This window comes from Stenotrophomonas sp. NPDC047960 (genome assembly GCF_043204395.1).
Lineage (GTDB): Bacteria > Pseudomonadota > Gammaproteobacteria > Xanthomonadales > Xanthomonadaceae > Stenotrophomonas.
In genome coordinates this window covers 228,278-284,127 of the sequence record NZ_JBIDBX010000002.1, presented here as the reverse complement: position 1 = coordinate 284,127, position 55,850 = coordinate 228,278, and the positions used below count along the sequence as shown (strand labels likewise).

At 66.7% G+C, this 55,850-nt stretch carries 50 protein-coding genes (2 of these 50 running past the window's edge); 22 read left to right on the top strand and 28 right to left on the bottom strand.

Annotation, left to right across the window (positions count from 1 at the left end):
- On the top strand, window positions 1-326 hold the 3' portion of the coding sequence (locus ACGFZ3_RS06890) for an IclR family transcriptional regulator (protein ID WP_392918281.1). The gene continues 394 nt to the left of window position 1, outside the view; only the last 326 of its 720 coding nucleotides appear in the window; its start codon lies off the left edge, out of view; it ends in the stop codon at window positions 324-326.
- A 97-nt stretch (window positions 327-423) separates the two neighbouring features.
- On the top strand, window positions 424-1,737 hold the full coding sequence (locus ACGFZ3_RS06885) for an MFS transporter (RefSeq protein WP_392918278.1): 1,314 nt from the start codon (window positions 424-426) through the stop codon (window positions 1,735-1,737).
- A 242-nt stretch (window positions 1,738-1,979) separates the two neighbouring features.
- Here the strand turns inward: ACGFZ3_RS06885 and ACGFZ3_RS06880 are convergent, their stop codons facing one another.
- The gene (locus ACGFZ3_RS06880; RefSeq protein WP_392918275.1) at window positions 1,980-3,149 is read right to left on the bottom strand and encodes a mandelate racemase/muconate lactonizing enzyme family protein; all 1,170 of its coding nucleotides are present in this window, start codon (window positions 3,147-3,149) and stop codon (window positions 1,980-1,982) included.
- Window positions 3,146-4,078 (bottom strand): dihydrodipicolinate synthase family protein, encoded by a 933-nt coding sequence (locus tag ACGFZ3_RS06875; RefSeq protein ID WP_392918272.1) that lies wholly within the window; start codon window positions 4,076-4,078, stop codon window positions 3,146-3,148. Before ACGFZ3_RS06875 ends, ACGFZ3_RS06880 begins: the two co-directional genes overlap by 4 nt.
- A 245-nt stretch (window positions 4,079-4,323) precedes the next feature.
- Here ACGFZ3_RS06875 and ACGFZ3_RS06870 point away from each other — a divergent pair, with 245 nt between their 5' ends.
- From ACGFZ3_RS06870 to ACGFZ3_RS06855, 4 genes are read left to right on the top strand one after another with little or no spacing between them, the layout of a single operon-like run.
- Window positions 4,324-6,996, top strand: a complete 2,673-nt coding sequence (locus tag ACGFZ3_RS06870) for a TonB-dependent receptor (protein WP_392918269.1) — start codon at window positions 4,324-4,326, stop codon at window positions 6,994-6,996.
- Between the two features lie 31 nt (window positions 6,997-7,027).
- A complete protein-coding gene (locus tag ACGFZ3_RS06865; RefSeq protein ID WP_392918266.1) occupies window positions 7,028-7,765 on the top strand; it encodes an SDR family NAD(P)-dependent oxidoreductase in 738 nt (245 codons plus the stop codon).
- Window positions 7,762-8,682 (top strand): 2-dehydro-3-deoxygalactonokinase, encoded by a 921-nt coding sequence (locus ACGFZ3_RS06860; RefSeq protein ID WP_392918263.1) that lies wholly within the window; start codon window positions 7,762-7,764, stop codon window positions 8,680-8,682. The genes ACGFZ3_RS06865 and ACGFZ3_RS06860 overlap by 4 nt, the downstream gene beginning before the upstream one ends.
- The gene (locus ACGFZ3_RS06855) at window positions 8,679-10,154 is read left to right on the top strand and encodes a 2-dehydro-3-deoxy-6-phosphogalactonate aldolase (RefSeq protein ID WP_392918260.1); all 1,476 of its coding nucleotides are present in this window, start codon (window positions 8,679-8,681) and stop codon (window positions 10,152-10,154) included. The genes ACGFZ3_RS06860 and ACGFZ3_RS06855 overlap by 4 nt, the downstream gene beginning before the upstream one ends.
- A 192-nt stretch (window positions 10,155-10,346) precedes the next feature.
- Here the strand turns inward: ACGFZ3_RS06855 and ACGFZ3_RS06850 are convergent, their stop codons facing one another.
- Together ACGFZ3_RS06850 and ACGFZ3_RS06845 are read right to left on the bottom strand one after the other, a co-directional pair.
- Window positions 10,347-11,567, bottom strand: coding sequence for a multifunctional CCA addition/repair protein (locus ACGFZ3_RS06850; RefSeq protein WP_392918257.1), 1,221 nt, complete (start codon window positions 11,565-11,567; stop codon window positions 10,347-10,349).
- Window positions 11,568-11,570: 3 nt separating this feature from the next.
- Window positions 11,571-13,550, bottom strand: coding sequence for a transglycosylase SLT domain-containing protein (locus tag ACGFZ3_RS06845; RefSeq protein ID WP_392918255.1), 1,980 nt, complete (start codon window positions 13,548-13,550; stop codon window positions 11,571-11,573).
- A 166-nt stretch (window positions 13,551-13,716) separates the two neighbouring features.
- On the opposite strand from ACGFZ3_RS06845, the gene ACGFZ3_RS06840 reads away from it, so the two are divergent.
- Window positions 13,717-14,124, top strand: a complete 408-nt coding sequence (locus tag ACGFZ3_RS06840) for an ExbD/TolR family protein (protein WP_392918253.1) — start codon at window positions 13,717-13,719, stop codon at window positions 14,122-14,124.
- A 104-nt stretch (window positions 14,125-14,228) separates the two neighbouring features.
- On the opposite strand, the gene ACGFZ3_RS06835 is transcribed toward ACGFZ3_RS06840, so the two are convergent.
- Window positions 14,229-14,777, bottom strand: a complete 549-nt coding sequence (locus tag ACGFZ3_RS06835) for a hypothetical protein (protein WP_392918251.1) — start codon at window positions 14,775-14,777, stop codon at window positions 14,229-14,231.
- 657 nt (window positions 14,778-15,434) lie between these two features.
- On the opposite strand from ACGFZ3_RS06835, the gene ACGFZ3_RS06830 reads away from it, so the two are divergent.
- Window positions 15,435-18,305, top strand: a complete 2,871-nt coding sequence (locus ACGFZ3_RS06830) for a TonB-dependent receptor (RefSeq protein WP_392918248.1) — start codon at window positions 15,435-15,437, stop codon at window positions 18,303-18,305.
- A gap of 151 nt (window positions 18,306-18,456) precedes the next feature.
- Here ACGFZ3_RS06830 and fhuE read toward each other — a convergent pair whose 3' ends face one another.
- A complete protein-coding gene (fhuE, locus tag ACGFZ3_RS06825) occupies window positions 18,457-20,634 on the bottom strand; it encodes a ferric-rhodotorulic acid/ferric-coprogen receptor FhuE (RefSeq protein ID WP_392918246.1) in 2,178 nt (725 codons plus the stop codon).
- 280 nt (window positions 20,635-20,914) lie between these two features.
- Between fhuE and ACGFZ3_RS06820 the strand changes: the two genes are divergently transcribed.
- Both ACGFZ3_RS06820 and ACGFZ3_RS06815 read left to right on the top strand, forming a co-directional pair.
- Complete coding sequence (locus tag ACGFZ3_RS06820; protein WP_392918244.1) at window positions 20,915-21,394, top strand: VOC family protein; 480 nt, start codon at window positions 20,915-20,917, stop codon at window positions 21,392-21,394.
- 134 nt (window positions 21,395-21,528) lie between these two features.
- Window positions 21,529-22,407 (top strand): EamA family transporter, encoded by an 879-nt coding sequence (locus ACGFZ3_RS06815; protein ID WP_392918241.1) that lies wholly within the window; start codon window positions 21,529-21,531, stop codon window positions 22,405-22,407.
- Between the two features lie 3 nt (window positions 22,408-22,410).
- Here ACGFZ3_RS06815 and betA read toward each other — a convergent pair whose 3' ends face one another.
- From betA to ACGFZ3_RS06780, 7 genes are all read right to left on the bottom strand, one after another.
- On the bottom strand, window positions 22,411-24,081 hold the full coding sequence (betA, locus tag ACGFZ3_RS06810; protein WP_392918238.1) for a choline dehydrogenase: 1,671 nt from the start codon (window positions 24,079-24,081) through the stop codon (window positions 22,411-22,413).
- 2 nt (window positions 24,082-24,083) lie between these two features.
- Window positions 24,084-25,556 carry a betaine-aldehyde dehydrogenase gene (betB, locus tag ACGFZ3_RS06805; RefSeq protein ID WP_392918235.1) on the bottom strand — a complete coding sequence of 491 codons (1,473 nt, stop codon included), beginning with the start codon at window positions 25,554-25,556 and terminating at the stop codon, window positions 24,084-24,086.
- Between the two features lie 37 nt (window positions 25,557-25,593).
- Window positions 25,594-27,573, bottom strand: a complete 1,980-nt coding sequence (betT, locus tag ACGFZ3_RS06800; RefSeq protein ID WP_392918233.1) for a choline BCCT transporter BetT — start codon at window positions 27,571-27,573, stop codon at window positions 25,594-25,596.
- Window positions 27,574-27,652: 79 nt separating this feature from the next.
- Window positions 27,653-28,390, bottom strand: coding sequence for an endonuclease/exonuclease/phosphatase family protein (locus ACGFZ3_RS06795; RefSeq protein WP_392918887.1), 738 nt, complete (start codon window positions 28,388-28,390; stop codon window positions 27,653-27,655).
- 53 nt (window positions 28,391-28,443) lie between these two features.
- Entirely contained in the window at window positions 28,444-29,274 is an 831-nt protein-coding gene (locus tag ACGFZ3_RS06790) for a thiol:disulfide interchange protein DsbA/DsbL (RefSeq protein WP_392918231.1), read from the bottom strand.
- A gap of 106 nt (window positions 29,275-29,380) precedes the next feature.
- The gene (locus tag ACGFZ3_RS06785; protein WP_392918228.1) at window positions 29,381-30,028 is read right to left on the bottom strand and encodes a thiol:disulfide interchange protein DsbA/DsbL; all 648 of its coding nucleotides are present in this window, start codon (window positions 30,026-30,028) and stop codon (window positions 29,381-29,383) included.
- A 108-nt stretch (window positions 30,029-30,136) separates the two neighbouring features.
- The gene (locus ACGFZ3_RS06780; protein WP_392918225.1) at window positions 30,137-30,937 is read right to left on the bottom strand and encodes a c-type cytochrome; all 801 of its coding nucleotides are present in this window, start codon (window positions 30,935-30,937) and stop codon (window positions 30,137-30,139) included.
- Window positions 30,938-31,092: 155 nt separating this feature from the next.
- On the opposite strand from ACGFZ3_RS06780, the gene yihA reads away from it, so the two are divergent.
- A complete protein-coding gene (gene yihA, locus ACGFZ3_RS06775) occupies window positions 31,093-31,716 on the top strand; it encodes a ribosome biogenesis GTP-binding protein YihA/YsxC (protein ID WP_392918222.1) in 624 nt (207 codons plus the stop codon).
- A 59-nt stretch (window positions 31,717-31,775) separates the two neighbouring features.
- Here the strand turns inward: yihA and ACGFZ3_RS06770 are convergent, their stop codons facing one another.
- Together ACGFZ3_RS06770 and ACGFZ3_RS06765 are read right to left on the bottom strand one after the other, a co-directional pair.
- Window positions 31,776-32,753, bottom strand: coding sequence for an MBL fold metallo-hydrolase (locus ACGFZ3_RS06770; protein WP_392918219.1), 978 nt, complete (start codon window positions 32,751-32,753; stop codon window positions 31,776-31,778).
- Window positions 32,754-32,854: 101 nt separating this feature from the next.
- Window positions 32,855-33,679: a helix-turn-helix transcriptional regulator gene (locus ACGFZ3_RS06765; protein ID WP_392918216.1), complete on the bottom strand. Its 825-nt coding sequence runs from the start codon at window positions 33,677-33,679 to the stop codon at window positions 32,855-32,857.
- A 238-nt stretch (window positions 33,680-33,917) separates the two neighbouring features.
- On the opposite strand from ACGFZ3_RS06765, the gene ACGFZ3_RS06760 reads away from it, so the two are divergent.
- Window positions 33,918-35,282: a glutamate--cysteine ligase gene (locus ACGFZ3_RS06760; RefSeq protein ID WP_392918213.1), complete on the top strand. Its 1,365-nt coding sequence runs from the start codon at window positions 33,918-33,920 to the stop codon at window positions 35,280-35,282.
- Window positions 35,283-35,476: 194 nt separating this feature from the next.
- Here the strand turns inward: ACGFZ3_RS06760 and ACGFZ3_RS06755 are convergent, their stop codons facing one another.
- The gene (locus tag ACGFZ3_RS06755; protein WP_392918210.1) at window positions 35,477-36,529 is read right to left on the bottom strand and encodes an NAD(P)-dependent alcohol dehydrogenase; all 1,053 of its coding nucleotides are present in this window, start codon (window positions 36,527-36,529) and stop codon (window positions 35,477-35,479) included.
- Window positions 36,530-36,633: 104 nt separating this feature from the next.
- Between ACGFZ3_RS06755 and ACGFZ3_RS06750 the strand changes: the two genes are divergently transcribed.
- Window positions 36,634-37,545: a LysR family transcriptional regulator gene (locus ACGFZ3_RS06750; protein ID WP_392918207.1), complete on the top strand. Its 912-nt coding sequence runs from the start codon at window positions 36,634-36,636 to the stop codon at window positions 37,543-37,545.
- On the opposite strand, the gene ACGFZ3_RS06745 is transcribed toward ACGFZ3_RS06750, so the two are convergent.
- The 5 genes from ACGFZ3_RS06745 to ACGFZ3_RS06725 form a co-directional block, all read right to left on the bottom strand.
- A complete protein-coding gene (locus tag ACGFZ3_RS06745; protein ID WP_392918203.1) occupies window positions 37,470-37,928 on the bottom strand; it encodes a VOC family protein in 459 nt (152 codons plus the stop codon). The two genes, ACGFZ3_RS06750 and ACGFZ3_RS06745, sit on opposite strands and share 76 nt — an antisense overlap.
- Window positions 37,929-38,037: 109 nt before the next feature.
- Window positions 38,038-38,220 carry an SDR family NAD(P)-dependent oxidoreductase gene (locus ACGFZ3_RS06740; RefSeq protein ID WP_392918200.1) on the bottom strand — a complete coding sequence of 61 codons (183 nt, stop codon included), beginning with the start codon at window positions 38,218-38,220 and terminating at the stop codon, window positions 38,038-38,040.
- Entirely contained in the window at window positions 38,217-38,774 is a 558-nt protein-coding gene (locus tag ACGFZ3_RS06735) for a thioredoxin family protein (protein ID WP_392918197.1), read from the bottom strand. The genes ACGFZ3_RS06740 and ACGFZ3_RS06735 overlap by 4 nt, the downstream gene beginning before the upstream one ends.
- Window positions 38,775-38,785: 11 nt before the next feature.
- Complete coding sequence (locus tag ACGFZ3_RS06730) at window positions 38,786-39,202, bottom strand: organic hydroperoxide resistance protein (RefSeq protein WP_392918194.1); 417 nt, start codon at window positions 39,200-39,202, stop codon at window positions 38,786-38,788.
- Window positions 39,203-39,236: 34 nt separating this feature from the next.
- Window positions 39,237-40,289, bottom strand: coding sequence for an alpha/beta fold hydrolase (locus ACGFZ3_RS06725; protein ID WP_392918191.1), 1,053 nt, complete (start codon window positions 40,287-40,289; stop codon window positions 39,237-39,239).
- A gap of 295 nt (window positions 40,290-40,584) precedes the next feature.
- On the opposite strand from ACGFZ3_RS06725, the gene ACGFZ3_RS06720 reads away from it, so the two are divergent.
- Genes ACGFZ3_RS06720 through ACGFZ3_RS06705 form a run of 4 tightly spaced genes read left to right on the top strand, consistent with a single transcriptional unit; the run spans window position 40,585 to window position 43,898 of the window.
- Entirely contained in the window at window positions 40,585-41,328 is a 744-nt protein-coding gene (locus tag ACGFZ3_RS06720; protein ID WP_392918188.1) for a response regulator, read from the top strand.
- Window positions 41,325-42,689 carry a sensor histidine kinase gene (locus ACGFZ3_RS06715; RefSeq protein ID WP_392918185.1) on the top strand — a complete coding sequence of 455 codons (1,365 nt, stop codon included), beginning with the start codon at window positions 41,325-41,327 and terminating at the stop codon, window positions 42,687-42,689. Before ACGFZ3_RS06720 ends, ACGFZ3_RS06715 begins: the two co-directional genes overlap by 4 nt.
- Before the next feature lie 37 nt (window positions 42,690-42,726).
- Entirely contained in the window at window positions 42,727-43,710 is a 984-nt protein-coding gene (locus ACGFZ3_RS06710) for a glycoside hydrolase family 43 protein (protein WP_392918183.1), read from the top strand.
- A 38-nt stretch (window positions 43,711-43,748) separates the two neighbouring features.
- On the top strand, window positions 43,749-43,898 hold the full coding sequence (locus ACGFZ3_RS06705; protein WP_392918180.1) for a hypothetical protein: 150 nt from the start codon (window positions 43,749-43,751) through the stop codon (window positions 43,896-43,898).
- A gap of 9 nt (window positions 43,899-43,907) precedes the next feature.
- Here ACGFZ3_RS06705 and ACGFZ3_RS06700 read toward each other — a convergent pair whose 3' ends face one another.
- A complete protein-coding gene (locus tag ACGFZ3_RS06700) occupies window positions 43,908-44,978 on the bottom strand; it encodes an aldo/keto reductase (protein ID WP_392918177.1) in 1,071 nt (356 codons plus the stop codon).
- Between the two features lie 115 nt (window positions 44,979-45,093).
- Here ACGFZ3_RS06700 and ACGFZ3_RS06695 point away from each other — a divergent pair, with 115 nt between their 5' ends.
- On the top strand, window positions 45,094-45,975 hold the full coding sequence (locus ACGFZ3_RS06695; protein WP_392918174.1) for an AraC family transcriptional regulator N-terminal domain-containing protein: 882 nt from the start codon (window positions 45,094-45,096) through the stop codon (window positions 45,973-45,975).
- Between the two features lie 123 nt (window positions 45,976-46,098).
- Window positions 46,099-47,070: a helix-turn-helix domain-containing protein gene (locus ACGFZ3_RS06690; RefSeq protein WP_392918170.1), complete on the top strand. Its 972-nt coding sequence runs from the start codon at window positions 46,099-46,101 to the stop codon at window positions 47,068-47,070.
- Between the two features lie 5 nt (window positions 47,071-47,075).
- Here ACGFZ3_RS06690 and ACGFZ3_RS06685 read toward each other — a convergent pair whose 3' ends face one another.
- From ACGFZ3_RS06685 to ACGFZ3_RS06675, 3 genes are all read right to left on the bottom strand, one after another.
- On the bottom strand, window positions 47,076-49,871 hold the full coding sequence (locus ACGFZ3_RS06685) for a PAS domain-containing protein (RefSeq protein WP_392918167.1): 2,796 nt from the start codon (window positions 49,869-49,871) through the stop codon (window positions 47,076-47,078).
- A gap of 108 nt (window positions 49,872-49,979) precedes the next feature.
- Window positions 49,980-50,930, bottom strand: a complete 951-nt coding sequence (locus ACGFZ3_RS06680; protein WP_392918164.1) for a cation diffusion facilitator family transporter — start codon at window positions 50,928-50,930, stop codon at window positions 49,980-49,982.
- A gap of 21 nt (window positions 50,931-50,951) precedes the next feature.
- Window positions 50,952-51,245, bottom strand: a complete 294-nt coding sequence (locus tag ACGFZ3_RS06675) for a hypothetical protein (protein ID WP_392918161.1) — start codon at window positions 51,243-51,245, stop codon at window positions 50,952-50,954.
- 121 nt (window positions 51,246-51,366) lie between these two features.
- Between ACGFZ3_RS06675 and ACGFZ3_RS06670 the strand changes: the two genes are divergently transcribed.
- The 3 genes from ACGFZ3_RS06670 to fghA are packed head-to-tail and all read left to right on the top strand — an operon-like array spanning window position 51,367 to window position 53,653.
- Window positions 51,367-51,642: a metal/formaldehyde-sensitive transcriptional repressor gene (locus ACGFZ3_RS06670; protein ID WP_282296305.1), complete on the top strand. Its 276-nt coding sequence runs from the start codon at window positions 51,367-51,369 to the stop codon at window positions 51,640-51,642.
- A gap of 53 nt (window positions 51,643-51,695) precedes the next feature.
- Window positions 51,696-52,805: an S-(hydroxymethyl)glutathione dehydrogenase/class III alcohol dehydrogenase gene (locus tag ACGFZ3_RS06665; RefSeq protein ID WP_392918157.1), complete on the top strand. Its 1,110-nt coding sequence runs from the start codon at window positions 51,696-51,698 to the stop codon at window positions 52,803-52,805.
- 17 nt (window positions 52,806-52,822) lie between these two features.
- The gene (gene fghA / locus ACGFZ3_RS06660) at window positions 52,823-53,653 is read left to right on the top strand and encodes an S-formylglutathione hydrolase (protein ID WP_392918153.1); all 831 of its coding nucleotides are present in this window, start codon (window positions 52,823-52,825) and stop codon (window positions 53,651-53,653) included.
- A gap of 20 nt (window positions 53,654-53,673) precedes the next feature.
- Here fghA and ACGFZ3_RS06655 read toward each other — a convergent pair whose 3' ends face one another.
- The 3 genes from ACGFZ3_RS06655 to ACGFZ3_RS06645 form a co-directional block, all read right to left on the bottom strand.
- Window positions 53,674-54,534, bottom strand: coding sequence for a PA4780 family RIO1-like protein kinase (locus ACGFZ3_RS06655; RefSeq protein WP_392918150.1), 861 nt, complete (start codon window positions 54,532-54,534; stop codon window positions 53,674-53,676).
- A 130-nt stretch (window positions 54,535-54,664) separates the two neighbouring features.
- Window positions 54,665-55,348: a M23 family metallopeptidase gene (locus tag ACGFZ3_RS06650; protein WP_392918148.1), complete on the bottom strand. Its 684-nt coding sequence runs from the start codon at window positions 55,346-55,348 to the stop codon at window positions 54,665-54,667.
- A gap of 6 nt (window positions 55,349-55,354) precedes the next feature.
- A protein-coding gene (locus ACGFZ3_RS06645; protein WP_392918145.1) for a L,D-transpeptidase family protein crosses the window boundary here: on the bottom strand, window positions 55,355-55,850 show its 3' portion. 470 nt of this gene lie beyond the right edge of the window; the window shows 496 of its 966 coding nt (coding positions 471-966); the start codon falls outside the window, past its right edge; its stop codon occupies window positions 55,355-55,357.

Here is a 55,850-nt window from a genome sequence, read left to right as displayed (position 1 = left end):
GCATCGGCCTGCTGCCAGCGACCACCAGTGGCATCGGCATCGTGCTGCTGGCCCAGCTGTCCGATGATGAAGTGCGCGAGCTGTACGCCGACCGCCCCATCCCGATGTTCCCGGAAGGCATCGAGCAGCTGCTGGCCACCCTGGAACAGACAAGGCGGCAGGGGCATGCACGCGTGCACGTGGCCGACGAACGCGACCACCACATCGTGGCCATTGCCATGGGCGATCCTGTGCATGCCGGCATTGCGATGTCCGGCTGGATCCCTGAATCGGCCACCGAAGAACTGGTCGCGGCACTGCGCACGGCGGCCGCCGAGATCGGCTGAAGGCTTTGCCGCAGTGCGGTTTGACATGTTGCTACAATAGCAATACGTTGCAGCCTTCCGAAGGGGAGGCATCGGCAATGTCCAAGCGTGCGGGCGCATGACCGGCGGCAGGAACACCAAGTGGGTGCTGCTGGCCCTGCTGTTCTTTTCCACGGTGATCAACTACCTGGACCGGCAGGCGCTGTCGATCCTGGCCACGACCATCCAGGCCGACCTCGGCATGAGCGACCTGGAATATGCCCGCGTGGTGCAGGTGTTCCTGTTCGCCTACGCAGCGGCCTACGTGATGGCCGGGCGGGTTACCGACTGGCTGGGCGCGCGCGTGGCGCTGCTGCTGTTCGTGGGCTGGTGGTCACTGGCCAATATCGCCACCGGCTTCGTGCGCAGTGCGTTCGAACTGGGCGCGGCGCGTTTCGCGCTGGGGCTGGGGGAGCCGGGCAATTACACCGTGGGCACCAAGGTAGTGTCGGAGCAGTTTCCGGCGCCGCAGCGCGGCCTGGCGCTGGGCCTGTACACCGCCGGCGCGATGATCGGCGCGACACTGGCGCCGCCGTTGATTGGTGGCATTGCATTGACGTATGGATGGCGCAGCGCGTTCTGGATCACTGGCGTGGCCGGGCTGTTGTGGATGATTGCGTGGTACCTGGTCTACCCGCGCCCGGCGCGGCAGACGGCCACGGCGGTGCCTGCGGCTGCGACGGCCGAAGCAGTTGCCACACCTGCACTCGAAACGCCCGCAGCAACCGCACCGGCGGTGTCGATGAAAGGGGTCTGGGGCCGGCTGGCGCGCGACCGCACGGTGTGGGCGCTGGTCGCCTCGCGCGCGGTGGCCGACCCGGTCTGGTACTTCTACCTGTTCTGGTTCCCCAAATACCTGGGCGATGCGCGCGGCATGAGTCTGGCCGCAATCGCCTCGCTGGCGTGGATCGTCTACGTTGCTGCGGACATTGGCAGCGTCGGTGGTGGCTTGATTTCAGGGCGGCTGGTCAAGCGCGGCATGAGCCCGGTGCGGGCCCGCCTGACCACCATGATCGGCGCGGCCTGCCTGGCGCCGATCGGCATGCTGGTGGCGCTTCATCCGCCGATCCCGCTGCTGCTCGCGCTGGCCTGCGTGGTGACGTTCGCGCACCTGACCTACCAGATCAACCTCACTGCGATGACGGTCGATCTGTTCCCCTCGCGCTACATCGCGTCAGTCGCCGGGTTGGTGGGCTGCGGCAGCGCGCTGGGTGGCATGGTCTCGGCGCAGGTGGTGGGCCACCTGGTCGCCGACGGCAACTTCGACCGCGCCTTCGTGCTGATGGCGTTCCTGCACCCCATTGCAGTGCTGCTGGCGTGGACCGCGCTGAGAAAAGCCAAGCGCTCCAGGATGACGTTGATCGGTCCAGACGCGCAGGTCGTGGCGGGCTGAGCGGGGAACGGCATGCGGTGATCGTCGCAGCGAACGCATGGCGTCGCCGGTAGGGTCGCATCCCTATCGAGCGCCGATGGACCATCCACGCCCGGTGATGGCATGACCATCATCGGGACGGCCTTTTCTCCGGCGAAGGTCATGCCCTTACCGAATGCGGACGATTCAATGGCGGTCGATTGGGATGCGACCCTACCGGCATCCCTGCGACGAGTGAGGCCGGAAACGCTCCGGCTCCAGTTTCAGGGGACGAACTCTGCGTGTTCCCAGAAACGTGCGTTGGGCTGCGCGCCCAGGCCATGACCGGAGGGCAGCGTGTAGCCCTCGCGCGCATACGCCATGTCGGTGTCCAGCATCTCCACCGAGCGCGAGAAGATCGAGTGCTGCCACTCGTGCCGCCACAGGCCCGCGATGACCGCCGACGCATGCAGGCTGGCCGCCATGAAGATGCCGCCGCCGATGGTGGCGTGCGGTGCGATCTGCACCCCGTGCGCTGCCGCCAGGAGTGCAATGCGCAGGAACTGGGTGATGCCGGTGTGGCCCATCTCCGGCTGCACATAGGCAAGCGTGTCGCCCACCAGCCGTAGCTGCGCGACGTACTCGGTAGGCCACTCTTCGCCGGCCGCGACCGGAATGGGGCTGTCGCGGCCCAAGGCAATCAGTCCGGCCACATCTTCAGGCTTGAGCGGCGCTTCAATGAAAGCCAGTTTTGCGGGCGCCAGCTGCCCTGCCAGGGCCAACGCCTGCGCGTGATCGAACTTCCAGTGCAGGTCCACCATCAGGTGCACCGCATCGCCCAGCTCGGTGCGCAGCGCCTGCATTTCTTCGACGATGCCCTCATGGCTCACCACCGCGTGCACCTTGAAGGCATCGTGGCCCTGCGCCGCAAACGCGCGCGCCATCGCCACCTTCTCCGCGACCGTTGCCGCCGGCAGGCCGGACACATAGCCGGGAATGGTGTCGCGTTGCCGCTCACCCAGCAGCGCCCACAGCGGCTGGCCGGCCGCACGCGCGCGCAGGTCCCATAGGGCGATGTCCAGCGCCGCCAGCGCATCGGTGTGGAACCCGCTGCCGCAGCCACGCACGCGCATCAGGCCGTAAAGGTCGTCCCAGATCTGCTCCACGTCGTCCGGCTCGCGCCCGATCAGTTCCGGCGCAAGCAGGTCGTTGATGATCTCGCAGGTCGCGCGCGGCGCGCAGATGCCATAGGTTTCGCCCCAGCCCACCGCGCCATCGGCGGTGGTGACGCGCACCAGCACCGAGCGGTCCACGGTGGGGTAGAGCGTCCCGTTGCCCTTGCGCACCAGGTAGCCGCGCGCGTTGACCCGCTCGCCCGGCCCCAGCGGCCCCAGGTAGGGCGTGGTGCGCGGAACGGTGAGGATGAAGGTTTCAACCTGGGTGACCTGGCTCACGCGTGGCTTCTCCGTGCCTGCCCGGGGACGGTGTCCAACGGCAGCAGGTCGCTGATGCGATCCAGCAGGATATCCAGTTCGCGTTCGTCGAAGCGGTCCAGTGCCGGTCCCGGTGCACGCACATGGTCGCTGCCGATCAGGCCGCGGCGCAGCAGGATGGCCTTGGTCAGGCGCCAGCGGAACACCGCCTGCATGCTGAGCAGCGGCAGGGTGCGCTCGAACAACGTTCGCGCACGCGACTGATCGCCTGCCGCCCAGGCCGCCAGCATCGCCACGTGCACCTCGGTGATTTCGCAGGCCGGCATCGTACCGACCGCCCCGCGCGTGAGTTCATCCAGTACATAGCGGGCGCCGGCACCGCCGAACACCGCGCGCACCCTGCTGCCGGCGCGTTCGGACAGCGCGGTGATGCGGTGGCCCGAGGGCATCGTCTCTTCCTTGACGTATTCAATGGCGGGGACACGCGCGGTCAGTGCCACCACCTCGTCGACGCCCAACCCGACGCCCATCGGCGCCGGTGCGTTCTGCAGCATCACCGCCACGCCCGATTCGCTGGCCAGGCGGCTGAAGAACGCGGCCATGCCCTCGGCATCACCGGCCAGCGCGTGCGGGGTGAGCACCATCGCCGCACTCGCACCGGCGTGGCCACCGGCCTGGGCCAGCCGCACCGCGTCTTCCAGCGTGCGCGCGCTGGCGCCGACGATGAACGGCACGCGGCCGCGGTTCCAGCGGCCGATGCAGGCCGTCAGGTGCAGGCGCTCATCCAGCGTGAGCATGTCGTACTCGCTGGCCAGGCCCGGAAACACCACCCCGGCCGCGCCGGCGGCCAGGATGTACTCGAACACGGCTTCGGTCCCGGCCTCGTCGAGCGCGCCGTGCGCGTCGAAGATGCTGGGCAGGATCGGGAAGACACCTTGCAGAACGGCCATTGCGCCGGGTCCTTGTTGGAAAGCGTGTGCCATGGATAGCAACACTATGGAAGGAAAGTGGCCGCAGACGCTACAGGCAGATCTTGATTCTTCGCTGCATTGCAGCGTGCGCGGTCAAATCATATTGCTATATTAGCTACACGCTGCCAAGCCGCAGCGCAGCAGCAACGACGAAAAAGCGCTGGATCCAGCTGGGCAGGTCGGGGGCCTGCAGCGGGATCCCTACCTTGGGAGAGGGCCGATACATGCTTCGTTTTCGACGTTCCACCTTGTTCACCGCCTTGGGCACCTGCCTGCTGGCGCCGATGCTGGCCGCCGCACAGGATGCTCCGCCCGCCACCACCACCACCGCCGGCGACCAACAGGCGCAGACGCTCGACGCCGTGAGCGTGGTCGGCATCCGCGGCAGCCTGGAAGCCTCGCGCGACCTCAAACGCGATTCGCCGCAGATCGTCGACGCGATCGTGGCCGATGACATCGGCAAGCTGCCCGACACCAACGTCGCCGAATCGCTGGGCCGGGTGGCCGGCGTGCAGCTCGAGCGCGGCATGGGCGAGGGCAGCGACATCCTGGTGCGCGGCCTGAAAGAGAACGTGCTGCTGTACAACGGCCGCCAGATCGTCGATGCCACCGGGCGCGGCGGCAACGGCCTGGACCAGCTGGCCACCTCCACCTACGGACTGCTCTCGCTGGTGCCCTCCGAACTGATCTCGCGGCTGGAAGTCACCAAGCTGGCCGGCGCCGACCAGATGTCCGGTGGGCTGGGTGGCATCGTCGACATCCACACCCGGCAGCCGCTGTCGGGCGACAGCGACCAGAACGTGGTCAGCCTGGCCGGCACCTACGACGACATGGCCGATTCCTGGGGCCACAACGCGTTCGGGCTGATCTCGCGGCGCAATGAGGACCGCACCTTCGGTGCGCTGCTGTCGGCCACGTACGGCCGCCGCAACGTGGTGCAGCAGGGCCTGGATACGTTCTCCGGGTATGCCCGCTTCAACGACCCGACCGACCCCACCCGCACGCGCTTCGGCAGCACCGACATGCGTGCGCAGAACATCGACGATGACCGCACCAAAGTTGGCCTGAGCGCGGTGCTGCAGTGGCGCCCGGCCGATGGCGTGGAGCTGTCCTGGGACACGTTTTATTCCCGGCAGAAGGCCGAGCGCGACCGCTACTGGATCGCCTTCAACCCCTCCGCCGGCCTGAGCAACGCGGTCTATTCCGACCACGACATCCTGCTGGCCGGCCGGTCCACCGGCACCGTGCTGCTCAACACCGAAGTGGCCGACATCGATTCGGACACCCTGTCCAGCGCGCTGCGCGCCAGCTTCCAGGTCGGCGAACGCGTGACCGGTTCGGCTGAACTGGACTGGGGGCGTTCCACCGCCAGTTACAACCAGCGCTACATGCGGCTGGCGCCGATGGCCGGGCTGACCTCGGTCACCGACTTCGACCTGCGCAGCGGCAGCTTCGGCAGCTTCAATGTCAGTGGCGTCAACGTGGTTGATCCGGCGCAGTGGCGCATGACCATCCTGTTCGACAACGACTGGCGCGCGCAGACCGACTCGCGCGCGCTGCGCACCGACTGGAGCCTGGCCTTCGACAATGGCCCGCTGCGTTCGCTGGACGTCGGCGCGCGCTTCAGCCGGCTGGAAAGCCTGCAGGACCCGCGCCGCGCCGACATCCGCCCGGCCGGCGGCATTCCGGTCACGCAGATGGATCCGTACATCCGCGTGTACAGCAACAACGACTTCCTGCCGGGTGAGTTCGCCGGCCTGCCGCGCGATTACCTGGGGGCGTTCCGCGGCACCTTCGGCGGCTGCGACAGCTTCACCACGTTGCCGCAGATCTCCCAGAACCCGCAGTGCCTGGATCCGGCCACTACCGCGCTGGCCTATTCGGCCACCTTCAGCGTCGATGAAGACTTCCTCGAGGCCTACGCCAAGCTCAACTGGGACGCCGAGGTGGGCGGCATGGCGCTGGGCGGCAACGTCGGCCTGCGCTTCGTGGGCCGTGACCTGACCTCGCGCGGCAACCTGATCAGCGGCACCGGCGTGCTGACCCCGTCGAACTTCGAACGGGATGACCGCAACGTACTGCCCTCGGCGGTGGCCAAGCTGCAGATCACCGACAGCCTGGTGCTGCGCGGCGGCGCGGCCAAGGTGGTCGCCTTCCCCAACACCGAAGACCTCAACAACGGCGTGACCCTCAACAACAACGCCGTGTTCGATGCCAACGGCGTGCAGACCTCGCCGGGCACCGGCAGCGGCGGCGCACCGGACCTGGATCCGTTCAAGGCCACCCAGTACGACCTGTCGCTGGAGTGGTACTACGGCGGCCAGGGCCTGCTTTCGGCCGGCCTGTTCTACAAGGACGTGTCCACCTTCATCGTGCAGCGCCAGAGCGCGGAAACCTACAGCAACGTCAACTTCCTGGTGCTGCGCAAGATCAACGGCGACAAGGCCAAGGTGAAGGGCGCCGAGCTGCTGGCGCAGGTGCCCTTCAGTGGCATGTTCGATGGCTTCGGCGTGGTGGCCACCTACACCTGGATCGACTCGGAAACCCCGATCACCGACATCAACGGCAATGCGATGACCTTCCCGGGCCTGTCCAAGAACAACGCCAACCTGATCGGCTACTACGAGAACGGTCCGTTCGGCATCCGCCTGGCCTACAACTGGCGTGACGAGTACCTGGTGGGATTGTCGGCGGCATCCACGGGCATCTACAACGATACCTACAAGGACCTGTCGGCATCGATGAGCTACGATTTCAGCGAGCGCTTGTCGCTGAAGCTGGAAGGCAACAACCTGCTCGACAGCGAACAGCGCACCTTCGACGGCTATGCCGAAGGCCTGCGTACCAACGTGGTGTTCGGCCGGTCCTACAAGGCCAGCCTGACCTACCGGTTCTGAGCATGGTTCCTCTGGAAAGGATGGGCAGGGCATGAGCGAGGCGGAGATGCAGGGGCGCACGGTGCTGGTGACCGGCGCGGCCAGCGGGATCGGCGCGGCGGTGGTGACGCGGCTGCGCGCCGATGGCGCCCGGGTGGCGGCGCTGGACCAGGGCGTGTCGAGCGGGGCGGACGCCAGTGCCGTGGCCGACCTGCGCTCGCCGGAGGCGGTCAGTGCTGCGATTGCCGAGGTGCGCACTGCGCTGGGGCCCTTTGATGCGCTGGTGCATTGCGCCGGCATCTGCCCGCCGGGCAGCACGCTCGACAGCACCGACGACCTTTGGCTGGACGTGTACTCGGTCAACGTGCTCGGTGCGCTGCGGGTGATGCGCGAGGTGGTGCCGGACATGCGCGGGCGCGGTGGCAGCATCGTGCTGGTGTCGTCGATCAACGCACGTTTTGCAACCCCGGGGCTGGCGGCCTATGCCGCGTCCAAGGCCGCGCTGGAGGAAATGGCGCGCACCGCCGCGCTGGAGTTTGCCCCGGACCACATCCGGGTCAACACCATCGCGCCGGCGTCGGTGGACACGCCGATGCTGCAGGCCTCGTTCGCGCGCGCCGCCGATCCGGCCGCCGCACGGCGCAGCAACGAGCAGCGTCATCCGCTGGGTCGCCTAGGCACCCCGGAAGACGCCGCCGAGCTGGCGTTGTTCCTGGCCTCGCCGCGCAGCGGCTGGATCACCGGTTCGGTGTTTCCATTGGACGGTGGTGCAGGGGTGACCCGGCGATGAGTGTGCAGGACACGAACTACATCATCGGCATCAACTGGGGCAGTACCAACTTCCGTGCTTACCGGATCGACGAAGACGGAACCGTCAGCGCGACGATCGAACAGCCGCGCGGCATTGCCGGGCTGGAGCGGTCGCAGATGCAGGCGCTGCTGGAGGAGGTAACAACGGCATGGCCGCACGCCTCGCGGATCTACGCCAGCGGCATGATTGGTTCGAACATCGGCTGGAGTGATGCGGGATACGTGGAGTGCCCGGCGTCACCGGACGCCATTGCCGGGCGCCTGCATGAGGTCCAGATCGGTGCGCATGCGGTGGCGATCGTTCCGGGGCTGGCCTGCCGGCGCGGCGACGGTGCACCGGACATCATGCGCGGGGAGGAAACCGAGCTGCTGGGGATGGTCGCGCTCGGGACGATTCCGGCCACGGGACTGGTGGCCTTGCCCGGCACGCACAGCAAGTGGGTGCGGCTGGAACAGGGCGTGGTGGTGGAGTTCATGACCGCGATGTCGGGCGAGATCTTCGACCGGCTCACCGCAGCCGGATTGCTGGCATCCGTGGTGGATGGACCGGCCGAAGACGGCGCGGCGTTCATCGATGGCGTGCGGGCCGCGCAGGGCGGTGCGGGCTTGGCCACGCTGCTGTTCGGCGCGCGGGCGCAGGTAATCCGGGGGGATCTGGCCCGACGCGATGGCGCCTCGTATCTGCGTGGACTGCTGATCGGCGCGGAGCTCGCCGATGTGCGCCGCTACTGGGTAGACGTAATGAACGAGGTGCCGTTGATCGGCGCAGCGCCGGTGTGTGCGCTGTATGCGCGCGCACTGCAGGAGCTGGGTAGCTCCGGCAGGCCCATCGCCTCGCAGCAGGCCTCGACCCGCGGGTTCATGGCACTGCACCGGGCAGCGGGGGCGATGGCATGAGTGCGCATGATGCGGTGTTCGACCGTGCACTGGCCGATACGGGACTGATTGCGATCCTGCGCGGGCTGACTGGCGACGAAGCGATTGCAGTGGTGGAGGCGCTGTATGCCGCCGGCGTGCGGCTGGCGGAAGTGCCGCTCAATTCGCCGGACCCGTTCCCCACCATCGCCGCACTGGCAGCGCATTTTGAAGGGCGCATGCTGATCGGTGCCGGCACGGTGGTGACCACCGATGCGGTCGAGCAGCTCGCTACCACCGGTTGCGCGTTCTGCGTGTCGCCCAATACCGATCCGGCCGTGATCGCTGCCGCACTGGCGAAGGGCATGATCCCCTTGCCCGGGTTCGCCACTGCAACCGAAGCGTTCGCCGCCAACGCCGCCGGTGCCCGCCATCTCAAGGCATTCCCGGCCCATGGCGCGCGACCGCAGTTGTCCGCGCTGTCGGCGGTGCTACCGGCCGGCGTGACGCTCATTGCCGTGGGCGGCGTGAGCGTGGGCGACATCGGCGCATACCGCCAGGCAGGTGTTCGCGCCTTCGGCGTCGGCACCGATCTGTACCGTCCCGGCCGGGCCGCCGATGACGTCGGCCGGCGTGCTGCCGCATGGATCCAGGCCTTGCAGGCGCCCCCGACGCCGGTGGCCATGTTGGTGCATGCCGCGCAGACGATGGTGGGCGAGTCGCCCCTCTTCGATGCCGAAGGCGCCTTGTGCTGGGTCGACCCGACCGTGCCGTGCCTGCTGCGCTGGGATGGTAAGGCGTGCACGCGCGTGCCGCTGACCGAACCGGTGTGGGCGTTGGGACGGGTGGGGTCCGCGCTGGTCGGCAATGGCGAGACACACTTCCTGCGGCTCGGGCCGGAGGGAAGCATCACTGTCGGCCCTGAGATCGATGTCGGTGTGGGATGCCGGCTCAACGATATGGTGGTGGACAGCCGGGGCGGGCTGTGGGGCGGTTCCATGCATCGCGGCCTGTTGTCCGGCCGTGGCGCGCTGTTCCATGCAACCCGCCCGGAAGCACCCGCGCAGCGCGTGGCAGAGGGGCTGGGCGTGGCCAACGGCATGGCCTTCTCTTCCGACGAACGCACGTTGTTCGTGATCGACACGCTGGCGCGCACGCTGCTCGCCTATCCGGCCGATATCGACACCGGCACGCTGGGCGAACCGCGCGTGGTGACCGACTTCCTCGGCCTGCCCGGCAAACCCGACGGCATGGCGATGGGACCCGACGGCCACCTGTGGGTGGCGATGTGGGGCGGCCATGCGGTGGTGGAACTCGCCCCCAACGGTGCGGTCCTGCGCTCGATCCCGGTCCCTGCCGCACACGTAGGCAGCCTCGCATTTGCACACGACGGACGCCTTTTCATCACTACCGCGCGGGCGCGCCTGTCCGACGCCGATCTCGCCCGCTCACCCGGAGCAGGCGGCCTGTTCGTGGTGCATCCATTTGACAAAGCGTTCGCGATGCATCGGTAGGGTCGCATCCCAATCGACGATGTGCATGGATGCACGAGTGGTGCGGCCGCAGGATGCGGAGGAGCACCACCGCCGTGGGATGATCAACATCCGGTTGTGGCATGACCTCCGTCGAGACCGCGCTTGTGCTTCGGCGCAGGTCATGCGTTACCGAACGTGGGCACGCTGAGGGCGGTTGTTTGGGAACCAACCCTACCGGGCGGCGGCGATTGCCTTGATGCGGGCTTGAGCCAGCGCCTCGCCTACTGCTGGACCTTTCAGGTGGGCCAGATCCAGGTCGCGGGCCTGCACTGACAACGCCGCCTGGTGCAGGCGCTTGAGCGTTTCACCCTGCGGGTAAGGCCGATCCTCGAAGCTGAGACGGCCGCGCGCATCTGCCTCGCAGCACACCGCGATCCTGGCGATCCGTTCGGGCCGCCGGAACCCATCGCAGCGGCCGAGCAGCTCCAGCACCGTGCCATCGCGCAGTTCATCGATACGGTGCACGTTGAGATGGTCGCGGCACACCGCCTCGGCCAGTTGGCGATGGTCCAGCGGCACTTTCAGGCGATCACACAGCGCACGCAGCGGTTCCAGTCCGCGCTGCTCATGCATCACATGGCGCGGCCATTCCGCCTGCGGGGTCAGTGCCTTGCCCAGGTCGTGGGTGAGCGCGGCAAAGCCGACCATGTCATCGCCCGGCGCCAGCTGCGCGGCAATATCGCTGACCATTTCCTGGTGCACGCCAGTATCCACCTCCGGGTGGTGTTCGGCGCGCTGCGGCACCCCGTACAGCGCTTCCAGCTCGGGCAGCACCGCGCCGAGCGCACCGGCATCGTGCAGCGTGCGCAGGAAGGCCGAGGGTTGGGCCGAACCGAGTACGCGGCGCAGCTCCTGCCAGACCCGTTCGGGCACCAACGCATCCAGCTCGCCGCTTTCGGCGATCTGCCGCATCAGCTGCATCGTTTCCGGCGCCACGCTGAAGCCCAGCGGTGCAAAGCGCGCCATGAAGCGCGCTGCACGCAGCACCCGAAGCGGATCTTCCACGAAGGCGGGGCCCACATGGCGCAGCACGCGCTGTTCAATGTCGCGCACGCCGCCGTAAGGGTCCACCAGCTCGCCGCTGGCCTCATCGCAGGCAATCGCATTGATGGTGAAATCGCGGCGCAGCAGGTCTTCTTCCAGCGTCACCGATGGATCGGCATCGACCACGAAGCCCCGGTAGCCGCGCCCGGATTTGCGTTCGGTCCGGGCCAGCGCGTATTCCTCGCCCGTGTCCGGGTGCAGGAATACCGGGAAGTCCTTGCCCACCGCCTTGTAGCCCAGCGCTTCCATTTCCGGCTGGGTGGCACCCACCACCACCCAGTCGCGGTCGCCGGCAGGACGCTGCAGCAGGCGGTCGCGCACCGCGCCGCCAACGAGATAGATCTTCATGGGTCAGTCGCCGCCCTTCTCCGCATCGGTCGGGCAGGTGAACGCCTTCCGCTTCGCCTGCAGCCGCCCGTTCATGCGGTCGGTCACCGGCAGCGCATCGCCGTTCAAGCGCCAGTCGTAGATCACGCTGAAGGCCAGGATCCGCGCCACGTACTCGCGGGTTTCCTTGTAGCTGATGGTCTCGATCCAGATGTCCGGGTCGAAGCCCGGCCGCTGCGACTGCCAGCGTGCGGTCGGGGTCGGCCCGGCGTTGTAGGCGGCGATGGTCACATACGGCAGGCCCTCGTACTTGTTCATCAGCTGGCGCAGGTAGGCGGTGCCGATGGCGATGTTGGTGTCGGCGTCATACAGGCTGGCCGCACCGCCGTAGTTGGTCAGGCCGATGGTCTTGGCCACGCTGGCACCGGTAGCCGGCAACACCTGCATCAGCCCCATCGCATTGGCTGGCGAACGCGCCTTCGGGTTGAAGATGCTCTCGGCGCGGATCTCGGCGGCCACCCAGGCCGGATCGATCGCGTTGCGGGCCGATTCGCGGCGGATCGCATCGTCGTGGTGCAGCGGGAAGCGCAAGCTGTACAGGCGCTGCTCTTCCGGTGTCTTGCCCAGCGAGAACACCGCGCGGTCGAACCAGCCGTTGTCGCGCGCCACTTCCACCGCGATGCGGCGCTGGGTGGTATCGAAGCGGGTCAGTGCATCATTCCACTCGGCCACGGCCCAGCCGGAACGTTCGATCTTGAACAGCTCCATCGCGCGCACGATCGCCGGGTCACGTGCCACCGTGGCCTGTGCCTGCGCACTGTCCTTGGGTTCCACCGGGCACAGCGTGTAGGTGCTCTGGCCCAGCTGGTCGGCGGCCAGGAAGCCATGGAAGGTGGCCGCGCGCGCTGCTTCGCGGTACAGCGGCAATGCCTCGTTGCGCTTGCCGGTCTTGTCCAGCATGCGCGCCTCGAAGTAGCGCCAGCGCGAGTCATTGCGCTGGGTCGGGCCCATCTTGCGGATCGCGGCCAGCGTGGCCGGCCAATCGCCGCGCGACATCGCCTCCCGCGCCCGCCATTCGTGCAGGCGCTCGTCATACGCCGAATCCGGCACGGCGTTGAGCCGGCGTGCGGAATCGGGCCCATAGGACGCCACCGTCCACAGCGCGATCTGGTACTTCACCTCCGCCTGCTGGGCGGCGCTCAGCTGCAGCGCGTTGGCGTACTGCGGCAGCTGCTGTTCGGTCGCGTCCGGGTCGGCCTTGGCCAGCTTGGCCAGGCCATCGGTGGCGATGCGCCGGCTGCGTTCGTTGCGCGGCCAATTCAGCGCGCTGGCATTGGGCTTGTCCACGAACGCGGCATAGGTGTTGGCCAGCGCCAGGTCGGCGGCCGGCAGCCCGCGCGCGGCACTGCGCATCACCGCCGGCTCCTGCGCGTCGGCCGCCGCATCGATGCGCTCCCAGCGCAGCGCAGCGCTCATCCCGCCCTTGGCATCCAGCACCGCAAAAACGGAATCGCAGGCATCGGGCAGCGACTTGCCCGTGCTGCGCCAGATCGCCTGGGCCTCGCTGACCCACTGCGCATCGGCCTTGCCGGTGGCTTGGCGCGCATTGAGCTGGGCGCAGCGCAGGCCGACATTCTCGGTGGGCGCCCAGTTCGCCAGCAGGGTGGGCCAGTCCTGGCGCCGGGCGACCGCCGGCAACCACACGCTGCGGAAGCTGCTGGCCACGGCCTGGCCGTTGTAGCGCTTGAGGAACTCCTGGGCCTGGGCCGTGGTGACCGTATCGATGTTGCGGCGCAGGTTGGCGTACTCCAGCCAGCCATACAGCGGGTGCTTTGCCAGCCCCGCCGCCTGGCCGGGATCGAACTGGCCGCGTTCGGCATTCTCGATGGCCGCCTTCATCTGCGCGCGCTGGGCGTCCAGGCTCTGGGCACCGGCATCGGCGCCCACGCCCGTGCAGGCGAGCAGGGTGGCGGAACTGAGGATCAGGAGGGGGAGTCGGTTCATGCCGAAAGGATAGCGGGCGGGGGTGAACGCCGGTGAGGGCAAGCCAACTCGATGATGAACGACACCCGTCGTCCCCCTGAACAGGCGCCATGCACGGGCGTAATGTCAAAGCCGCCAGCCCCGGCCGTTGGCCGGCCCGCAGGAACCCGACAACAAGGACCACACCATGGCATTCAGTGCAGCAGGCAACTCTGTACCACTGGCCGACATCAACGTCACCCCGTTGGTGGATGTAATGCTGGTGTTGTTGATCATCTTCATCGTGACCGCCCCGATGGTGTCCATGCCCATCCCGGTCAACCTGCCGCAACCCACCACCGTGGTACCGCCCACCGCACCGCCGCCGCCGATCGAGCTGCGCGTGGACGCCAGCAACCAGGTCAGCTGGAATGGAGAGATGGTTGCGGTCAGCTCGCTGCAGCAGCGCATGCAGGACGCCGCCCAGGCCAACACCGGCAACGTTCCCGAACTGCGCATCGCCACCGACCCCAACGCCGAGTACGACGTGATGGCCAAGGTGTTGGCAGCGGCCAACAACGCGCACATGGAAAAGATCGCGTTCGTGAACCCTTGAGCTGTATTCCAGAGTTGTCTATTCCCGGCCCTGTGAGGGGCCGGGAATCCAGGCAGAACTCAGCTGTGGCCAAGCAGGATGGCCCGTAATTCTACGCGAGGTGCTCAGTCCAATTTGCAGGTCACCGTGCGCCCGTCCCATGCGCATGACATTCTATTTCCTGCCGAAGTGGATCCAGTAACCGGAACTCCGTACTGTTGAGCGGAGCGAATCCAGCGATTCATATCGTTCGTCTGCCCGAAGTAGTACGAACCCGCATAGCTTGGCGCGGTCGCGGGGTCTGAAATGGATTCGTCCGGAACCTTGTTCCCGGTGGAATCGCGGCTCTCCCCCTTAACGTACGCTGCTTCCGTGACGTTGGTTGCCGTAATTTTGTAGATGGTTTTTGAGCCATCACCCCATGTGATAATAATTGTAATAGTTCCGCCGCCCTTTAAGCCTGACCATGTCAGCACTTGCTGCTGTATGGATTCGGCGAGCGCATTCCAGTTGGGGCTGTCCGTGTTTGCTCCAGAGATCTCGGCGGCAAGATACTGTCCCAGTCGAGTGCGCAGGGTGCTTGACTGCACCACGTCGAATGTATTCGATGACCTGTACGAATCCGGAAAAGTGATCGAATTTGTATTCCCTGGGTTGTCGGGATGCAGGAACAAGACGGGTCCGCCCCCTGACGCTACCTCAACCTTGGAGCTACGCAGCTGTAGGCTAGTAGTGGCATCCACTACTCGAAGAAATGACAACTGAATCTGAGGCGGAACGGGAGTGGGTAAAGCGCGCCACTTTCTAAGCTCGCGGTCATACTCGACATTGAATGCTGTGAGTTTAGCTCCGTCAAAGTCCATAACCACTGTCAACCCGGCCCCCGTGAGCAGGGCTGCGTCTCTAGGTGATGCGCAGTTGTTGCACTCGATTAGCCCGCCTGCCCTCACGTCACTGATCGAGCAAAAAAAGATCACGGCTGCTGCAAACGCTGCTTGGATTACTGTGACTCTCATGCGGACGCTCCTTGATACTTATGGGCGTGGGGAGTGCCATATATCTGTCTGCCGCACGTGTGAATCTGATGCTAGCGTCGCAATATCGAAAAATTGAGAATTTCCCTACGCCCGTTAGTCCGGTTTTCCGATCGTCAGGTTCTAAGGGCTGCACCGGCATAAGCTTTTCAAACCCTGTAATTTTGTTAAATGGATGTGAATCTGGCGAACTCATCACACCGTCATCTTTACAGGTTGTTTACAAAGGAGACGCTGCCGCGCTTCAAGGGGGAGGCGAGGCGGTCCCAGCAAGCCATTCCTTTGGAGAGAGAGCGAATGAACAACCTGCATTACCGCCCCTTGGCGGCTGCCGTAGCGCTGTGCCTGCTGTCCGTCCCCACCCTTGCCACCGCGCAGGATGCTCCCCGCACCACCACCGAACTGGACCGGGTGGAAGTCACCGGTACCCGCATCAAGCGGGCCGAGGTCGAAGGCCAGGTGCCGATCCAGACCCTTACCCGCAGTGAGATCGAACGCACCGGCCTGAATTCCATCGGCGAGGTGCTGCAGCAGCTGACCGGTTCCGGTTCGGCGCTCAACGCCAAGTTCAACTCGTCGGGCAACTTCGGCTTCCCGCCCGATGGCAGCGGCGTGGGCGCCGGTTCGGCCCAGGTCGACCTGCGCCACCTGGGCGCCAAGCGCGTGCTGGTGCTGGTGGATGGCATCCGTTGGGTCAATGAGTCCTCCGCCTCGGGCGTGGGCGCGGCCACCGACCTCAATACCATTCCGCTGGCGATCGTCGAGCGCATTGAAGTGCTCGAAGACGGCGCCTCGTCGCTGTACGGCTCGGACGCGATTGCCGGTGTGGTCAACATCATCACCCGCCGCGAGTTCGATGGCGGCCAGGTCACCGTGAACTATGGTGAGTACAGCAAGGGCGATGGCACCCAGAAGGGCGTGGACCTGGCTTGGGGCACCAGTGGCGACCGCTACAGCCTGTTCCTGGGCGCCAGCTGGACCAAGCAGGACGCGGTGTATGCCAACACCCGCGAACAGTCGCGTTACCCGATCCCGGGGACGGGTCTCTCATTCGGTAGTTCAGCAACTCCGACCGGGCGGTTCCGCTTTGTAGATCCGAATACTGGAATCGAACACAACATCACGCCCAACAATGGTGCGACGTCGCCGGCTTTCAACGGAGTTGGTGGATGTGATCGAACTGACGATTATCACTGCTTCACCACGGCGGACCGCTTCAACTTCGCCGAATACAACCTGCTGCTGACCCCGTCCGAGCGCAAGGGCATCTTCGGCCAGTTCCGCTTCGACATCACCGACAACGTACAGTGGTATATCAAGGCGCTGGCCAATCGCCGTGAGTCGACAAATCAAGCTGCGCCGGAGCCGTTGTTCTTTGGCCCCGACGGGGCGACCGGAAATCCGCTTGCTGACAACATCATTATCTCTGGCCTCAATCCGTACAACCCCTTTGGGTTCGATCTTGATGCTTCAGATAATCTGATCGTGATCGGCCGCCGCCCGGTGGAAGGCGGGCCGCGCATCTTCGAGCAGGAAGTGAACACCACCTACTTCGCCACTGGGCTGGTGGGCCTGTTCCAGGCCGCCGACCGCAGCTGGTCGTGGGACATCAACGGCATGTACAGCAAGAACAAGGCCGAACAGACCAACTACGGCAGCTACAACATCTACAACGCCAACATCGCGTTGGGTGACCCGGCCATCTGCGCGGCTACCCCGGGCTGCGTGCCGCTGAACATCTTCGGCGGCCCCGGCACCATCACCCGGCCGATGCTGGACTGGATCCAGCCGGTAGTGCACGACCGCAGCCAGAACGAGCTGACCCTGTTCACCGCCAACCTGAGCAGTGATCTGCTCACGCTGCCGGCCGGGCCACTGTCGTTCGCCACCGGTTACGAGTACCGCAAGTACGAAGGCGAATACCAGCCCGATCCGATCACGGTGCGGGGCCACTACAACGGCGTGCCGTCGCTGCCGACCTCCGGTTCGTACGACGTCAACGAGGTGTACCTGGAACTGGCGGTGCCGATCTTCGCCAAGAGCGCCCTCGGCGAGAAGCTGGACCTGAGCCTGGCCGGGCGCTATTCGGACTACTCCACCTTCGGTGGCGAGTTCACGCCCAAGTACGGCCTGCGCTGGCAGGTGACCAACGACTTCGTGCTGCGTACCAGCTACGCCGAAGGCTTCCGCGCACCGTCCATCGGTGAGCTGTACGGGTCGGCGGCGCGTGCGGACCTGCAGCTGTTCGATCCGTGCTCGGTGGGCCTGGGTGGCACGCCGCCGCGTGGCAGTGCGGCCAACTGTGCGGCGTTGGGCGTGCCAACCGGTTTCCAGCAGGCCAACTCGCAGATCTCGGTCACCACCGGCGGCAATGACCAGCTGGATCCGGAAACCTCGCGCAGCTTCAGCGCCGGCTTCGTATGGAGCCCGTGGTTCGGCAACAACGCTTCGTGGTCCGAACGCTTCGACGTGGAAGTGACCTTCTACCGCCACAACATCGAAGGCGCCATCCAGGCCATCAACGCCCAGACCCAGCTCGACCTATGCGTGGACACGCTGGACCCGCTGTACTGCGGCGGTATCACCCGTGCCTCCACCGGCGCGGTCAGCGGCTTCAACAACCGCCTCACCAACCTGGGCTCGATCAAGACCGACGGCTGGGACGTGGACCTGTTCTGGACGCTGCCGCAGACCGACGTGGGTCAGTTCAAGATCGGTTGGCAGAACACCTTCGTCGGCCGTTACGAGGCAGTGGGTGCAGCAGGCCAGCGGCAGCCGCAGGAACCGGGCGTGGAAGTCACCGACAGCTCGATTCCGGAATGGACCAGCAACGCGTCGCTGAGCTGGAACATGGCCAACTGGAATGCGTCGTGGACCGTGCGCCACATCTCCAAGCTCACCGAGCAGTGCGGCGACGCCGCCGCGTTCCCGGTGTGCAGCGACCAGGCGGCAGGCACCAACGAACTGGCGGCAACCACCTACAATGACTTCCAGGTGGGCTACAAGTTCGACTGGATGAAGGGCCTGCAGCTCAGCGCAGGCCTGAACAACGCGTTCGACAAGGATCCGCCGATCTGCCTGTCGTGCTCGTTGAACGGGTATGACGCGTCCACCTACGACATCCCGAAGGGGCGTTACTGGTACCTGCGCGCGGACCTGCGGTTCTGATGAAACGCAGAAAGCCGGGCATTGCCCGGCTTTCTGCTTGTTACCGGCCACCCGACCAACGGTCGGGTGCTACCGAGGTCAATCCGTCATCCAACCCACGGTCGGGTGTTAGCGGGGTCAATCCGCCACCCGACCCACGGTCGGGTGACGATCAGAACGACCAGGTAAAGGTGATCGAGCCGTTGCGGCCGTCGCCGTAGGCACCGTAGCCGTTGATCTGCGAGAAGTACTGCTTGTCCAGCAGGTTGTTGAGGTTGGCCTGCACGCTGAACTGCGGGGCCAGGCGGTAACGCACGAAGGCGCTGACCAGGGCGTAGCTGTCCTGCTCGATGCGGCCGTACGCGGGCACCGGGTAGTAGATGCCGTTCTGCCAGTTCACGCCACCGCCCACGGTGAGGTCGCTCAGCGACTGCGGGGTGTAGCTGGTGAACAGCTTGATGGTGGTCTGCGGCAGGTTGGTGTTGATGTCCGCGCCGTTGATGTCCTTGGCCACGTAACGCGAGGCGCCGAAGGTACCGTTCCAGCCCGGGGCCAGTTCACCGTTCAGTTCCAGCTCGAAACCACGGCTGACGGTGCCGCGTGCGCCGATGTAGGCAAACTCGCCCGGACGCGACGGAATCGGCTCATTGGTGACCTGGGCCACGTTGTCCTGTTCGATGCGGAACACGGCCAGAGAGGCGTTCAGACGGTTGTCGAACCAGGCGGCCTTGACGCCGACTTCGTAGCTCTTGCCGTCGACCGGATCGAGGTAGGTCGCGTTGCGGTCGCGCGCGGTCTGCGGCTGGAAGATCTCGGTGTACGCCGCGTAGGTGGTCCAGGTGTCGTTGAGGTCGTAGACCAGGCCCGCATAAGGCGTAGTTTCCTTGTGCGAACGATCCGAGCCTTCGCCCTCGCTCTTCCAGTCGGTGTACCGCGCGCCGAGGATCAGCTTGAGCGGATCGGCCAAGGACAGACGGGTAGCGGCGTAGCCGGCCTTCTGGGTAATGGTGCCTTCGCTCTGCAGCGGCAGGGTGCCCACCCAGTTCGGTTCGGAAATGTCACCGTTCCAGCCGAGGTAGCTGCTGAAGGGATCCCAGGGCAGGCCGGGGCCACCGACCTGGTAGTCACCGTAGTTGGCGTAGTCGCGCTTGTTGTAGCTCAGCCCGGCCATGACCTTGTGTTCCTGGTCGAACAGCTGGAACGGACCTTCCACGTAACCGTCGACGGCGTCGACCTTGCGCTCGGTGTTGTAGAAGCCGGCCGACGGGGACACGCCGGCACCGGTCACCGGGTCGAACAGCGAGGCACCGCTCACCCAGTCGTTGTAGGCCGGGTAGAACAGCTTGTCGTCGGCCTTGGTTTCGTCATGGGTTGCGCCGATGCGAACCTTCCAGTCATTGGCAAAGCCGTGTTCCAGCGTGGCGAACGCGCGCTTGCTGGTGGTGTCCCAGTAGGTCCACTTGGCGGCCGAGTTGAAGGTCTCGTCATACGGGGTCGGGCTGCCATCCGAGAACAGCATCGGGAAGCCACCCCAGGTGGCGCCGTTCGCGCGCTTCTGCTGGTAGTCGTAGCCCACGCTCAGCTGGGTGTCCGGGGTCAGGTCGGCGTCGATCACCGCATAGCCCAGCGTCTTGTGCTGGTCGTAGCGGTCCATCTGCGATTCGGTGTCGAGGTAGCTGCCGATCACGCGTGCACGCACCGAACCACTGGCATTCAGCGGCGTGGTTACGTCCACGGTGCTGCGGGTGCGGCCCCAGCTGCCGACGTTGACCGACACGCTGCCGGTCAGTTCGGCGCTGTCGGCGTGCTTGCGGATCAGGTTGACCGACGCCGACGGGTTGCCCGCGCCGGTCAGCAGGCCGGTGGCACCACGCACCACTTCCACGCGGTCATACAGGGCCAGGTCCAGGCCGGAATCGCCGTAGCTCCAGTTCTGCACCATCTGCGTAGGCAGGTTGTCGTACTGGTAGCTGTCGATATAGAAGCCGCGCGAGTAAAACTCGGTGCGCTCGGTATCGGACTGGGTGCTGCTCACGCCGGTGGTATTGGCCAGCACGTCGATGATGTCGTCGAGGTTCTGGTCCTCGATGCGCTGGTGGCTGATGATGCTCACCGACTGCGGAATCTCGCGCGGGGCCAGATCAAAGCGGGTGCCGGCGGAGGTGCGGCGGACCGAATAGCCTTCCGCGCGCTCACCCTTTACCACGATCTTGTCCAAGGTAGTGGCGTCGGGGCTGGCATCCTGCGCGAACGCCGGGGCAGCGGCAAACGTGGCCAGGGCAATCAGCAGCGCCTGCGGCAGGCGGCCGTGGGGCAGGGGGCGGGTCAGCACAGCGGCGGTACGGGGCATCAGCGGTTCCTGGGCGGCGGCGCACCAGGCGGCGATCCTCGGATGCCGGGCGCTGCGGACGGTGGGGGCAGTACGCGACGAGCGGGTGCGGTGCAGCGGCACGGGCTTTGGCAACTGATCGCCGTGCGCCTCCCTGGCGCGAACGGGATCGCATCATGGTAATGCGAATCAGTCCCATCCGCAATGTCCATCGGTTTCGGGTGAGTGACCCACCGGTCCTTAACGTGGCCAGGCCTACGGTGGGCGCACCCGGGCCGCGGCCCGTTCCCAGGAATGTCCGATGATCGCCAAGAACACGCTTTGTCTCTGGTACGACGGCGCCGCCGAGGAAGCCGCCGCCTTCTATGCCGCCACCTTCCCGCACAGTTCGGTGCAGGCCGTGCATCGCGCGCCGTCCGACTTCCCGTCCGGCAAGAAAGGCGATGTGCTGACCGTGGAGTTCACCGTAGTCGGCATTCCCTGCATCGGCTTGAACGGCGGGCCGGCGTTCAAGCACAGCGAAGCATTCTCGTTCCAGATCGCCACCGACGACCAGGCCGAGACCGATCGTCTGTGGAATGCCATCGTAGGCAACGGTGGCCAGGAGAGCGACTGCGGCTGGTGCAAGGACAAGTGGGGGTTGTCCTGGCAGATCACGCCGCGGGTGCTGACCGAGGCGTTCAACAGCACTGACCCGGCGGTGGCAAAACGCGCCTTCGAGGCGATGATGACCATGAAGAAGATCGACGTGGCGAAGATCGAGGCGGCAGTTCAGGGGTGACGGCACGCCTGCAGGCGAAGACGACATGCCCGAGGGCCACGTAGCGACACGCCATGCGTGTCCCACGTAGCATCCGGCACCGCGCGGGACACGCGTGGCGTGTCGCTGCGCTGGCATGCGGGTATCCTCACGCGATGACTTCGTCGCGCCTCTCCACGCTGTTCCCCGTCCTTGCCGTCCTCGGCTCGGTGACCGCACTTGCCGTGGGCACCTCGTTCGCCAAACAGCTGTTCCCGGTGATCGGCGCGCAGGGCACCAGCGCGCTGCGCGTGGGCTTCTCCGCGCTGGTACTGCTGGCGGTGTTCCGGCCGTGGCGCTGGACCACCACGCGCGCCGATGCGGGCGCGATCTTCCGCTACGGGATCACCCTGGGCGTGATGAACCTGCTGTTCTACATGGCGCTGCGCACGATTCCGTTCGGCATCGCGGTGGCCATCGAGTTCTGCGGGCCGCTGGCGGTGGCGATGTGGTCCTCACGGCGGCCGATCGATTTTGTCTGGGTGGGCTGCGCGGCTGCCGGCCTGCTGTTGCTGCTGCCGCTGGGCCATGGCGAACCGCTGGACCTGGGCGGCGTGCTGTATGCGCTGGGCGCGGCGGTGTGCTGGGCGCTGTACATCATCTTCGGCAAGCGTGCCGGCCACCTGCATGCCGGGCACACGGTGTCGCTGGGCCTGTGTGCGGCTGCGCTGGTCGTGGTGCCGGTGGGCGTGGCGCACGCCGGCATGGCGCTGCTGGACCCGAAGATCCTGCTGTTCGGGTTGGGCGTGGCGGTGGTCTCCAGCGCGATTCCCATGTCACTGGAAATGGCCGCGCTGAAGCGCCTGCCGAAGGAAACCTTCGGCATCCTGATCAGCATGGAACCGGCGGTAGCCGCGCTGCTGGCGATGGGCCTGCTGGCCGAACACCTGACCCCATTGCAGTGGGCGGCGATCGGCTGCACGGTGGCGGCGTCGATTGGCAGCACGGTCACTGCCAAGCGGCGCGAACCGGTGCTGACCCAACCGGTGGGGTAACCGTCAGCGCCGCACCGGCGCATCGCCGGCCACGTAGTACGTGGCCGTGCTGCGCGGCAACGGTTCGCGGCCCCGGATGCGGTCGGCGATCTTCTCGGCCATCATGATCGTGGTTGCGTTGAGATTGCCGGTGATGATGCGCGGCATGATCGAGGCGTCCACCACACGCAGGCCCTGCATGCCATGCACGCGGCCCTGGCCGTCCACCACGCTCATCGCATCGGTGCCCATCGCGCACGAACAGGACGGGTGGTAGGCGGTTTCGGCACGGGCGCGCACGAAGGCATCCAGCTCGGCATCGGTGCGGCAGTCCGCGCTGGGGCTGATCTCGCGGCCGCGGTATTCGTCCAGTGCCGGCTGGGCGATGATCTCGCGGGTGATCCGGATCGCATCGCGGAACTCCTGCCAATCCTGCTCGGTGGACTGGTAGTTGAACAGGATGGACGGGTGCTGGTGCGGGTCCAGCGAACGCGCATGCACGCGGCCCCGGCTGGGCGTGCGCATCGACCCCACATGCGCCTGGAAACCGTGTTCCTTCACCGCATGGGTGCCGTTGTAATTGATCGCCACCGGCAGGAAGTGATACTGGATGTTGGGCCAGGCGAAATCGTCGCGGGTGCGGATGAAGCCGCCGGCCTCGAACTGGTTGCTGGCACCCACGCCCGTGCCGGCGAACAACCACTCTGCCCCGATCGCCGGCTGGTTCCACCACTGCAGCGCCGGGTACAGCGACACCGGCTTGGTGCAGGCGTACTGGATGTAGACCTCGAGATGATCCTGCAGGTTCTCGCCCACGCCAGGCAGGTCGTGCACCAGCGGCACACCCAGCGACGCCAGCAATGCGGGCGCGCCCACGCCGGAGCGCTGCAGGATCTGTGGCGATGCAATCGCGCCAGCGCACAGCAGCACCTCGCGGCGCGCATGTACGTCGATCGGGTCGACACTGCTGCCAGCCAGGTAGCGCACGCCCACCGCGCGCTTGCCGTCGAACAGGATGCGATCGGTGGTGGCGTGGGTCACGATCTCCAGCCCGGGCCGGCCCTTGGCCATGTCCAGGTAGCCGCGCGCAGTGCTGGAGCGGCGCCCGCGCGGAGTGACGGTGCGGTCCATCGGACCGAAGCCCTCCTGCTGGTAGCCGTTGAGGTCGTCGGTGCGCGGGTAGCCGGCCTGCACGCCGGCCTCGACCATGGCGTGGAACAGCACGTTGTTGTCGTTCTTCGGGGTCGCCACGCTGACCGGGCCATCGCCGCCGTGGTAATCGTTAGGCCCGATGTCGCGGGTTTCAGCCTTGCGGAAGTAGGGCAGCACGTCCAGGTAACTCCAGTCCTCCAGCCCATCGAAGGTGGCCCACTGGTCGAAATCCAGCGCATTGCCACGGATGTAGCACATGCCGTTGATCAGCGAGGAGCCGCCCAGGCCCTTGCCGCGCCCGCATTCCATGCGCCGGTTGTCCATGTGCGGTTCGGGCTCGGTTTCGTAGGCCCAGTTGTAGCGCCGGCCCTGCAGCGGGTAGGCCAGCGCGGCCGGCATCTGCGTGCGGAAATCCAGGCGGTAGTCGGGGCCGCCGGCTTCCAGCAGCAGCACGCTCACGCCGGCGTCTTCGGTGAGGCGCGCAGCCAGCGTGTTGCCGGCCGAACCGGCGCCGATGATGATGTAATCGTATTCGCGCTTCATATTCAGAACACCGATGCGTAGCGGTCCAGTTCGATCTGGACGGATTTGGTGCGGGTGTAGGCTCGCAGCGTGGCCAGGCCGTTCTCGCGGCCCACGCCGGACTGCTTGTAGCCGCCCACCGGCATCGTGGCCGGCGATTCGCCCCAGCAGTTGACCCAGCAGATGCCTGCTTCCAGGCGGTGGATCAACCGGTGTGCGCGGCTGAGGTCCCGCGTCACCACGCCGGCCGCAAGGCCGTACTCGGTGGCATTGGCGCGGCGGATCGCCTCGTCTTCATCCTCATAGGTCAACAGGCTGAGCACCGGCCCGAAGATCTCTTCGCGCACGATGGCCATGTCGTCGCGGCAGTCGCTGAAGATGGTCGGGGCCACATAGCAGCCCTTGCCCAGCGCGCCGTCGGTGAGGCGCTGCCCACCGCATACCAGGCGCGCGCCCTCTGTCTTGCCGCTCTCGATGTGCGCCAGCACCCGGCGCATGTGCGCGGCGCTGACCAGCGGGCCGAAGTTGGTGTCTTCGGCAAGCGGGTCGCCGATGCGGATACGGGCCACGCGTTCGCGCAGCGCCTGTTCGACATCCGCCTGCAGGGCGTGCGGTACGAAAACGCGGGTGCCGTTGGTGCAGACCTGACCGGCGCTGTAGAAGTTGGCCATCATCGCCACATCGGCGGCCAGGTCGATATCCGCATCGGTGCAGATGATCAGCGGCGACTTGCCGCCCAGCTCCATGGTCACCTCCTTGAGCGTGGAACTGGATGCGCTGGCCATCACCTTGCGCCCGGTGGCGGTGCCGCCGGTGAAGGAGATCTTCTCGATGCGGGGGTGTTCAGTCAGCGCGGTGCCGACCCCCGCGCCATCGCCGGGCAGTACGTTGAACACGCCATCGGGCAGGCCGGCTTCGGTGAAGATTTCGGCGAGCTTCAGCGCGGTCAGCGGGGTCACTTCGCTGGGCTTGAAAATCATCGCGTTGCCGGCGGCGAGGGCGGGAGCGGCCTTCCACAGGGCGATCTGGATCGGGTAGTTCCAGGCGCCGATCGCACCGACCACCCCCAGCGGTTCCTGCCGCGTGTAGAAGAAGCTGCCTTCGCGCAGTGGTACCTGGCTGCCTTCCAGCCCGTGCATCACACCGGCGTAGTACTCCAGCACGTCCGCGCCGGTGACGATGTCCACGCTGCGGGTTTCGCCAAGCGGTTTACCGGTGTTGAGGCTTTCCAGTTCGGCCAGGCCGTCGTTGCGCTCGCGCAGCAACGCCACCGCGCGCAGCAGGATGCGCGAACGCTCGACCGTGGTGAGCGCGGCCCAGATTCTCTGGCCCGCATGGGCGCTTTCCACCGCTGCATCCAGGTCGTCGCTGTTGGCGCTGTGCACGTTGGCAAGCACCTCGCCGTTGGCCGGGTTGACCACCTCGAAGGTGCGGTTGCCCTGCGAGGCGACGTAGCGGCCGCCGATGTAGAGCAGCTGGTCGGGGAAGGTGGGCATGTCGATGACTCCTGTGTGCGTCGGGAGACCAGCGGGTTCAACGGGTCAGATGCAGGAACTGCAGGTGGCGCTCGTACTGGTCGATGATGTCGTTGATGATCTGCTGGCGGCTGTAGCCGACCAGTTCGTAATCCTGTCCACCTTCATAGAGGTGCACTTCGGCGCGGTAGTAGCGCTGGTTGCGGAAACGCTGTGCAGCGAACGAGGGGGTAAGGTAACCGCGCATCACCACCTGGTAGCGGAACACCTGCTGTTCGCCGTGGTTGACTTCCAGTTCCATCTGTCCGGGTTCGAACCGGGTGGTCACGTCCAGGCCCTGCTCGCGCAGCTGGGTGGCCACCGCTTCGATGGCTGGGCGCACGTCGGTGTCCATGAAGCGGTACACCTCGTCGCGCGCCGGGAAATGCACGGCCTGGGTGATGCGCTGGCGCCAGCCACGCTGGTGGCGCGATTGGCCGATCAGCGGGATCGGCGAGTATTGCGAGGCCTTTTTACGCTGCGATTCCTCGCCCAGTGCCCGGGTCAAGCCCCACAGCATCAGCAGCAGCACCACCGAGAACGGCAGCGACGCGAGCACCACCGCCGATTTGAGCGCATCCATGCTGCCGGCCAGCAGCAGCCCCGCGGTCACCAGCGCGGTCATCACCCCCCAGAACACCCGCAGCCAACGTGGCCCATCTTCCTCGGGCGCACCGCCATGCGAAGACAGGGTGGACAGCACGACGGTGCCCGAATCGGCGGAGGTGACAAAGAAGATGAAGCTGACGATGACCGTCACGGTGATCACCGCGCGGCTCCACGGGTAGCTGTCCAGCAGTGCGTAGAGCACGGTGGGCGGGTTGTCCACCGCCATCTGCGCCAGGTGCTCCTGGCCGTGGTGAAGTACCTGGTCGAGCGCGCTGTTGCCGAAGATCGACAGCCACGCGAGGGTGAAGCCCAGCGGGATCAGCAGCACGCCGAACACGAATTCGCGGATGGTCCGGCCGCGCGAAATACGCGCGATGAACAGCCCCACGAACGGCGCCCAGCCGATCCACCAGGCCCAGTAGAACACGGTCCAGTTACCCAGCCAGTCGGCGCGGCCGCCGTAGGCGTACACATCGAAACTCTTGCCCACCACATTGCCCAGGTAGTCGCCCAGGTTCTGCATGAGGGTGCTGAGCAGGTACTGGGTGGGGCCGGCGAACAGCATGAACAGCAGCAGTGCGATGGCCAGCAGCATGTTGATGTCCGACATCCAGCGCACGCCCTTCTCCACGCCGGAGACTGCCACGATGATCGCCGCGCCCATCATCAGCGCGATCAGCGCCACCTGTACCCACGGGGCGTGCGGGATAGGCAGCAGTACGTTCAGGCCGGCATTGAGGTGCAGCACGCCGAAACCCATGTCCGCGCCGATGCCGAACACGGTGGCGACGATGCCCAGTGCATCCACGGTGTAACCGATGGGGCCGTTGATACGTTTTCCGATCAACGGGTACAGGGCCGAACGCAGCGCCAGCGGCAGGTTGTGGCGGTACGCAAAGTAGGCCAGCGCCATCGCCGCCAGCGCGAACACGCCCCAGCCGTGCAGGCCCCAGTGCAGGAACAGCAGCTGCATGGCCTGGCGCGCGCCGGCTTCGCCACCGCCCACCCCGCCTTGTGGCGGCTGCAGATAATGGGTGAGTGGTTCGGACACGCAGAAAAAGAACAGGGTGATGCTGATTCCGGCCGCGAACAGCATGCCGGCCCACGAGAGATAGCTGAACTCCGGTTCGTCATGGTCCGCGCCCAGCTTCACCTGGCCGTAGCCCGACAGCGCCACGCCGACCACGAACACCAGGTACACGGTCATCGCCAGCAGGTAGTACCAGCCCACATTGCGCGATGCCCAGGTCTGCGCGTCCAGCAAAAGAACGCCGGAGGGAATGGGAAACGCGGTGACCAGAATGGCGAATGCCGCCACGATCGTGGCGGCAAGCAGGAAGACGGGTCGAAGCGTGCGCACCTCGCTGGGAGGCGTCTCCACGATGTTCATGGATGAAGGGCTCACAGTGCCGTTGCCGGCAGACCCCACGCATTAGCGCATACGCGCTGTGGACATCCCGTTTACGCGATCAGCGCAGGGCGTGGTTCGGCACATCGATCTCCATGGCCAGTGCCAGGTGATCGGAGAACGCCGCCGGTACCGCTTCGGCACTGCGTTGCTGCAGGCCGCTGCTGAGCAGGATGTGGTCGATGGCCCGGTCCGGCCGCCAGCTTGGGAAGGTGGGCACCGCGCAGCCGGGCGGCTGCAGGTTGGTCTTCTGGTACAGCACCTGCATTTCCGGACGTTCGGCAAGGCAGTTGAAATCGCCCATCAGCACAGCGTTGGAATGCTCGGACAACAGATCCGCGATGAAGGCCAACTGTGACATGCGCGAGTTGGTGCCCAGTGACAGGTGTGCCACGGCCACTGCCAGGCCCTCGTTGCCGTCTCCGAACTTGGCCAGCAGCACACCGCGCCCGCCAATCCGGCCGGGCAGGGCGTGGTCCTGGACTTCCACCGGTTCCAGCCGGCTCAACAGGCCGTTGGCACTGGAAGCCACCCCGCCCATGCGGCGGTTGGGTTGATGGCTCCAGTAATTGAAGCCGGCGCGCTCGGCCAGATAGTGGGTCTGGTTGGTGAAGCCCGAGCGCAGGCTGCCGGGGTCGGCCTCCTGCAGGCCGACGATGTCGTGACCGCGGGCCAGCTGGGCGATGGCGTCCAGGCTGGTCCGCTTGCGCCCCGCCGGCAGGGCATGCGACCAGCTGCGGGTCACATAGTCGCTGTAGCGGCGGGTGCTTGAGCCGGCCTGGATGTTGGCCGTCAGCAGGCGCAGGGTCCGCGTGTTGGGGGAAGTCACGACGGTTGCTTGCTCTTGGATGCTCAGTTGCCCTTGGCGGCACGTTCGCGGGCGATCAGGTGATCGGCGATGCGCAGCATGTCCGGGAAGCTCTTGCCCTTGACCAGATACTTGCCGTTGACGATCACCGACGGGGTGCCGGTGATCTGGCTGCGCTGCGCAAACTGCTTGGCAGCGCTGGTCTTGGCGCTCACCGCGAAGCTCGACATGGTGGCCTCGAACTGCTTGGCATCGGCGCCGTGCTTGGCGTAGAAGGCGGCGATATCCTGCACCGAATCACGGCCGCGCTCACCCTTCAGGGCCTGGTCGACGTGGATGGCCTTGTACAGCGCTTCGTGGGTCTTGTCTTCCAGTCCCAGTGCCTGCGCGGCGTAGAACGCCTTGGCATAGTCATCCCAGGTACCGCCGAACATGGCCGGCACGTACACGAAGTTCACATCGCTCGGCAGGCCGGCTTTCCAAGGCCCGATCAGCGGCTGGAACGCGGCACAGGCCGGGCAGACGAAGCCGAACACTTCTGCCACTTCGATCTTTCCGGTGGCCGGCTGGAACGGCTTGCCATTGGCGATGACCACGTAATCGGTGCCTTCTACCGGGGCCGGGCCCACCGGCTGCGAGGAGGCCGGTGCCGGTGCCGGGGTGGTGGCTTCGGCAGCAGCAGTTTCGGCGGCGGCGGTTTCGCCGCTGGCGGCCGGCGCAACCTCGGTCGGGGCCGGGGCGGTTTCAGCCGCCGGGGTGCTGGTCGGCGCAGCCGGCTCGGTCGGGGCGGCGGTGTTGGCGGTGCCATCCTGGGCCTTGCAGGCGGCCAGGATCGGCAGCAGGGCCATGAGCATGAGGGCGAAACGGGTCTTCATCGAAGCGTCTCCAGCAGAGCATGTTGGGGCCGGCGCATCGGGCGCCGGCCAGGGGGGAATGATGACACGCGGCCGCCGGGGCGCCGCGTGCAGGGTGCGTGACGGTTCAGCGAGCCTTCGCGGCGCGTTCGCGGGCGATCAGGGCATCGGCGTTGCGCAGCATCTCCTCGAACGAGGTGCCCTTGACCAGGTACTTGCCGTTGATCACCAGCGACGGCGTACCCTGCACCTTGACCCGCTGGGCGAAGGATCTGGCCACGGCCAGCTTGGCTTCCACTTCGTTACTCTTCAATGCGGTGGTGAACTGCTGTTCGTTCACGCCGTAGTCCTTGTAGAAGCCGGCCAGCTCCTTGGGGGATACGTTGGACAGGGGCAGCGAACCCTTTTCATGCAGTGCGTCGAACATCGCTGCATGGCTGCGCTTGGCCACGCCCAGCTGCTCGGCCGCGTAGTAGGCACGGGCATAGGAATCCCAGTAGCCGCCGAACACGGCCGGCACAGGGGTGAAGCGCACGTCCTTGGGCAGCTTCTTCTGCCAGGCCTGCAGCAGCGGCTCGAAGTGGGCGCAGTGCGGGCAGGTATAGCCGAACACTTCCGCCACTTCGATCTTGCCGGCCAGCGGCGCAAAGGGGCCGGGCGCTTCGATCACGGCGTAATCCCTGCCTTCCACCAGTGCGGCGGGGGCGGGCGCGGCCAGCAGGGACAGGGGGCTCAGGGCCAGCAGCAACAGCATCAGGCGGGGCAGCAACGTCATCTACATCCATCTCCATCGGAAAAAACAACGCCGGCCCAGTGCCGGCGTGGCAGTGAACATAACCCGCCGCCTGGGCGGGGCGCATCTGTCATCGGTTCTGGCACGCCGTCATTGCCGTGCGCCGCCCAGGGCCGAACGCGGCGCGGCGGCGGCCACGTCGTCGGCGCGGTTGTGCAGGCCCTGCAGGTAGCTGCCCAGTGCCTGGATTTCCTGTTCGGTCAGCGACTTGGCGATAGTGGCCATGATCTGGAAGTGCGCCTTGTCGGTCTGCTGGGTGACCCCGGCCTGGTACTCCTGCAGCCGCCGCGCCACATACGAGGCGTGCTGGCCGCCCACGTGCGGGTAAGCCGGGCCCGGGTTGCCGGCACCGGTGGGACCATGGCACGCCATGCACGCCGGAATGCCACGCTGGGCGTCACCGCCGCGGTAGAGCTGCTGGCCGATTTCGTAGAACTTCTTGTCCTTGTGCGGACCTTCGGTCACCAGGCTGTCATCGGCAAGCCCTGCGCTGGCCTTCTGCGTTGCGAAATACGCACCGATGTCACGCATGTCCTGCGGGGTGAGGTCCTGTACGAACGGCACCATCGCCGCCGCCGCCCCGGAAGTGCGCTGGCCATTGGCGATCAGGGCCATCTGCTGCGCAGCGTAGCGCTCGCTCTGGCCGGCGATGCTGGGGTACATCTCCACGGTCGAGTTGCCATCGGCCGAATGGCACGCCGCACACGCGGCAGCCTTGGTCTGGCCCGCCTTGGCATCGCCCCAGGTGGTCTTGCTGAAATCGACTTCGAGCGACGCCGTCCTCACCGGCGTGTTGTCCGGCAGCGGGGTCACTGCGGTCTGGGCGTACGCAACGGCGGCGAGCAACGATACAGCAACAGCGGAAACGGCAAGAACGCGAGCATGGCGCATGCGGAAGCTCCGTGTGGACCGGCCTGGCGTGTGCAGGCTGCACACGCGGGGATTGCCCGATTATCCATGCCGTTTCACGCCGGGGTCAACGCGGCAGTGCGGCAAAACCCGTGACCGGCAGCACGCGGCGAGCCCGGACATGCGATCCTATGCCCATGTCATTGCTCCTCGAACGCGCCCATTACCTGCTCTCGGCCCACAATACCCGGCAATTGCCGGATGACGTGGGGGCCGAAGTGGCCTTTGCCGGCCGCTCCAACGCCGGCAAATCCAGTGCCCTCAACGCCCTGACCCGCCAGAACAGCCTGGCCCGGGTCTCCAAGACCCCCGGCCGCACCCAGCAGCTGGTGTTCTTCGAAGTCACCCCGGACGCCAAGCTGGTCGATCTGCCCGGTTACGGCTACGCCAAGGTGCCGCTGGACCTGCAGGCGCACTGGCAGGCCTTCATCGACCAGTACTTCCGCACCCGCGAGGCCCTGCGCGGGCTGGTGGTGGTGATGGACATCCGCCACCCGCTCAAGGACTACGACCGGCAGATGCTGGCTTATGCGGTCCGGCGCGGGCTGCCGGCGCACGCGCTGCTGACCAAGGCCGACAAGCTCGGCCGTGGGCAGCAGGGCATTGCCCTGCAGAAGGTGCGCAAGGAACTGCAGTCCGCCTTTGGCGACACCGTCAGCGTGCAGACCTTCTCCGGCCCGGCCCGCCAGGGCGTGGACGAGGCGCGTGGGATCATCGGCGGCTGGCTGGGCCTCAACACGCCGGCGCCCGACGCGGCGTAACCCGTCACCCGACCGAGGGTAGGGTGACCGGTAGGTACCGACCGTTGGTCGGTACACATTCACCGCGCCGATAACGGCGCGAATTCGCCCGGGACCCACGCGAACGCGTCGCCTTCCCGGCGGACATGGCCCAACCCCGGGAACGGCAGGTGGGCACCGGCGACCCACCACCCCCCATCGGCGGCCTGCGCCATCATCGCGCGGCGGCTGGCAATGGCTGCGGTGCGGTCGCTGTCGGCCTCATAGGCGGCCTGTGGCTGGGCGAACTGCACGGCGTGGAAGTGCACGATGTCGCCCCACACCAGGACCGCCTGCCCATCACCGCCCTCGATCTTCCAGGACACATGGCCCGGGGTATGCCCGTGGCTGTCCAGCGCGGTGACGCCGTTCGGCAGCGCCTGGGCCGGGCTGAAGCGCTTCAGCTTGCCGCTGGCCACGTACGGTGCCACGGCCTCGCGGGCAAGGGCGAAAGCAAAACGCACGCCCTGCGGCGCGCCGGCCTCGCTGGCCGGCTCCAGCCAATAGGCCGCATCGGCGTCGGACAGCCACACGGTGGCGTTGGGATACGCGACCTTGTCCTGTGCATCGAGCAGGCCGCACAGGTGGTCCGGGTGGGCGTGGGTGAGCAGGACATCATCCACGTCGGCCGGGTCGTAGCCGGCCTTGCGCAGGTTACCCAGCACCTGGCCCAGCCCCGGACCGAAGCAGCCGGCGGTGCCGGTGTCGACCAGGGTGAGGTGGTTGCCGCGCTGGATCAGGTAGGCATTGACTGCGGTCTGCAGGCCCTTGGCGTCTTCGGGCACGTAGCGGTGGTCGAGCAGGCGGGTGACCGCGCCCGGTGCGATGCCGACCAGTTCCGAGCGACCCAGCGCCACGGTGCCGTCGAACAGGGCGGTGACGTCCAGTTCGCCGATCTGCTGGTGGTAAACGCCGGGTACCTGTTCCAGCGGGTGGTGGGTGGTGGTGGCGAACGCAGGTACGGCAACCGTGGCCAGCAGCAGGGCGGCGGCCAGGACACGCACACGGGGGAGGGACATGATCGTTTCCATACAAGGCGGCAGCGCCGCGGTACCTGCAGGGTGCGCGGGGCGGGCGCGGCGTTCCGCTCAGAATGCGCGGCGAAACGCTCGCGGTGCGCTCAGCTGTTGCCGATCGCTGTCGGTTCCAGCCCGTAGCGCGCGGCGAAGCGCTTGCTGAAACTGCCCGTCGAGCGGTAGCCGACCCGCGCGGCAATGGTCTTGAGCGGCAGTTGGGTGGTGTAGAGCAGGTTCATGGCGTGGGCCAGGCGCGCATCGGCGATCAGCTCGCGCACGCTGGACTGCTCGCTGGCCAGGCGGCGGCGCAGGGTGGCGCCGCTGAGGCCGAGCTGGTCTTCGAAATCGCGCGATTGCCAGTCGCGTTCGGGCTGGGCCGCAATCAGGTCGCGGATGCGTTCGCCCAGGCTGGGTTCGGGCGCCACCAGCAGGCTGCCATGGCCCAGCCGGCAGAACGCCAGCACCAGTGCTGCCAGTGCCAGCCGTGCTTCGGTGTACCGGGCGTGCTCAAGCGCGTGCCGCCACTGGCGCAGGGTGTCGGCATGGTCGTGCAGTGACAGCTTCGCCAGTACATCGCCGGCCTCGGGCAAGGGCTCGTTCCACAGCACGCGCGCGGCGGACAACGCTTCGGCGCACAGCGGCACGATCGCGCTGAGGTACAGCCCGCTCTGCGGATCGGGCGTGTTGACCACGTCGATCCGGCAGCGTCGGGTGATCAGGAACAGATCGCCGGGCACCAGCTGCAGGGTCTGGTGCGCGGTGCGCACCTGCTTGCGACCCTGCAGCAGGATGGCGAACTGCGGTTGCGGAATGTCCACCGACTGGGCGCCGTGTTCGCGGCGCGCGGTAACGCACGCATAGCCGCCCGCGCGCTGGCAGTCGGCAAGGCTGGCCATCTCGGCCAGCAGCGGATCGAGGGTAACGGGCATGTCCATTACCGTGCAGTATCGGCCAAGCCGCCGTGCCATGCCGCTGGCGGTCACCGGGCCGGGGGGCGCGCACGCCAGGCGCGGCGGGCATGGCGGGCGGTCAAGTCCCACCCAGTAGGATGCTGAAAACCGTCACGGTGGCATGACGGCTGGAACGGCCACCCTATACTGCGCCCTTGCGATGCAGGGCGATCAGCCCCACATCCCCGTCCAGTCCAGAATTCCTGCGAGCCTCCCCTTGTCGAGCCCCAGCCACGTCGCCGAGACGCCGATCACCGACCGTAATGAACTGGTCGCCACGTTGGCCTCCGGCGAAAAGCCCAAGGCGCAGTGGCGCATCGGCACCGAACACGAGAAGTTCGGCTTCCGGCTGGACGACCTGCGCCCGCCCACCTTCGAGGGTGACCGGGGTATCGAGGCGCTGCTCACCGGGCTGACCCGTTTCGGCTGGGCGCCGGTGCAGGAGAACGGCCGCACCATCGCGCTGCTGCGCGACAACGCGTCGGTCACGCTGGAGCCAGCCGGGCAGCTGGAGCTGTCGGGCGCGGCGCTGGAAAGCATCCACCAGACCTGTGTGGAAACGGGCACGCATCTCAACGAGGTGGCGCAGGTGGCGGCGGAGCTGGAGCTGGGCTTCCTGGGCATGGGCTTCCAGCCGAAGTGGACGCGCGGGGAGATGCCGTGGATGCCCAAGGGCCGCTACCGCATCATGCGCGATTACATGCCCAAGGTCGGCTCGCTGGGGCTGGACATGATGACGCGCACCTGCACGGTGCAGGTGAACCTGGATTACGCCACCGAAGCGGACATGGTGAAGAAGTTCCGGGTGTCGCTGGCGCTGCAGCCGATCGCCACGGCGCTGTTCGCCGATTCGCCGTTCACCGAGGGCAAGCCGAACGGTTACCTGAGCTACCGTTCGCACATCTGGACGGACACGGATGCGGACCGTACGGGCATGCTCGACTTCGTGTTCGAGGATGGCTTCGGTTACGAGCGTTACGTGGATTACCTGCTCGATGTGCCGATGTACTTCTCCTACCGCGATGGCGTCTACCACGATGCCAGTGGGCAGAGCTTCCGCGATTTCATGCTGGGCAAGCTGCCGGTGCTGCCTGGCCAGCTGCCGACGCTGCGCGACTGGTCGGATCACATGACCACGGCGTTCCCCGAAGTGCGTCTGAAGAAGTATCTGGAAATGCGCGGCGCCGATGGCGGCCCGTGGGCGCGGCTGTGCGCGCTGCCGGCGTTCTGGGTGGGGTTGCTGTACGACGATGCCGCGCTGGATGCGGCGTGGGACCTGGTGCGTGATTTCACTCTGGTAGAGCGCCATGCGCTGCGCGATGGCGTACCGAAGCATGCGCTGAACCTGCCGTTCCGCGGTGGCACGGTGCGCGACCTGGCGGCCGAGGCGTTGAAGATCGCGATCGCGGGCCTGAAGCGGCGCGCGGCGCGCAATGCGGACGGGCAGGATGAAAGCCACTTCCTGGATGTGCTGCAGGAGATCGTGGCGTCGGGTATCACCCCGGCCGAGCGCAAGCTGGCGCTGTACCACGGTGAGTGGAACCAGAGCGTGGACCCGGTGTTCAAGCAGTTCGCTTACTGATTCTTCTTGGTTGGTCGCTGAGAGCAGCGTTTCTGTTGCTGCGTGCTGGGCGGCCGGCGGTCAGCCCCCTACGCGACACGCCGTGAATCCGTCCATGGAGGCTTGTCAAAAACATCCATGTTTTTGACAGTCGCTACGGGGGCTGCCCGCCGGCCGCCCCCTCATGCATTGCGCGATGCGGTTGGCAAACGCGGTTATGCCGCCAACGTTGCCATGTCGATCACGAACCGATACCGCACATCGTTTTTCGCCATGCGCGCCCAGGCGTCGTTGACGGTCTTGATGTCGATCACTTCCACGTCGCTGACGATGTTGTGTTCGGCACAGAAATCCATCATTTCCTGGGTTTCGGCCATGCCGCCAATCGCCGAGCCGGTCACGTGCTTGCGACCGAAGATCACGCTGGAACCCATCAGCGGCGGGTCCAGTTCGGTGATCACGCCCACCAGGCACATGGTGGCGTCACGCTTGAGCAGCTGCATGTACGGGTTGGTGTCGTGGCTGACCGGGATGGTGTTGAGCAGGAAGTCGAAGCTGTTGGCGTGGGCCTTCATCTGCGCCGGATCGCGCGAGACCAGCACCTCATCGGCGCCCAGGCGCTTGGCATCGGCACCCTTTTCCGGGGTAGTGGTGATCATTACCACGGTGGCGCCCATCGCCTTGGCGAACTTCACGCCCATGTGGCCGAGGCCACCCAGGCCGATCACGCCGACCTTCTGGCCGGGGCCGACTTTCCAGTGGCGCAGGGGGGAGTAGGTGGTGATGCCGGCGCAGAGCAGCGGGGCGGCGGCCTTCAGGTCGAGCGTGTCGGACACCTTCACCACGAAGCGCTGCTCGACCACGATATGGTCGGAGTAGCCGCCGTAGGTGAGCTGGTCGCTGCCGCGCTCTTGGCTGTTGTAGGTGTAGGTCGGACCCTTTTCGCAGTACTGCTCCAGGTCGTGGTCGCAGGCGTCGCAATGGCGGCAGGAGTCGACCATGCAGCCGACGCCGGCGAAGTCGCCGACCTTGAAGCGGGTGACCTTGGCGCCGACGTCGGTGACCCGGCCGATGATTTCGTGGCCCGGGACCATCGGGAACCGGGCGCCGCCCCAGTCGTCGCGGGCCTGGTGCAGGTCGGAGTGGCAGATGCCGCTGTAGAGGATCTGGATGCGGACATCGTCGGCACCGACGGCGCGGCGTTCGAAGGAGAACGGCACCAGCGGCGCGGTCTGGTCATGCACGGCGTAGCCATGGGCAAGGGACATGGGAATATCCTGGGTTTTATGGAAAGGCGCTTTACAATACGCCCGGTTCCCATGGGTATACAGTCAGGATATCGGCATGCTTCATCAAGGCAGACTGCACAATCGTGGCCACTGACAACCTGACCCACCTGGCCGCGTTCGCGGCGGTGGCCCGTCACCGAAGCTTCCGCCGCGCGGGGGCGGAACTGGCGCTGTCGACCTCGGCGGTGAGCTATGCGATCCGCGCGCTGGAGGAGCGGTTGGGGGTAGGCCTGTTCCACCGTACCACCCGCAGCGTGGCGCTGACCGAGGCCGGACAGCGGCTGCTCGATCGCCTGCAGCCGGCACTGGGCCAGGTGCATGACGCGCTGGAAGAGATGAACCACTTCCGTGCGGCGCCGGCCGGGCTGTTGCGGATCAATGCCACCCGCGCGGCGGTACACACCCAGCTGGGACCTCGCCTGGCCCATTTCCTGCGCGTGCACCCGGATGTGCGGTTGGAGGTGGCGCAGGATGATGGCTTGGTGGATATCGTGGCCGAGGGCTACGACGCCGGCGTGCGGTTGCATGAGTTCGTGCCGGAAGACATGGTGGCGGTGCCGCTGGGGCCGCCGCTGCGCGGGCTGATCGTGGCGTCGCCGGCTTACCTGCAGGGGCGGGTGGTGCCACTGCACCCGCGTGAACTGGTCGAGCATGAGTGCGTGCGTTTTCGCTTCGCCAGCGGCCATCTGTACAAGTGGCAGTTCGAGCGTGATGGGCAGACGCTGGACATCGAAGTGCCGGGCCGGCTCACGCTCGGGGATCAGCACACGATCCTGCAGGCGGTGCTGGATGGCCTGGGCCTGGCCTACGTGCTTGAGGATGCCGCGCGCCCGTACCTTGACGACGGCCGGCTGGTGGCGGTGCTGCAAGACTGGAGCGAACCGTTCGCCGGCTGGGTGCTGTATTACCCCCGCCAGCGTCAGATGTCCTCGGCATTGCGCGCGTTCGTGGACATGCTGCGCGGCCCCTGGACGGGTTCGCTGATCTCGTCGTAGCCACGGCCGAGAAACTGCAGCAGGCAGAAGCCATGGCCGAACGGATCGGCGAGCAGGGCGATCCGGCCCCAGGCGTGGGTGGCCGGCGGCTGTTCCACGCGTGCGCCAGCGGCTACCGCGCGGGCCAGGGCGGCATCCAGGTCATCCACCACCCAGTCCAGGTGCAGCGGCGTCCAATGCCGGCGGTAATCGCGGCGGTCGCGCACCTGTGGTGTGGCCGAGCTGCCTGAAGCCTTGGCCAGCAGGTAGATCGGTGCCGGTCCACCCAGCAGTTCCACGCCGTCGCTTCCGAAGCGCCGCCCCACATGCAGGTCGAAGGCGCGCGTATAGAACGCCAGCCCCGCATCGAGATTGTCCACATCGATGTTGACCAGAAATTCCATGCGAAACCCTCTGCGGAAAGGAGCGGTCAGGCCCTGTATGACCGCCACGGTACACGTTCATCCGGACTGCGGTCCCGGGGCCGCCCATGCGTTGTCCGAATCCAGGAGCTCAATCAACGGCGAAGTCAGTTGATTCAGTCAGCGCACGCCAACGGTCGCGCTCGATCAGGTCATGCAACGAATCAGGGTTGCGCGCGGTGGCGACCAGCCGATGGCCTGCCGCCAGCACCGCTTCGGCCAGGGCGCGGCCAAGGCCCCGTGAGCTGCCGGTGATCAACCAGGTGGATGTCATGGGGAATGCTCCGTTGCGGCGAGTAGTTTGCGGATATGCGCTTCGGTGGCCGCGTAATCGCCTTCGCCGAAATGCCGGTAGACGATGCGGCCCTGCTGGTCGATCAGGTACAGCGCCGGCCAGTACTGGTTTCCGTACGCGCGCCAGGTCTGGTAAGCGTTGTCCTGCGCTACCGGCCAGGTGACACCGAGGCGTTTCACTGCCGCTTCCACGTTGCGCGGCAGCTTTTCATAGCCGAACTCGGGGGTGTGCACCCCGATCACGGTCAACCCCTGGCTAGCGTAGGTGTCATGCCAACGCTTCACGTGTGGCATCACGTTGAGGCAGTTGATGCAGGAGTAGGTCCAGAATTCCACCAGCACGACCTTGCCGCGCAGCTGCTGCAGCGATTGCGCCGGGCCGTTGAGCCAGTGCTCGATGCCGGTGAACTCCGGCGCCTGCGGCGCCGGCATGTTGGGGCTGGGCGGAACCGGGTCGGCCGCTGCGCCCGGCGTACAGGCGCTGGCGGAGATGCACGCGGCCAGCAGGGTGATGATCGGGCGAAGCATGCGCATGGTCTTTCTCCTCAGGCGACCGAGAGCTGTACGTCGATGTTGCCGCGCGTGGCCTTGGAGTACGGGCAGGTGCGGTGCGCTGCTTCCACCAGTGCCGTTGCCTGCGCACGGTCCATGCCGGGCACGCTCACCCGCAGCCGTGCCTGCAGCTGGTAGTCCTGGCCCACCATGCCGAGGTCGACTTCGGCATCGATGGCGGTGTCGGCGGGCAGGGTCAGGTCCAAGCTGCGCGCGGCCTTGGCCATCGCGCCCTGGAAGCAGGCCGACCAGCCCGCCGCGAACAGCTGCTCGGGGTTGCTGCCCGGCTTCCCGCTTCCCGGCGGGGACAGGCCGATGTCCAGTTGGCCGTCGTCGCTGTACGCGCGCCCGGCGCGGCCGCCGACGGTGTGGGTCTTGCCGGTGTAAAGCACCTTGTCGATTGCGTTCATGGGGATTGCCTCGGTGTGGATGAAGGGGGATGGATCAGAGCGCAGCGGCGTCGATCACCGCCTGGACGAACGCCTGCGGTGCTTCCTGCGGCGGGTTGTGGCCCACGCCACCCCGCAGCAGGCGATGCTCATAGGGACCGGTGAACTTGGCGGCGTACGCCTCGGCCTTGGGGTGTGGTGCGCCGTTGGCATCCCCTTCCAGGGTGATGGTCGGCACGCGGATGGTCGGTGCCTGCGCCAGGCGCTGCTCCAGCGCGGCGTACTTCGGCTCGCCGTCGGCCAGGCCCAGGCGCCAGCGGTAGTTGTGCGCCACGATGGCCACGTGGTCGGGGTTGTCGAGCGCGGCGGCGCTGCGCGCGAACGTTGAGTCGTCGAAGCGCCACTGCGGCGAGGCCAGCTGCCAGATCTGGCGGGCGAAGTCGTGCGTGTAGGTTGCGTAGCCGGCCTGGCCGCGATCGGTGGCGAAGTAGAACTGGTACCACCACTGCAGCTCGGCCTGCGGCGGCAACGGCGTCCTGCCGGCTGCCTGGCTGCCGATGAGATAGCCGCTGACCGAAACCAGCGACTTGACCCGCTCCGGCCACAGCGCGGCAACGATGTCGGCCGAGCGTGCGCCCCAGTCGAAGCCGGCCAGGTTGGCGCGCGGGATGTGCAGGGCATCAAGCAGGTTCAGTACATCGGACGCCAGCGCGGCCGGTTCGCCATTGCGCGGCGTCTGCGCCGACAGGAAGCGGGTGCTGCCGTAGCCACGCAGGTGCGGCACGATCACCCGGTAGCCTTTGGCCGCCAGCTGCGGCGCGACCTCGGCATAGGCATTGATGTCATAGGGCCAGCCGTGCAGCAGTACGACCACCTCGCCGTCGGCCGGTCCCAGCTCGGCGTAGGCCACGTCCAGGTCACCAGCGACGACATGCTTGTTCGCTTCCAGCGGGGGCGGCGCGTGTGCTGCCGCCACTGTCGGCGCAGGGACAGGCAAGGCAGTCGATGCGAGGGCGGATGCAGAGGCCGCCAAGGCCATCGCCATGGCCAGCAGGGAGGCGCTGAATGATCGGGGCGAACGGGACAGCGGGAAAGAAGTCGTGTGCATGGTGCTCTCCGTTGATGTTCAGATGGCCCAGCCGCCATCGATGGTCAGGCTGGAACCGGTCATGTAGGCCGGCGGCCGGCAACGGCGCGCCGGCGTTGGAGGCCATTCAACGCCCGCCCCGTATCCGGCAGGTGTCGGCGAACCCGGCGATTTGTCGCCTTTCCGCACCACGGCGGCGATTGATACACAGTCATACAAATGGATGCCCCCGCCTTGCCGCAGCGGCGCGGTGGCGGCGATACCATGCGTCCACGGACCCGCTGCGGGTCACCGATGGCCACCACGCGGAGCAGGCATGAGCACCCACACCGACCACATCCTGGTTGTCGATGACGACGCCGACATCCGCCAGCTGGCCGGCGACTATCTGCGCCGCAATGGCCTGCGCGTGAGCCAGGCGGCCGACGGGCGCGAGATGCGTGCCATGCTGGAGACCAGCGACGTGGACCTGATCGTGCTGGACGTGATGATGCCGGGCGAAGACGGGCTGTCGCTGTGCCGGAACCTGCGCGCCGGCAAGCACCGTGCGGTGCCGGTGGTGATGCTGACCGCGCGCGATGATGAAACCGATCGCATCATCGGGCTGGAAATGGGCGCCGACGATTACGTGGTCAAGCCGTTCTCCTCGCGCGAGCTGCTGGCGCGCATCAACGCGGTGATCCGCCGCGCGCGCATGCTGCCGCCGAACCTGCAGGTGAGCGAGGCCGCACGGTTGATCCGCTTTGGCAGCTGGCGGCTGGATACCAGTGCGCGGCACCTGCTGGATGAGGCCGGCACGGTCTATCCGCTCAGTGGCGGCGAGTTCCGCCTGTTGCGGGTGTTCGTTGACCATCCGCAGCGTGTGCTCAGCCGCGACCAGCTGCTCAACCTGACCCAGGGGCGCGACGCCGAACTGTTCGACCGCTCCATCGACCTGCTGGTCAGCCGCCTGCGCCAGCGCCTGGGCGATGGCGCGCGCGAGCAGACCTTCATCAAGACCGTGCGCAGCGAAGGCTATGTGTTCAGCCAGCCGGTCGTGCTGCTTGACGAGGGCGCATGAGCGCCGCGGTGCCACGCCGCAGGTTCCGCTGGCTGCCGCGCACGCTGGGTGCCCGCCTGTTGCTTATCCTGGCTGCCGGCATGCTGCTGGCGCACGGCCTGTCGTTCGCGCTGCTGTTCCACGAACGTGCCACCGCCACGCGCTCGATGATGTTGAGCAACATGGAGGACGACGTGCCGCTCAGCGTGGCGCTGCTCGAACACCTTTCACCGGCCGAACGCGCCGCGTGGCTGCCACAGCTGGAACGGCGCACCTACCGCTACCTGCTGCGCCTCGCACAGCCGGGCAGCGCGCTGGCCAGTGACCGCGCACGCCAGGTGACCGGGTTGATCGATGATTCGCTGGCACACCGCTATGCATTGCGCCCGCGCGCGGTCTCGGCGTCGCCCGAGCGCTACGAAGTAGAGCTGACCCTGGCCGATGGCCAGCCGTTGACCATTGAGGTCACGCCTTCGCTGCTGCCGATCGCGCGCTGGCTGCCCTGGGTGCTCGCCGCGCAGGTGCTGCTGTTGCTGGGCTGCGTGTGGCTGGCGGTGCGCCTGGCCACACGCCCGCTGGTACGGCTGGCCGACGCCGCCGACCGACTGGACGTGGCCGGGCGGGGCGAAGCGATCAGCGAACAGGGACCGCAGGAAGTGGAGGCCGCGGCACGCGCGCTGAACGCGCTGCAATCGCGCGTGGCCGCGCACGTCAGCGAGCGCATGCAGATCCTGGCGGCGATCTCGCACGACCTGCAGACGCCGATCACGCGACTGCGGCTGCGCATTGAATCGCTGGAAGAGACGCCTGCGCAGGAGCGCCTGCTGGGCGATGTGACCCAGCTCAGCCAGCTGGTGCGCGAGGGCATCGATTACGCGCGCAGCGCGACCGTCAGCATGGGCATCCCGGTGCAGCTCGATCTGCCCGCGTTTCTCGACAGCGTGGTGGGCGACTACGAGGAGGTGGGCAAACCGGTGCGGCGCGTGGCCGGTGCCCAGGCAGCGCTGCCGACCCACCCGCAGGTGCTGCGGCGGGTGGTGCAGAACCTGGTCGACAACGCGCTGGCGTACGCCGGCAGCGCCGACGTGGGTCTGACCATAGGCGCGCAGGGCGAGGTGAGCATTGATGTGATGGACCGCGGGCCAGGCATTCCCGAGGCGTCGCTGGCGGCGGTGCTGCAGCCCTTCCATCGGCTGGAGCCTTCGCGTGGCCGCATCAGCGGCGGTACCGGCTTGGGCTTGGCCATCGCCGACCAGCTGGCCCGCGCACTGGGTGGGCGGTTGACCCTGGCCAATCGGGAAGGTGGCGGGCTGCGTGCAACCCTGGAGCTGCCTCGGGAAAATGCTGCAGTGCGCACAAAGCCGACGCTTGAATCGATCTAAACTGCTCCCTCGATGATCTGGCATGGGAGGGCAGGGCATGGGGGTTCGCAGCACGATGATGGTGGCCGCAGCACTGGCGGCAGCGGTTTCGTTTGGCGCGGTGGCCGCGCCGATGTCCGGCAACCCGATCCTGCCCGGCTGGTATGCCGATCCGGAAGCGGCGGTGTTCGGCAAGACCTATTGGATCTTCCCGACCAGCTCGCGCCCGTATGCCGAGCAGACCGCGTTCGACGCGTTTTCGTCGCCCGACCTGGTGCAGTGGACCCGTCATCCGGGGGTGCTGAAGATCGAAGCGGTGTCCTGGGCCAAAGAAGCGCTGTGGGCCCCGTCAGTGGTGGAGAAGGACGGAAAGTACTACTTCTTCTTCTCTGCCAACGACATCAAGAACGACAACGAAGTGGGCGGCATCGGCGTTGCCGTTGCCGACCGGCCGGAGGGCCCGTACCGCGACCTGCTGGGCAAGCCGCTGATCGGCTCGTTCCACAACGGTGCCCAGCCCATCGACCAGTTCGTGTTCAAGGATGACGATGGCACCTGGTACATGCTCTACGGCGGCTGGAAGCACGCCAATATCGTACGGCTGAAGGACGATTTCACCGGGATCGAGCCGCTGGCCGATGGCACGCTGTACAAGGAGATCACCCCCGCGCCGGAGTATGTCGAGGGCTCGCTGATGTTCAAGCGCGGCGGCCGCTACTACTACATGTGGTCCGAAGGCGGCTGGGGCGAGCCGGACTATTCGGTGGCCTACGCGATCGCCGACACGCCCACCGGGCCGTTCAAGCGGATCGGCCGGATCCTCCAGCAGGACCCGGCCATTGCTACGAGCGCCGGCCACCATTCGCTCATCCATGCGCCCGACGACGACAGCTGGTACATCGTCTACCACCGGCGCCCGCTGGGGAAGACCGGCCGCAATGAACGCGCCACCGCCATCGACCGCATGGTCTTCGATGAACAGGGCCATATTCTTCCGGTGAAGATGACGCATGAAGGCGTGCCGGCCCATCCCGTGCGCTGACGCGGCATTCCGCGCGTACGGCGGACGATGGATGTGCCATGCTGGTCGCCACCAACAGGGAGCACGCCATCATGGCCAAGGGTCTGGACAAACAGAAAGAGCAGAAGAAGAAGCCTGCCAAAACCGCGAAGGAAAAAAAGGCGGAAAAGAACGAAAAGAAGGCCACGCGCGGGTTCGCGCCAACCTGATCCGTGCGGTCATCGCCGCGCGGACAGCGCGGCGGTGCCGAAGATCAGCTGCTGTGCCATCGGCCGGCCGATGAAGCGCGCCGGGAAGATGGGTGCCGGCGCGCTGGCGGCATCCAGCAGCGCCAGATGTTCCGCGCTGAGTCGAACGGCAAGGGCCCCCATGTTGTCTTCGGCCTGCGCGAGGGTGCGTGCGCCGATGATGGGTGACACCACGGCCGGGTTGACCAGCGTCCAGGCGATGGCCACCTGCGAACGCGACACGCCCAGTTCCCCGGCGACCATACCCACTGCATCGGCAATGTCCAGCGAACGCCGGTTGAGGTGCCCGGTGGAAGCAATGACGCCTCTCCGGCTCGGCGCGACATCTGCTCCGTTCTCGTCGGAAAGATCGGCCGCGCTGTACTTGCCGGTAAGGATGCCACCGCCCAGCGGTGACCACGGCAATACGCCCAGGCCCATGGCCTCCGCCATCGGCAGCAGTTCATGTTCGACCGTGCGTTCGACCAGACTGTACTCGATCTGCAGTGCGACCAGCGGCGCCCAGCCGCGCAGACCGGCCAGGGTCTGCATCTCGGCCACGCGCCAGGCCGGCGTGTTGCAGATGCCAAGGTAGAGGATCTTGCCGGCACGGACCAGATCGTCCAGTGCCCGCATCACTTCGTCCGGCCGGGTGGTGAAGTCCCATGCGTGGAGATACATCACATCGATACGGTCGGTATCCAGCTGGGCCAGGCTGGCTTCCACAGAGCGCACCAGGTTGAAGCGGTGGTTGCCACCGGAATTGATGTTGGCCGGATCGCGCGCCATCGTGAACTTGGTGGCGATCGCCAGCCGGTCGCGCTGGCGCTTGATGAAGCGGCCGAGGATGCGCTCGGACGCGCCATTGGTGTAGTTCACCGAGGTATCGATGAAATTCCCACCGCGGTCGACGTACGCATCGAAGATGCGTCGGGCCTCGGCCTCATCGGCGCCCCAGCCCCAGTCGGCACCGAATGTCATGGTGCCCAGGGAAAGGGGCGAGACACGCAGGCCGGAGCGGCCCAGCAGGCGGTAGTGGTCCAGCGAAGCGGGATGGCTCATGTGTGTTCTCCAGCGCACGGGTGGGGTGCCCAGTCTCGGTCGGCCGGGTACCAGGGCGGTAGCCGCACTGTGCGGAAAGCTTGCACGATCGTCCGGAGGCCCGCGATGATGGGGCATGCCACAGCTCACCCGATTCCGCGATGCCATCGCCCGGCATGCCCCTCATGACGGTACTTTCCCCACGGCCCTGCCCGGCGTCACGCTGATCCGCTGCGCGACTCCCACGTTGCCGATGCCGGTCATCTACGAGCCCACCGTGTGCTTCGTTGCCCAAGGCCGCAAGCGGGCGACGCTTGGCGCGCGCACCTTCCACTACGACCCGGCCAGCTATCTGGTGGCGTCAGTCGGGGTGCCGGTGATGGGCGCGGTGATCGAGGCCACGGCAGCGCAGCCGTATCTGAGCCTGCAGCTCGACCTGGATGCGGCCACGCTGGCGGAGCTGGCATTGCAGCATCCGCGTCCCCGGCAGCCGGACAGCGCGGTAGCGGGTCTGGCGCTTGAGACCATGACGCCGGGCCTGCTCGACGCGGCTACCCGTCTGGTGAGCTTGCTCGATACGCCCGCTGATGCCGCCGCGCTGGCACCATTGGCGGTCCGGGAAATCCTGTACCGCCTGCTCGCCGGGCCCAAGGGCGACGCCCTGCATGCACTGACCCGTGCCAACAGCCGGCAGGCGCAGATCGCGCGGGCCATCGCGTGGCTGCGGCTCAACTTCAGGCGCGCCTGCGCCATTGGCGACATCGCCGAGGCCGCCGGGATGAGCCGCTCTACGCTGCACGAGCACTTCAAGTCGGTCACCGACATGAGCCCGCTGGCGTTCCGCACCCGGCTGCGCATGCAGGAAGCGCGACGCCTCATGGTGGCAGATGGGCTGGACGCCGCCAGTGCGGGCTATGCCGTGGGCTATGACAGCCCCTCGCAGTTCAGCCGCGACTACGCACGCCTGTTCGGCGCACCGCCGGCGCGTGATGCCCAGCGCCTGCGGAAGCAGCGTTGACCCTGCGGCAGCAAGTAGATTTACCGGTCGGGCCACAGTGCAAGTTCGGATACGCCCGCAGCGCGTCGCGGCGACCATCACAGATGGCGTCCGCCCCGCCTGCCCGGCGTCCGATGCACCCCCATGGTCCAGCTGAAGTTCACTGATTTCGAGGCATATGCCAAGGCCGTGGCTGGCGTGGACGGTGATGTCCGGGTGATCGGACCGGACCGGGGTGGGTGGACGCTGGATGTGCTCGATGCCGGCGAACTGAATGCCATGCTTGGCCGGGAAGGTGCGCCGGTGCTGTACAGCGGCACCAACCATGCCGGTCGCTACGGTGCGTACATTTCCCTGCCCGGCAGCGACGCCTGCATGCAGGGCCAGCAGGCGACCGATGACCAGTTCATCTGGTACGCCCCCGGCAGCGATGTGCATGGCTACACGCGAAGGCCCTCGCGGTTCATCGGACTCGATCTGGACGGCACGGCGGTGGTAAGACGTGCGCGTGAAGTGGCCGGTCTGTTCGAGGAGCACATCGAGCGCACGTATCCCGTGGTGGTGGGCCGCAGTGAAATCGCCCCCATCATCGGTATGGTTACCCGTGCCCTGGCGGTCCATCGCGAGACGCCGGCGGTGTTCGACAGTGCAAGCGTGCGTGTTGCATTCAGCGGGCAGGTGATCCATGCCCTGCTGCGTTGCCTGGTCCTGCACAATGCCGGGGCTGTGCGACGTGTGCGGGGACGCCCTGCGGTACCTCGCAACGAGGTGATCCGCCGCAGCGTTGATCACATCCAGAGAAGCATCCGCGGCGAGGCAGCACTCGGTGACCTGCTGCTGAGCGCTGGTACCTCGCAGCGCTCGCTGAGCCGCGCGTTCGATGAAGTATTCGGCATGGGGCCGCAGCAGTACTACATGCTCGAACGCCTGCACGTGGTGCGCAAGGCGCTGCGCGAGGCTGCACCGGGCGATACCGTCACCTCGATCTGCACCCGTTTCGGAGTCTGGGACCAGGGCCGCTTCGCCGGCATGTACCACCGTACTTTCGGTCTGCGCCCGTCGGCGGAACTGGCCGCCGCGCTGGGAGGCGCGAAGTCAGCGCGCCGGACGCGTTGATCGGCTCATCGCGTCTCGCCCAGCACGGCGCGCACGCGGGTGGCCAGCGTATCGACAGTGAAGGGCTTGCCGATGAGCTGCACACCCGGGTCGATCACGCCGTCGCGTTCCAGCGCGTTGCGGCTGTAGCCGGTGGTAAACAGCACTTTCAGGCCGGGACGGCGCCGCAGCGCCTGGTCGGCCAACTGGCGTCCGTTGACTTCGGGCATCACCACGTCGGTGAACAACAGGGCGATGTCGGCGTGGCCGTCCAGCAGATCCAGCGCCGCAGCGGCGCCATCGGCAGAGAGCACCTCGTAGCCCAGCGCCGTCAGCGCCTCGACCGAGAACTGTCGCACTGCAGGCTCGTCTTCCACCACCAGGATGAGTTCGCGGCTGCCGGCGGGCAGCGTGGTGCCGCTGGTGATGGGCGTGTCCACCAGCGCGGCCTCGGCCAGCAACCTCGGCAGGTACAGCTTCACGGTGGTGCCATGGCCGACCTCCGAGCACAGCTTGACGTGCCCGGCGGACTGTTTGACGAACCCATAGACCTGCGACAGACCCAAGCCGGTGCCCTGGCCGACCTGCTTGGTGGTGAAGAACGGATCGAATGCCTTGGCGATGACCTCCTGTGACATGCCGACGCCGTTGTCCGACACCGTGATCAGGATGTACTCGCCGCCCGTCACCCCCGGATGCGTGTCAGCCGTCGCCGGGATTACCACGCAGTTGCTGGTCTCGACCGCCAGGCGCCCGCCGCCCGGCATCGCATCGCGGGCATTGACGGCGAGGTTGAGGATGACGTTCTCCAGCTGGTTGGCGTCGGCAAACGTCAGCCACAGGTCTGGCGCGAGCCGCGTCTCCAGGCGGATGCCACCACCCAGCGAATGCACGAACAGGTCCGACATGCCCGATACCAGCCGGTTGGCATCCACCGGTACCGGCTGAAGCGGCTGCTGCCGCGAAAATGCCAGCAGACGCTGGGTGAGCTGGGCGGCGCGGTTGGCACCATCGATGGCCATGTCGATATAGCGCGTGATCAACGGGTCGGCGTCTCCGAGGCGCAGCGCCAACAGGTCCAGCGGCCCGATCACCGCGGCCAGCATGTTGTTGAAATCGTGCGCGATTCCCCCCGTCAGCTGGCCCACTGCCTCCATCTTCTGGCTCTGCCGAAGTGCTTCCTCCACCCGCGTACGTTCAGCCACTTCTTCGGCCACGCGGCTTTCCAGGTGCTCGTTCAACTCCTGCAGGCGAGCATCGGCCGCCTTGCGCGCGGTAACGTCAATCACCACACCGACCACGCGCACGCAGCGGTCGCCCTCGAAATGGCCACGGCCCTTGGCCGCTACCCAACGCACCACGCCATCCTCCTTGCCGATGGTGCGGTACTCCACATCGTAGAGCGCGCGCCGGGCAGGATCGGCAGCCGCGGCGAACGCGGCACTGGTGAGCTCGCGGTCCAGCGGGTGCAGGCCGTTGTAGAAGTCGTCCAGCGAGACCTCGACCCCGGGCGAAATGCCGAACATGGCCTTGGTACGTGGCGGCCAGATGAGTACGTCGTGCACCAGGTCCACGTCCCAGAAGCCCATGTCGCCGGCTTCAGTGGCAAGGCGCAGGCGTTCTTCGCTTTCGGCCAGCGCTGCTTCCGCCGCCTTGCGGGCGGAGAGGTCCAGCATTGCGCCGATCATGCGCAGCGGCACGCCGTCTGCCCCGCGCAGCACCGCACCGCGGTCGAGTACATCGGCGTAAGTGCCATCGTTGCGACGGAAGCGATACTCGCTTTGCCACGCAGTGCCGTCGCTCTCGATCACCGAATGGATATCCGTATCGACGCGTGCCCGATCATCCGGATGGATGTGGTCGAGCCACCACTGCGCATCGGATTCCATCAGGCGATGGCCGAACAGATCGGCCAGTGCCTCGTTCCAGACAACCTGGCCATCGGCCATGCGCCAATCCCAGATCGCATCGTTGGTCGCGCGGGCCGCCAGCCGGTAGCGCTCTTCGATTTCCTGGTGGCGCGCTTCGGCAGCCTTGCGCTCGGTGATGTCCAGCGAGGTGCCGATCAGCCCGATCACGGTGCCCTCAGCGTCGCGCAGCGGCGCTTTGGTCGACAGCCAATGGGCGCGGCGGCCGTCGGGGAAGTTGACCTCTTCCTCCAGCTGCTGTGACTGTCCGGTGGACATGATGCGCTCGTCGGTCGCCATTACGGCGGCCGCCTGTGCGGGATCGCCCAGCAGCTCGGCATCGGTGCGCCCGACATACTGCTCGGGTGGCACGCCGATCAGCTCGGTGGTGCCATGGTTACCGATCAGCAGGCGCCCCTGCCGGTCCTTGGCGTACACCACGCCGGGCGCAGCATCCATGAAGGAGCGCAGCAGCGCCTGGGCATGGTCGCGCTCGGTTTCGATCTGGCGCCGTTCCTCGATGTCGATCAGAACGCCCTGGAAGCCGGTGGCGCGACCCGCCGTGTCCAGGTCGACCCGTCCGATCGCTTCGATCCAGCGGTACTGTCCTTCAGCATTGCGGGCGCGGTACTGATGCGCATAGCGCCCACCGCGCATCAGCGCATCGCTGATGGCCGTGGCCAGTTGGGCATGATCATCCGGATGCACGGCCGCCAGCACCTGTTCCAGGCGCAGCTCGCGATGCGCCGCGCCCGGCTCCAGTCCGAAGGCATGGGTCAAGGCCTCATCCACGGTCAGCCGGTCGTGCGCTACGTCCCAGAACCAGGTGCCGACGATGGCGCCAGCGGCCAGCGCCATTTTCACGCGCTCGCTGTCGCGCCCGCCGTGCTTGTCTGTAGGGTCGGTAGCGTTCAAGGAGGTCTCGCGGGCAGAATGGGGCGGGCGCAGGCCGGGTAGATTATCTGATCGCGTGTGGTGACCATGAAGACGGAATCCGCCGGGTCGGGACGCGAGCTGAAGGCTTCATTCTGGGTCGCCCAATGCCGCGCGCCGGGTCCGGTATACCTCTGGCGTCTGAGGCTTGACGAACAGCGCCACCAGTTCGGGGTATTCCTGTTTGACCGCGTGTTCGATGCGCGTGATGCAGGCCTCGATCTGCGGCGTGGCGCGGTCATCCTCGAATTCCGCGCTCAGCATCGCGACCACCTGGTCCGGCCCCATCTGCATGGTGATCACGCCATTGGCATTGCGCAGGTCCGCATCGGTGTTGGCCACGGCCATTATGCGTCGTGCCACATGCGGGTGGGCCGGCTCGCCGACCAGCAGGCCCTTGGTCTCGCGTGCCAGCAGGAAGGCAGTGGCGGCCAGGACGCCGGCGATACACAGCGAGGCCACCCCGTCCAGCACCGGCATGTCCAGCCATTGCGCCGCGGCAAGCCCGATGGCGGCAAACCCCAGGCCGAGCAGTGCGGCGCTGTCTTCAAGCAGCACGGTGAACGTGGTGGGGTCCTTGCTGCGCCGGAATGCTTCGAACCAGCCCTGTGACCCCTTGCTCGCGCGGAATTCGCGCAGCGCCACCCACCAGGAAACGCCTTCGAACGCGAACGAAATGCCCAGCACCACGTAGCTGACCGTATGGTTGGTGGCCGGTTCCGGGTGGCGGATGTGCTGGATGCCTTCGTAGGCCGACACGCCCGCGCCGGCGGCGAACACCAGCAATGCCACGATGAAGCTCCAGAAGTACAACTCCCGCCCGTAGCCGAACGGGTGCAGGGTGTCCGGCTTTTTTTCCGCACGGTGCAGGCCGTACAACAGCAGCAGTTCGTTGGTGGTGTCCACCAGTGAATGCACGCCTTCGCTGAGCATCGCCGAGCTGCCCGACAGTCCGGCGGCCACGAACTTGGCGATGGCTATGCACAGATTGCCGACCAGCGCGGCGTATACGACCAGACGGGAGCCGGACGGCTTGGCCATGTCAGCAACGAATGCTTTGGATCAGGAGCGCAGCGTGACCACCGGCGCGGCGGCGCGCAGCGCGGCCGGGGTGCGCATCATCGGTGCGGATGCGATGCTGGCGTCCAGGCGGGCATGGCTGATCGCCTGGTGCGAGCCGCAGCGCTCACAGCGGAACAGCGCGCCACCGGGCAGGTGGATCAGCTGGCTGGAGCCGCACGAGGAGGTCGCGCCGCAGCCGCAGTCCACGGTCAGCGACAGGATGCGTTCGACGCTGCCGGACGCGGCGTAGTTGGCCTCGAACGAGCGGACAGCGAAGGGAAGGGCGTCGGGCATCGTCAGTCCGGGTGGGGTGGGGTTGGAAAGAGCATCCATGGACGCCCGTGATGGCCTCGTGCAGCACCCGGATTCGAGCCGTGTATACTATCCCCCAGTATAGTTCTCTGGTCGCGCTGCCGTGCCGCATTCCCCGGAAGAAAAGAAGAAGGTACTGGCCCGGGTGCGGCGCATCCGCGGCCAGTGCGATGCGCTGGACCGTGCGCTGGAAGCCGGCGCCGACTGCGGCCCGGTGCTGCAGCAGATCGCCGCCATCCGTGGCGCCGTCAACGGGCTGATGTCCGAAGTGATGGAAGCCCACCTGCGCGAAGAATTCGGCCAGCCGGCGCAGTCCGATGCGCAGCGTGCCGAGCGCGTGCGCGACATGAGCGCGCTGATCCGTTCCTACCTGAAGTAAGCGCGCCTCGTGGCGCGCCGTCCCGTCATGCCATCTGTCCTGGAGACCTCCCCATGAAATCCCGTGCTGCCGTTGCCTTCGCCGCTGGCGAACCGCTGAAGATCGTCGAAATCGACGTTGCCCCGCCGCAGAAGGGCGAAGTGCTGGTGCGCATCACCCATACCGGGGTCTGCCACACCGATGCCTTCACCCTGTCCGGCGATGATCCGGAAGGTCTGTTCCCGGCCGTGCTGGGCCATGAAGGGGCCGGCATCGTGGTGGAAGTGGGCGAGGGCGTGACCAGCGTGAAGCCGGGCGACCACGTCATTCCGCTGTACACCGCCGAATGTGGTGAGTGCCTGTTCTGTACCTCGGGCAAGACCAACCTGTGCGTGGCCGTGCGTGCCACCCAGGGCAAGGGCGTGATGCCCGATGGCACCACCCGCTTCTCCTACAACGGCCAGCCGATCTACCACTACATGGGCTGCTCGACCTTCAGCGAGTACACCGTGGTGGCTGAAGTCTCGCTGGCGAAGATCAATCCGGAGGCCAACCCGGAGCATGTGTGCCTGCTCGGCTGTGGCGTGACCACCGGCATCGGCGCGGTGCACAACACCGCCAAGGTGCAGGAAGGTGATTCGGTGGCGGTGTTCGGGCTGGGCGGCATCGGCCTGGCGGTGATCCAGGGCGCGCGCCAGGCCAAGGCCGGCCGCATCTTCGCCATCGATACCAACCCGTCCAAGTTCGAACTGGCCAGGCAGTTCGGTGCCACCGACTGCATCAACCCGAAGGACTTCGACAAGCCGATCCAGCAGGTCATCGTGGAAATGACTACCTGGGGCGTGGACCACACGTTCGAATGCATCGGCAACGTCAACGTGATGCGTGCGGCGCTGGAATGCGCGCACCGGGGCTGGGGCCAGTCGGTAATCATCGGCGTGGCCGGCTCGGGCCAGGAAATCTCCACCCGCCCGTTCCAGCTGGTCACCGGTCGCTCGTGGAAGGGCACCGCCTTCGGCGGCGTGAAGGGTCGCAGCCAGCTGCCGGGCATGGTCGAAGATGCGATGAAGGGCGATATCGAACTGGCGCCGTTCGTCACCCACACCATGGGCCTGGAAGAGATCAACGACGCCTTCGAGCTGATGCATGAAGGCAAGTCGATCCGCTCGGTCGTCCACTACTGATCACGGCGGGAATGCCCATGGAACGCATCGAACACCGCGCCGCCTTCGGCGGCTGGCAGGACGTGTACCAGCACCGCTCGGCGGTGCTCAACTGTGAAATGAAAGTGGCCGTGTACCTGCCGCCGCAGGCGGCCACCCGGAAGCTGCCGGTGCTGTATTGGCTGAGCGGCCTGACCTGCACCGAGCAGAACTTCATCACCAAGGCCGGCGCGCAGCGGTATGCGGCCGAGCACGGGGTGATCCTGGTCGCGCCCGATACCAGCCCGCGCGGCGATGACGTGGCCGATGCCGAGGGCTACGACCTGGGCAAGGGCGCGGGGTTCTACCTCAACGCCACCGAGCAGCCCTGGGCGGCGCACTACCGCATGCACGACTACATCGTCGAAGAGCTGCCGGCGTTGATCGAGGCGCACCTTCCGGCCAGTGGCGCGCGCAGCATCAGCGGGCATTCGATGGGCGGCCACGGCGCGCTGGTGATCGCGCTGCGCAATCCTGGACGCTACCGCAGCGTCTCGGCATTCTCGCCGATCGTGGCCCCGACCCGGGTGCCGTGGGGGCAGAAGGCCTTCAGTGCGTATCTGGGCGAGGAACGCGGTGCCTGGACGCAGTGGGACGCCAGCGAACTGGTGGCCACGGCGACCGAACGGCTGCCGCTGCTGGTGGACCAGGGCGCCGGCGATGAGTTCCTGGACAGCCAACTGCAGCCGCAGTGGCTGCAGGCCGCGTGCACCGCGGTCGGGCATCCGCTGCAGCTGCGGATGCAGCCGGGCTATGACCACAGCTATTACTTCATTGGTACGTTCATCGGCGAGCACATCGCGTATCACGCGAAGGCGTTGTACGCCTGACGCGTGCCCAACGGGTTCCGTCAGGCGTCTTCTTCTTCCGCCGCTTCGCGGCCCTGCTGGCGGATCAGCGCTTCTTCGCGCGCATCGTTGATGGCGTGGCGCACGCTGTCCAGGTCGATGGTGGATTCGTCGTGGACGAATTCACCGGTCAGCGGGCTGTCCGGCAGCAGTTCGCCGGCCTCGAACAACGCCCACATCTCTTCGCCGTACCAGGTGTCCAGCAGCTCCGGGGCCGAACGCCCCAGGTAGGCGGTAAGGTTGTTGACGTCGCGCAGCAGCATGCTGCGCGCGGCGTTGTTGCCACCGGCGCTCACCACCTGCGGGAAATCGATCACCACCGGGCCATCAGGACCGACCAGCACGTTGTACGGCGACAGATCGCCGTGGATCAGGCCGCAGCACAGCATCAGCACCACCTGGCGGACCAGGATCCGGTGGAACTCACGGGCCTGGTCCGGCTCCAGCTCAACCTCGCCCAAGCGTGCGGCGGAAAAGCCGTCGGCATCGGTCACCAGTTCCATCACCAGCACGCCGTGGAAGTACCCATGCGGCTCGGGTACGCGCACGCCGGCATCGCGGAGCTGGTACAGCGCGTCGACTTCGGTGTTCTTCCAGGCGGTTTCCTGCTGCTTGCGGCCGTACTTGCTGGCTTTGCCCACCGCGCGCGCCTCGCGGCTGCCCCGCACCTTGCGGCCTTCCTGGTACTGCACGCGCTGCTGGAAGCTGCGCTGGGCCATGTCCTTGTAAACCTTGGCGCAGCGCACGTCGTCGCCGCTGCGTACAACGTACACGGCTGCTTCCTTGCCGCTCTTGAGCGGGCGCAGTACTTCGTCGATCACGCCGTCTTCGATCAGCGCCTGCAGGCTTTCGGGGGTCTTCACGTAGTCTCGGTCAGGGGGGCGGCGCCAATGCGCCAGCCGGCAAGGGAGGGCCGGCGATTCTCGCACCTTCGCGGCGGCCGGGCCAATTGCGCACCCCATCCCGGTTCAGCCAGGCCGGCCGGGGCAGGGCTCAGGGCAGGGCCTGCTCGCCGCGCAACACCGGGTAGGGATTGAGCGGTTCCCCCTTCCACCACTGCTTTTCCGGGCCCAGCCGGTGGATCTCGAAATGCAGGTGCGGGGCGTCCGGGCTGGCGTTGCCGGTATGCCCGACATAGCCGATCACGTCGCCACGCTTGATCACCTGCTTCTCGGCCAGCCCGTCGGCATAGCGCTGCAGGTGCGCGTAGTAGTAGCAGTAAGTGCCACCCGGTTCGAACTGGTACACGGTCAGCCCGCCGCGCTCGCTGTCGAACAGCTTTTCGATGGTACCGTCGGCCACGGCCAGCACCGGCGTGCCCTCGGCAGCCAGGATATCGATGGCATCGTGCACCCGGCCCTGGCTGCGCGCATCGGTAAAGGTGTCCTGCAGCTGCGCGGGGGTGATCCCCTGCACCGGCAGCAGCAGCCCCGGCGGGGCTGCTGCGACGGTAGCGCCGGCCGGTGGTCGGCCCACATCGGCCGCAACTGCAGGCGCCCTCTCCGCAGGCGCCACGTTGATCCCGGTAGAGCCAGGCCCTGCCTGGCTGCTTTCGCCAGCCGGAGCAGGAACTGCCGGCGCGGCCACAACCGCCTCCGGCACATCATTCCCGGACGCCAGCAACCACCACCCGGCCACGCCGATCACCACACCCAGTGCCAGCAGTCGCGTCAGCATCGTCGTTTACTCCTGCATCACCACGGGCACCGAGGCATCCACCGCGTCGGCCACCTGCAGCGCGTCCCAGTTGGTCATCCGAACGCAGCCGTGCGATTCGGTCTTGCCCACGTGGCCCGGTTCGGGCGTGCCGTGCAGGCCGTAATGCGGTTTGGAAATGTCGATCCAGACCGGCCCGACCGGGTTGTTGGGACCCGGCGGCAGGGTCGCCTTGCGGTCACCGGCCTTGGCGTCCCAGAACAGCTTCGGGTTGTAGTGGAACGGCGGATCGCGCGAGATGCCCAGGATTTTCCACTCGCCGATCGGCAGTGGGTCATGCTGGCTGCCCGACGACACCGGGAACTGCGCGTACACCTTCCCCTGCGCGTCATACAGGCGCAGCGTCGAATCGGACTTGTCGATGACCAGCTTGGCCGCCTTCGGCAGCGCCGCCGGCGCGATGTTGGGCACCTGGATCGTGCTGCCGGCCTTGGCCAGGTCTACGCCCGGGTTGAGCGCCTGC

Excerpts from the sequence above, each read along its gene's own strand:
- ACGFZ3_RS06755 (WP_392918210.1), bottom strand. The coding sequence starts at position 36,529 with ATGTCCCTTGCCCATGGCTACGCCGTGCATGACCAGACCGCGCCGCTG.
- ACGFZ3_RS06885 (WP_392918278.1), top strand. The coding sequence starts at position 424 with ATGACCGGCGGCAGGAACACCAAGTGGGTGCTGCTGGCCCTGCTGTTC.
- fghA (WP_392918153.1), top strand. The coding sequence starts at position 52,823 with ATGGAACGCATCGAACACCGCGCCGCCTTCGGCGGCTGGCAGGACGTG.
- ACGFZ3_RS06695 (WP_392918174.1), top strand. The coding sequence starts at position 45,094 with ATGCCACAGCTCACCCGATTCCGCGATGCCATCGCCCGGCATGCCCCT.
- ACGFZ3_RS06745 (WP_392918203.1), bottom strand. The coding sequence starts at position 37,928 with ATGGAATTTCTGGTCAACATCGATGTGGACAATCTCGATGCGGGGCTG.
- ACGFZ3_RS06845 (WP_392918255.1), bottom strand. The coding sequence starts at position 13,550 with ATGAACCGACTCCCCCTCCTGATCCTCAGTTCCGCCACCCTGCTCGCC.
- fhuE (WP_392918246.1), bottom strand. The coding sequence starts at position 20,634 with ATGCCCCGTACCGCCGCTGTGCTGACCCGCCCCCTGCCCCACGGCCGC.
- betA (WP_392918238.1), bottom strand. The coding sequence starts at position 24,081 with ATGAAGCGCGAATACGATTACATCATCATCGGCGCCGGTTCGGCCGGC.
- ACGFZ3_RS06865 (WP_392918266.1), top strand. The coding sequence starts at position 7,028 with ATGAGCGAGGCGGAGATGCAGGGGCGCACGGTGCTGGTGACCGGCGCG.
- ACGFZ3_RS06785 (WP_392918228.1), bottom strand. The coding sequence starts at position 30,028 with ATGACGTTGCTGCCCCGCCTGATGCTGTTGCTGCTGGCCCTGAGCCCC.
- ACGFZ3_RS06715 (WP_392918185.1), top strand. The coding sequence starts at position 41,325 with ATGAGCGCCGCGGTGCCACGCCGCAGGTTCCGCTGGCTGCCGCGCACG.
- ACGFZ3_RS06735 (WP_392918197.1), bottom strand. The coding sequence starts at position 38,774 with ATGCGCATGCTTCGCCCGATCATCACCCTGCTGGCCGCGTGCATCTCC.
- ACGFZ3_RS06730 (WP_392918194.1), bottom strand. The coding sequence starts at position 39,202 with ATGAACGCAATCGACAAGGTGCTTTACACCGGCAAGACCCACACCGTC.
- ACGFZ3_RS06720 (WP_392918188.1), top strand. The coding sequence starts at position 40,585 with ATGAGCACCCACACCGACCACATCCTGGTTGTCGATGACGACGCCGAC.
- ACGFZ3_RS06665 (WP_392918157.1), top strand. The coding sequence starts at position 51,696 with ATGAAATCCCGTGCTGCCGTTGCCTTCGCCGCTGGCGAACCGCTGAAG.
- ACGFZ3_RS06700 (WP_392918177.1), bottom strand. The coding sequence starts at position 44,978 with ATGAGCCATCCCGCTTCGCTGGACCACTACCGCCTGCTGGGCCGCTCC.
- ACGFZ3_RS06650 (WP_392918148.1), bottom strand. The coding sequence starts at position 55,348 with ATGCTGACGCGACTGCTGGCACTGGGTGTGGTGATCGGCGTGGCCGGG.
- ACGFZ3_RS06815 (WP_392918241.1), top strand. The coding sequence starts at position 21,529 with ATGACTTCGTCGCGCCTCTCCACGCTGTTCCCCGTCCTTGCCGTCCTC.
- betB (WP_392918235.1), bottom strand. The coding sequence starts at position 25,556 with ATGCCCACCTTCCCCGACCAGCTGCTCTACATCGGCGGCCGCTACGTC.
- ACGFZ3_RS06765 (WP_392918216.1), bottom strand. The coding sequence starts at position 33,679 with ATGCCCGTTACCCTCGATCCGCTGCTGGCCGAGATGGCCAGCCTTGCC.
- ACGFZ3_RS06680 (WP_392918164.1), bottom strand. The coding sequence starts at position 50,930 with ATGGCCAAGCCGTCCGGCTCCCGTCTGGTCGTATACGCCGCGCTGGTC.
- ACGFZ3_RS06850 (WP_392918257.1), bottom strand. The coding sequence starts at position 11,567 with ATGAAGATCTATCTCGTTGGCGGCGCGGTGCGCGACCGCCTGCTGCAG.
- ACGFZ3_RS06780 (WP_392918225.1), bottom strand. The coding sequence starts at position 30,937 with ATGCGCCATGCTCGCGTTCTTGCCGTTTCCGCTGTTGCTGTATCGTTG.
- ACGFZ3_RS06875 (WP_392918272.1), bottom strand. The coding sequence starts at position 4,078 with ATGGCCGTTCTGCAAGGTGTCTTCCCGATCCTGCCCAGCATCTTCGAC.
- ACGFZ3_RS06855 (WP_392918260.1), top strand. The coding sequence starts at position 8,679 with ATGAGTGCGCATGATGCGGTGTTCGACCGTGCACTGGCCGATACGGGA.
- ACGFZ3_RS06870 (WP_392918269.1), top strand. The coding sequence starts at position 4,324 with ATGCTTCGTTTTCGACGTTCCACCTTGTTCACCGCCTTGGGCACCTGC.
- ACGFZ3_RS06840 (WP_392918253.1), top strand. The coding sequence starts at position 13,717 with ATGGCATTCAGTGCAGCAGGCAACTCTGTACCACTGGCCGACATCAAC.
- ACGFZ3_RS06705 (WP_392918180.1), top strand. The coding sequence starts at position 43,749 with ATGCTGGTCGCCACCAACAGGGAGCACGCCATCATGGCCAAGGGTCTG.
- yihA (WP_392918222.1), top strand. The coding sequence starts at position 31,093 with ATGTCATTGCTCCTCGAACGCGCCCATTACCTGCTCTCGGCCCACAAT.
- ACGFZ3_RS06710 (WP_392918183.1), top strand. The coding sequence starts at position 42,727 with ATGGGGGTTCGCAGCACGATGATGGTGGCCGCAGCACTGGCGGCAGCG.
- ACGFZ3_RS06675 (WP_392918161.1), bottom strand. The coding sequence starts at position 51,245 with ATGCCCGACGCCCTTCCCTTCGCTGTCCGCTCGTTCGAGGCCAACTAC.
- ACGFZ3_RS06860 (WP_392918263.1), top strand. The coding sequence starts at position 7,762 with ATGAGTGTGCAGGACACGAACTACATCATCGGCATCAACTGGGGCAGT.
- ACGFZ3_RS06690 (WP_392918170.1), top strand. The coding sequence starts at position 46,099 with ATGGTCCAGCTGAAGTTCACTGATTTCGAGGCATATGCCAAGGCCGTG.
- ACGFZ3_RS06770 (WP_392918219.1), bottom strand. The coding sequence starts at position 32,753 with ATGTCCCTCCCCCGTGTGCGTGTCCTGGCCGCCGCCCTGCTGCTGGCC.
- betT (WP_392918233.1), bottom strand. The coding sequence starts at position 27,573 with ATGAACATCGTGGAGACGCCTCCCAGCGAGGTGCGCACGCTTCGACCC.
- ACGFZ3_RS06740 (WP_392918200.1), bottom strand. The coding sequence starts at position 38,220 with ATGACATCCACCTGGTTGATCACCGGCAGCTCACGGGGCCTTGGCCGC.
- ACGFZ3_RS06830 (WP_392918248.1), top strand. The coding sequence starts at position 15,435 with ATGAACAACCTGCATTACCGCCCCTTGGCGGCTGCCGTAGCGCTGTGC.
- ACGFZ3_RS06820 (WP_392918244.1), top strand. The coding sequence starts at position 20,915 with ATGATCGCCAAGAACACGCTTTGTCTCTGGTACGACGGCGCCGCCGAG.
- ACGFZ3_RS06725 (WP_392918191.1), bottom strand. The coding sequence starts at position 40,289 with ATGCACACGACTTCTTTCCCGCTGTCCCGTTCGCCCCGATCATTCAGC.
- ACGFZ3_RS06790 (WP_392918231.1), bottom strand. The coding sequence starts at position 29,274 with ATGAAGACCCGTTTCGCCCTCATGCTCATGGCCCTGCTGCCGATCCTG.